A 51,489-nucleotide genomic window follows, 5' to 3' on the forward strand; every position below is an offset into this window, starting at 1 on the left:
TGTTCTTGTTTTTGAGTATTTGGATGTTAATGTACCCACTATATATTGGTAGTGAAATCCCTATATAATAGCTCTTATACGTGCATTTCAGTCACATATAATGGTTATGCTCGAATGCTTTATGGATGCATATATAAAAGTGGAAATCAAGAATATTTTTTTAAAAAAGCAGAATAATTTCTGGCTTGAAATGGGATAGATAACTCTGTTTTTGATCGTTATCGTAACAGAAAAAATTAATACGAACACTTATTATATCCTTAATAAGAAAATGTTCTGAGTGAAGTACTATATATTCAATCTTGTCTTTTTAATGGAAGTGAAGCACCCATCGTTTTTTTATTTGGCCATATTTTGATCCCTCAATGATCTCGACTGATTAACCGTTATATGCAATATAAGATATGGCAAGTAATTGTTATTACTCAGCGTAACAGAAGAGAAGGAATTAGGGAAAGCATTTGATTTCATACATAAGAGACCACAAGGCAATGAGTTAAAACTCTTTACCATGAGGTGTTTTCCTTAACCGATTCGCAATAAGTTTCATTAAATTTACTGCAATAGATACCAAAACAATGATCAAAGCGATCTCAAGTAAGATGATAAGTCCAATATTTAAGTTAAGCCTATCAAAGTAATCACCGGTAAAGGAAATGAGTTGATAAATCCCTAGCATTAGAGCTATAAAGGTTGCTCCTAAAACAATTAGAGATTTTTTTGAGAAATCCTTAGCATGTTCAAAATTGTAAATTATTAGGAATACAAATAGACAAGCCATAGCAATCTCATGAGTCAACGAACCACTTGCTGAAAACCCTTGCACAATTAAGGAAACAATTAATCCAATTATTCCGATTATTTTATTCAAGACATCACCTGCTTTGTATGATCCTAGGTGCCAGCTTACCAATTAAAGGGGAATTTCTCAAGACGATGTACTTTAAAGTTAACTTAAAATCGTGATTTTAATTAGATTAGGGGGAAATGAATGGATCAAGATATTCAGTTTTTAAAAGAGCTTCAGAATGAGTTGAGAACTCAAGCCATCTACAGTCAAGCTGCGCCGCGGTTTTGGACAGTCGGTGATTATGAATGGGTTGAAGCTCGGGAGGAAAACGCAGAACGCTATTCTGTATACCTGCAATATATTGCAGAATCATATGTTTTAGATGACTATCTAGAAGATATAAAAGAAGATAGTGAGCTGTCTAAGGAAGTCCTAACAGAGTTGCAAGAAATTGAGGAAGACAATGATGATGCTATTGAGTGGATTCGAAATTACATTGATGAGTGAGTAGAACTAATTCATGAAAGAAAGGTTCACATTATACAACCAAATACAATGTTTCTGACCAAAGCAGAAGCAAAGAGACACATCAGATTGAATAAGCACCATTACACTTCAGAAACTCATACTTACGTAATGACAGCTTGGAGAGCACCGAAAGTTGAGCGGCTGCTTAACATACTTGAAACTTTTGACTGGAAATCAATAGAGACTTCTAAATAAAAGATAGTTTTTATAGGGAGGTAACAGATGTTTTGGAGAAGGAAAATACCCAAATGCAAACATGAATGGCATTACTTGAAAGAAGACTATATTTACAATAGTTCAGGCTGTTTTGTTGATGCGGACGATGCATGTTGGATGTTTTGTGTGAAATGCGAAAATGAAAAATTAGTTTATAAAGAACAATGGGAAAGGATTAAAAGAAAGCAGGAGATTCTAAGATAATTTAATAAATAAAAGCAAATATTATTAGGGAAGGATCGTTATCAAACAATTTAGCATGTCGATAACGATCAGAAAAGAGTGTATTAATTTCTATGCCGGCGTCTTTCTTCGAAGTGATCAGGATAATGATTCTGTTTAGATTTTGATTTGAAATACAAAATAAAACCCTGCAATTAAGATATAGTCCATGATTTTGTCAAATGACCAATTCACGAAATTATCTAAGATTAATTTCATTTATTTCACCTCCGAGACAAAAATGTCCAGTCTCTTTTATATGGCAAGCGTATGACAACTTGCTTGCAGTAATAAAGGTGAAATGAATTTTGGAAATTTAAAAAGGTTTAGAGAAAAAACTCATTTAAAATAAAATATTTATTTTAAAGAAAGTAACTAAATGATTCATGTACTAAATATTCATTAATTTTTAATTGCTCGGCACTAAGGAGTTATGTAACGGAGAGATTATACTCTCCAGGATTCGAAGGAAGGTATGCGGAGTTTTCCGTGCTTAGTCTTAAATCTGTGCTTAACCTTACATAATATAGGCTTAATAAATACATACTCATCAGATTCAGACTTTACTTGTTTAATAGAGTGGAACTTACTTCGTTCCGCGTTCGGCATGAATTCCATAAATCCAGCTGCAGTTCCATCAGGATAAGACAGAAGGAATTTTATATCCTTCTTCGTGTAGCCGGTTATGAGAACTTCAGTGTAATCATAATTAATCACTTTAAGCCAATTATGCGTACGTTGGATTGATCTCATAAGGGGAGTTAGCTTTCTTGATTACGATTCCCTCTAAATTCTTTTCTTTGGCCAGGTTGAAGTAAGCAAGACCGTTACCTTGAATTCCTTCGATAACACATACATTTGGATGATTCAGTTCAAGTGAGTTCAGAACTGTCTTACGCTCAGTGAGCGGCTTAGCTGCTATTGACTGACCATATTTGTAAATAACATCAAAGACACAGTATACAATCTTATGGGCTGATTTTTTGGACATGAAACGTTCCATTACAGCCCCAAAGTCAGGAGCACCACCTGGAGAAGCTACAATGACTTCACAATCTCTAATGTGTATTTTCTTTGTGATAAATGGTTCGAATGGGGATTAATTATAGATATTATTCCATCAGATTAGAAGGAATTGCGATTCTACGAAAAATGATAAGGCTATGGTGGAACAAGACTACCTATAATGTAATTTTAGTCCTTTGTAATTAAATTACAAATAGTCATAATATTCACTCGTGAATTCATGGTATTATATTGAAGGGAACGATCAAAAGCTTTGGCGTTAGTCATTAAGAATGTTTTAAATATATACGAGGGCTACCTCATGTCAAAGTCAGAAAAAATATTATAGGAGGTAACATATGTTTAAGTTTAAAAAGAATTTCTTAGTTGGATTAACGGCAGCTTTAATGAGTATAAGCTTGTTTTCGGCAACCGCCTCTGCAGCTAGCACAGACTACTGGCAAAATTGGACGGATGGGGGCGGAATAGTAAACGCTGTCAATGGGTCTGGCGGGAATTACAGTGTGAATTGGTCTAATACCGGAAATTTTGTTGTTGGTAAAGGTTGGACTACAGGTTCGCCATTTAGGACAATAAACTATAATGCCGGAGTTTGGGCGCCGAATGGCAATGGATATTTGACTTTATATGGTTGGACGCGATCACCTCTCATAGAATATTATGTAGTGGATTCATGGGGTACTTATAGACCTACTGGAACGTATAAAGGTACGGTATACAGTGATGGGGGGGTATATGACATATATACAACGACACGTTATAATGCTCCTTCCATTGATGGAGAAAACACTACTTTTACACAGTATTGGAGTGTTCGCCAGTCGAAGAGACCAACTGGTAGTAACGCTACAATCACTTTCAGCAATCATGTTAACGCATGGAAGAGTCATGGAATGAATCTGGGTAGTAATTGGTCTTACCAAGTCTTAGCGACAGAGGGATATCAAAGTAGTGGAAGTTCTAACGTAACAGTGTGGTAACAGAGCGTCTTTAATCAGGGGTAGCTAACGGGCTGCTGATCGTTCCTTAAGAATTTTTATAATCATTGTTATTATTGTGAGTTACTAATAATCGACGGTCTTTAGTTGGAATCCCAATATATGCCTCGGATATGGTAAATAATTATTAGGAACCATATAGTCACGCACTTCCATCAATGCAATTAGAAGCAGCAGATAAGATGGATTTATTGTTAAATGCGTGACCTCACCTGTGACCTGACCAAATAAAAAAAGCGATGAACTTCTCTGTGTAAGGCTTTATAGTACCTCTTTTGACAAGCCACATTCGTATGCGCCGCAAAGGGCATGTACATCGGCTTACACAATTCAGCTCATCGCTATATGAAATAGCATGGCAGGTGAAGGAATGCAAGGGTTACTTTGTTATTGTTATATTTACTTTTTTTTACAACAGAGGATTTTATCGAGAATCTGAAATTTCCGTTTTATCATTAATTTATTAAATAATACTTTTATAAAGGTATTTGCACTAAATTTCAATAATATTTCTAAAGAGAAGTTATCTAAACTTTTTGATTCATAATATTAAAGTTGATTATAACAGTCTACGATATAGAAAACGAACGAAATCAGGTTAAGAATATAACTTGATATTAACATACTGGGAAGAAAAAACGCCTTGATATAGATTTAATCTTTAGCCAAACGTATATTGAGTTAGTCCCAGTGCCCACTATTTGATGACGGTCAGAGCAATACCATATCCTTTTTCTAATGAGTAGGCAGAGGTTATTTTCATTACTTTCCAGCTGCCTTCTGATGCTTTTGTTCCTAACCCATTATGTGCCGTAAGATAATCTCCTTGACCGACAGTTTCGTCAATACGCACATAATGCTGGCCTACCAATCCTACTACATGCCATTCGTCTCTTGCTGCCCGTGAATGATAATCTGTCTCCAGCGCAGTGTCGTAGTCTGGATTTTGTTTGGGCACACGTATGAGTTCACCGGTTTCTTTATCAGTCATAATCTCGTAAATGAATCCGCCAAACTCATTTGTCAAATAGCGACCCTGCCAGGCAAAACTGGATGTTCCTGAAATGAAAGCTGCAGTTTCTGAAATAACGCCAAGCATATAATCTCCCGCATAAGCAGGCGCTATCTTTTCACCTCTTAAAGTCACGATTGTGCCTGTATGGATTAACTGTCCAGTTGAACTCTCAAAATACTCTCCATATCCACCTAAAGACGAACTAATCGCACCGGCAAATGTCCCGTTTCCCCCAATAGAGTCAAGAAGCCATTTTATTGATCGGTGACCTCCTGCCACGGTATATGGTTCTTCCAGTATAATACTTTCAGAAGATAGTATTGTTCTTGACACATTGTTTCCTTTAATATGTGCATTGTTTGAAGATGCAATTAAAGCACGAGACCCTTCTGTGCTGGAACCTCCTGAAGCGCTGATGACAGCATTCCTTTCTCCTCGGGCTGTAATGTCACCGGTACCCGCGATAACTGCGCTTGTTTGGTTAAAGGCAAAGCCAGAGGTGGTTGCAAGCTGTACGCCTCCTTTTAAATTGATTGGAACCTGTTGGTACGTTTGACCTTTGATGGAGGCAGCCACACTATAACCTTCTGATTGTACACCGAGAATTGTGGCCTGATTATTAGGCGACTGGATACCAACGGTCCCATTATCAGTAATCATCGTTCCATTTAGTATATTCACATTATAGAGACCGCCACCGATAGAAATTCCTTTTGGAGCAGAATGATATATATCGAAGTTTGAAATTTTAACATAATCAGTTTTATTTGTTCCACCTGATAAATTAATATCAACGCCAGCTTTCTTAAATCCTCGAATTTTTATACCATTAATGGTAATATTTTGACTGCGATATTGCAAAGCTATGACAGGATTACCTTTATAGTCATAGTCTGGATCGCCAACTGCTGTGAACCCGCTTACATTAATGTTTTTATATGCTGAAATAACCAGAGCTCTTGGCGTCACAGCATCATAAAGCGAGTTGAAAACTGGTTCAATTGCTGAACAATCAATGAGTGTGACATCGTATGCTGTTGTGCTTTCAGGATCTGTGATTTGATGGTGACCAATATGACGAAGATCAAATGCACGTACATCTCGATAAGAAACATGTCCTATAATATGGACATTTTGAGAGGCCGGCCAGAGTTCATGAGCTTTTACTTCTACTCCGCGAATGTTTCCGCTTGTAAAGTTATTCAAAAGCCACACATGCCTAGAGCCGTCGTCGATTTCTATTCCGTTGGAGTTTGAAACACCTTCTGCAAACTCAGTTCCTCGCGGATTTCCTGAATGGCAGTTTGAAATAAAGATGTATTCGCTGTAATGGGTGGTAATGCCGTCATCTCCTGAACCGTATGTCACACAGTTATCGATCCAAATATATCTTGACCCGTCTTTTGTCCAATCGGTATCAGGCAAATGATCATACGTTGGCGATGTAATATCAATACCATGAAGTCCTGCGTTAATAGCTTCCACATCTTTGATCCAACCAAATTCAACTTTAGCAAAAGTTAAACAACTCGAGAACTGTCCCCCCGGATTTCTCACACCGCATTGTCTACTTGGATTCCAGTCTAACGACATTCCTTGGACGAAAATATTACGATTCCCATTTTGATAATCATCATTTGTAATCACCCATTCATGTGCTGGAGTGTCTTCATGCAATTTAATTACAGTAATTCCTTTACCTTGTCCCACAATTGTTGTCCAGGACGGAAGTTTGATCCCTTGAACAAGATATTCTCCGGCGGGAACATTCACTTTGACGCGACCATTCCCAATTGCTTTTCGAAAAGCTTCCGTATTGTCTCTTCCGTCTGGAACAGCGCCGAAGTCTGCTACATTTACTTCCCGGGTGATCTTAGATAAAAGTTTGTAGTATTCCTTGTCAAGACGTTCTTTTAAAAGAGAGGTGATCTCTCCTTCAGCCGTCACCCTCGCGTCAGTAACTTCGATATTCTGATCTGTAACGGAATGCTTAATAAAGTTTTGCATTCTTGTCTTAATATGTTCTAATTCGGATGAAAATTTGGGTTGAGACTGAGAATTGGCGTTTAGAGAAGGATCAGGACAATTTTTAAAATGAACCATTCTAAAGACACCTCTTTCTATTAGTATAAGCGCAATTTTCGGAAGGGGCATGCATCTCTTTTGCGCTTATCTTTCAAATTCTTTATTTGTTACAAAATTCCTTTTGGATTTATACTGGTTTTCAAGAAATGTTAGTAAGAGATAACTAGTATTGTATATAAAGCAGCAGTAAGAATTTTTAATGTGCCAGTGAAATGCAGAAGGTGCGTCCGATGAATATACACTTGAAACAGCGAGTATGATATTACAGATTTCAATGCATATGTTTCATAGTGCAGATATGAAAACTCACGACTTTTTTGGCATCGAATAAAAAAGAGCTTATTCCTACAGTTGAAGAATTAGACAAGGCAGCAATTGAACTTAAAGAGAAAACGCACCGAAATCTAAACACTTGGTGGAAGAGTTGATTTAGAAAAACAGGTAGCCTATTTTATAAGCAAGATAGGAGGTCTTAATTAAATGAAAATTTCCTAAAGTAGTCTTACCTCTGTAAAGTAGACAGGCCAAAAAAACTTAAGGAACCAGTGCGTGACAGAACTCTTCTGAAACGTTTATTCGTTTTAGCATGAAGAAGAGTGTACGTTTTCTGTTTTAGATGCGATAAAAAACGAAGGTCTGCAATGCAATTCGTATATAGAGATGATTAAATGATGAGACCAATAATGAATTAACTCTAGTTCCACTTATCTCACTTAAAACTCACTTAAAAACAAAGGCGAACAAAATCTTCTGCTGACTGTTAGAATCATCTCTTCTTTTTTATCTCAATTGGCTTTAACACACGAGGTGAGCGGAATCTAAGATAATTGATTAACTTCATAAGCGGCACGGATTCCAGATTCAATCGCCCCTTGCATCCACGCATGAGTGAGTGAGGCATGTTCTCCAGCGAAATGGATTCTTCCCGCAGGAACAGGGATATAGGGGTACAGTTCTAATTCTTGTCCGGGTTCCATAGCTGTAAAGGCCCCTGCAGAATAAGGATTCTGACTCCAGCTAAAAGAAGCTCCGGACACAAATTCAGACCATACAATATCGCCATATATCTCTGATAAATTCAATAAAGTATACTGAATACGCTCTCTTTCTGAAAGACTGTCCCACATCAGTGCCTCATCTGCCCATGTATAACTCGCCAGAACGACAGCATGTCCATTTGCTCCAATACCAGTGCTTGGGTAATACGAAAATCGAATCGGAAGATCAGTAATCGATTTGCCGCCGCGCTGCCCGGCTTTTTCCCAAAATCTGCTTTTAAACTCTATGCCGATTTTGGTTGCACTTATATAGTTCAGTTCGCGGATTGCCCGCCGTTTATAGTAGGAAAAGGAATGGTATGATTCGAATTTGACAAATCGCAATGTTGAAAAAGGAATGGTTACAATAGCAAGGTTAGCTGGGAACGCTACATGCTCTGCTGTTTGTTGATGCTGACAATGGACCGTAACGCTGTGCTCATTTTGAGAAATTTTCATCATTTTTTGATGGTATAGAATATCTGTTTTTAGTTGAGGAAGAAACGCGAGAGGAAGCCGATCCATTCCGCCTGTTATTTCATAGAAGTGAGTTGGTGAAGTAAAAAAGATGGATTCCCGTAACACTTCAACAAGGGACATACCCATATACGCTTCCATATCCAAAAGGACTCCTATCATATCGATCGCGCCATATGAAAAATATGTGTTTAAAAAAGAGCTTAACGAGTCATTTTTGTATTGTTCTTCAACAATCCGCCAATTTCTCTCCGGATTTTGATTAATAAAATGCAGAATAGGCTGCAATACAGAAAGCATCAGCTCTTCCGCGGTTTTCCCTTGTTCGTTCGGTGCAACGGGGTATCTTAATATCTGAGGATTTCGTTCAAAAAGATGGAGACGTGTTTTAATTCCGTTCGTGTAAATGATGTCCATTTGGCTTTTGTTGATAAATACATTTGTCGGCAGCCTGAATTTTTTTATATATTCTAAGGTTAACATATGGATATTCGGAATGCGCATCGGACCAACATTAAAGTACAAACCATCACTAAAGGGAGATCTCAACGTGCAGACACGGCCGCCTGCTCTGCCGCCTGCTCTGCCGCTCGCTTCAAGAATCGTTACTCTGTGACCGGCATTTTTCAGCAAAGATGCTGATACAAGCCCGGCCAATCCAGCTCCCGCAACAATAATATGCTTTGGGTGATGTGATGCGCTAACTCCGTTTCTAATGATCTTCACCATGTCATCATTCGTCAGAGAATTCATTTTTTGGAGGCACCTCTTTTTTGAATTTATGGCATTATATTCAGTGAAAAGGACGCCTATCACGTTCTGTTCATATCTTTTGGAATTGGAACGCCAAAACGAACATTTATTCTCATTAAAAGAACAAAATGGGGAGACATATATTGACTAATTTTGTTATAAGACTGTAAATATTTCAAAAAGTCTCTTAGATGAACAAAGCAACTCTTAAGGAACTTCAAAACTTCGAAGCGAAGTATCAAATTAAACACCTAGAGGTAGAGGAATTCATTTATTTAGCCATGAAGAACTTGAAGAGGAACTGAAATATGAGGGTTTGTCTGAAGAACATCAATAGTATTCCGGTTGACTGCTAATTGGAAGGTTATCTTTTGATGATCGGACAAGGATAAATAGGATAAAGGTAATCCCAATAAGCAAAAGAATCGCAATTGTTGGAAATGCACAAAATAAAAAGACCGAGGGACGGCAACACCCCGGCTTTGTACAAAAAGCTGCCCATCAAAGGGCTTGCTCAATGGTCAATCTGTGTAGACCTAACCCTTAAAGATTCCTAAGCTCAAGGGAGGTCTATTTTTTATTTATGAACTTGCTGTTGTAGGGAATACGGAAAGACAGGGAAGTGTAGTGTTAGCTGCATCTCTGAACTTAAAAAAGATTTTCGAATCAAAACAGGCTCGGTACTTTTTATGATAGCTGAAGATCCAAGAATACATCTCGTAAATCTCTAAATAAAAAAGCTTTTCATCAGTTCCGGTTGATTCCTTTTTACAGATTTGTTCCTGAAAAATGTGTTAATTCTTAAGATGTTTAATGAATTGAATTTACGTGAATGATTTAAGTCCCTCATAAGCCGATAAGGCTTACTGTACTGATAGCTCGAGCGGGAAATGTTGATAGGAATTTATTTAAATCTTGTTTATACTCATGTGTCATTTTAGCTGGTTTTGTTGAGATTCTCTCGTAAATCTCTTTGTAAAATTCTTTCACGATATCTATCTTTATTCTGTGTATACGATGACATTCTTCGCATTCAACGCTTTTCATTTTATTATTGGTATAAGAAATAACATGGAGAGTCTCATCACGACCATGAATACAAAATAAGTTAGCATCCATTTGAGATTCTTTCAAAAGTTATCATCCCCTTATTAACGACTAACGAGATTTTATAATTCTTGGCTTGAGCTATCGTATAAAGGCTTTGCTGTTTCCACAGAGAGCGTCCTGAATTCTTATCTTCTGAGTAATGTGAATATTCAAAATATCCAACTCGCTTATCGAAATAAATTCTACTTTTTTTGATTCATTACTGGCTGCTAAGTTTCCGCCTGTCTTTTCACATAAAAAACAAAGGGAGAACTGTTGGCGAACTTCTCCATCTTGATATGCGATAACATGATTGGGATCACTGTATACGCCAACTAGATGTTTTACTGCTATATCTAAACCAGTTTCCTCCATAACCTCCCTTTTTATGGAATCTTCCACTGTTTCTCCCGGTTCAACATTTCCACCCGGTAAAGACCATTTTCCGTTATCAACACGTTCCTGAAGTAGGATTTCTCTTTCCTTATGAAGAACGACAGCTGAGACAGCAGGAACAATTTTTAGTGGTTTTGGAGCATCATCATTGTAATAAAAATCGGTTCTATTCATTTTGTTACATCCAACCTTTCTTATATTCTTCATTTTTTATCATTTTTTATTGACAGCCTTTTCATAACATTCTACAATAAACCCATAACAATTAACAAATGTTAAATGACGTAACAAATGTTACGAAAAAACTCTATTTGATATGTTGTGTAACTAATGTTAATTGTTGTTGTATGATATGCAGGCTGTTTTATATTCAAAATGTAAGCGTTTAATGATTTTAATTTTTAGAATTTTCGTAAAGGGGATGTAACATATGTCGATTTATCAACAACTTTTAGAAAGAGAACGTGCCAACGAACCGATTAAAGTAGGAGTCATCGGTGCTGGACAAATGGGATTTGGGATGATTGGTCAAATCTCTCATATTCCTGGCATGAGCGTAACTGGAATTAGTGATATAAATATTGAAGCAGCAGAAAGAGCTGCAAATTACTATAATTCACAGGCCTCCAGAAAAGAATCCATTATGGTAACAAATGATTTTCGTGAAGTTATTCAATCTGCCAATATAGAAGTCGTCGTTGATGCAACAGGAGTTCCAGAAGTAGGAGCCAACATTTCACTTGAAGCCTTAAGGTCTAAAAAGCATCTTGTCTTATTGAATGTAGAAGTGGATATTACTATCGGTTCAGTGATGCATCAAATGTTTACTAATGCTGGCCTAATTTACAGTGGTTCTGCTGGGGATGAGCCGGCGGCAATACTTGAATTATTTGAATTTGCCAAAACGATGGGAATGGAAGTACTGGTTGCTGGCAAAGGGAAAAATAATAAATTAAATGTCACAGCAAACCCTAGCACTGCACAAGAAGAAGCAAATAAGAAGAAAATGGCTTCTCATATGCTTGCTGCTTTCCAAGATGGTACTAAGACAATGGCTGAAATGAATTTATTGTCTAATGCTATTGGATTTGTACCGGATGTAGTTGGAATGCATGGGATTTCTGGAGATCTAGATTCAGTTATTAAAGATTTAGACCTTAAAGAAAATGGTGGGGTGTTAAATCATTTTGGGGTAGTTGATTATGTAGATGGGCTTGCACCTGGAGTATTTGTAATTGTAAAAGGGCAAAATGACGCTGTAGCGCATGAGTTGGATTACTTATTGAAAAAAGGGGAAAGAGACCATCACATTTTATATCGACCATATCATTTAGCTAGTTTAGAAACGCCTATTACTATCGCAAAAGCTGTTTTACAAAATGAAGGATCTATTCAACCACTAGGGGCTCCTATTTCTGATACGGTTGCCGTTGCAAAACGTGATATGAAAGCCGGAGAAGCACTAGATGGTATTGGGGGTTACTCTGTACGCGGGGTTCTTGAAACTCATCAAGATTTGAAGCGAAATAATCATATTCCAATTGGTTTAATCAGTGGAAATGTTGTGGCCAAAAAAGATATTCGTCAAGGCCAATTCTTAACAACTGATGATGTAGAATTAGACCCTACAACAACAGTTTGGAAATTAAGATCGCTTCAAGATAGTTTATTTCCGGCAGAGACGGCTGATAGTAAAATTGTAACTACTTTGTAAGTTCATAGGCGTGCAGCAAAACTCTTTTTGAAAAAGAGTTTTGTCCGCGCCCTTTTTCTTCATCAAATAGAACTTAAAAAGGGGCATGACTTCCTATGAGATTTGTTTTCATTCTCTGCTTTTTGCTAGTCGTTCAATATGTATTTACCTTCATACAAGTTCGTTATTATAGAAAGAGTATGAGTGAGATTGTAAGCACTTACAGAGAAAAACAAGGATATTATTTATTTTCTGGTACGGAAAGAAGAAAGTTTCGTTCTGGAGCCATTGCTATGCTTGTCGTTGATAGTCACTATATCATTCAGGAATGTCATGTGGTCAATGGTTGTTCAGTTTTATCTAAATTTAAAGAAATAAGTAAATATAAGGGGCAACATATAGGAACTGTATTAGATGATTTACAAGAATGTAAAACAAATCAAAAAGGGAATTATAGGCGATTACCAGCAATTAATACAGCCCTTTCAAAGGCTGCAGAAAATGCATTATTGTCAATCTCTACAAAAAATATCTCTATGCTTTAATGGAAAGGAGTGTTGATTTCTATGGAATGGATTCAATGGTTCGGCGAACACTTTATAGGAATGTTTGATGCCGGTGGTAAACAGTTTATGGATTTAATGACTGGAATTGTTCCTACTCTAGTTGTACTACTAACATTTACCTATGCAATGATTAAGTTCATAGGAGAAGAAAGAGTCAATAAGGTTATTCAGTTCGCCGCAAAGTATACGTTATTAAGATATACATTAATGCCTATCCTATCCATCTTACTATTAACAAACCCGATGGCTTATACCTTTGGAAGGTTTTTACCAGAAAAACAAAAACCAGCGTTTTTCGATTCACTAGTTACTTTCTTTCATCCTGTTACAGCTTTATTCCCTTACGCAAATGCAGGAGAGCTTTTCGTCTATTTAGGAATTGCTAATGGGATAAAAGAGGCTGGTTACCCTATGTCTGATCTTGCCGTTCGCTATTTCCTAATAGCGATTGTCATCATGCTTTTACGGGGGGTTATTACTGAACTTATCACAAAATATTTGGCTAAAAGAATGGAAGCGAATTCTTAATTGAAGGAGAAATCACCATGACTCGAGGGGGAACGATCATGAATAAACAGCGTGCAATCTTTGTGGATAAAGGTTCTGGTGGCTGGGGAACAGGCCTAAAAATTGAACCCCATGGAAAAAAGACGAAGGTTGTTTCTATTACAGGCGGAGGGATTCACCCAGTCGCAAGAAAGATCGCTCAGGTATCGGGAACAGAAGCTATAGACGGCTTTAAAAATTCAGTTCCGGAAGATGAAATGATGTGTGTTGTTATTGATTGTGGGGGAACAGCAAGAATTGGACTTTATCCGATGAAACGCATTCCTACAGTGGATGTCCTTCCATCTTCACCTTCAGGTCCGTTGGCTAAACATATTAAAGAAGATATCTTTGTTTCTGGTGTTACAGAGAAAGAAATCAGGTTGGCTGACGAGCAAGCAGAAATCCCATCAGAATCCGAAGATACATCAGAACCTAGCCAACTCAATACAAATGAGAAGGAAAATTTGAGTAAGAATGATGTAAAAAAAGAAGAGCGAGAAGATAGAGATAACTTCCTGATGAGATTTTCGAAAGGAATTGGAAAAGTAACAGGAACCTTTTATCAAGCTGGTCGAGATTCAATAGACATGCTTATCAAAAACATCATTCCATTTATGGCTTTTGTGAGTATGCTCATTGGGATAATTAACTACACAGGTATTGGCGATGCTATGGCTCACATCTTGTCACCTTTGGCTGGTTCTTTGTGGGGATTAATCATTCTGGCATTTGTTTGTACCTTACCATTCCTATCGCCAGTGCTCGGACCAGGTTCCGTTATAGCCCAAATTATAGGAGTCTTAATTGGAACTGAAATCGCTAAAGGAAACATTCCGCCTCAATTTGCCTTGCCGGCTTTATTTGCTATTAATGCCCAAGTGGGAGCTGACTTTATACCAGTTGGTTTGTCGCTTGGCGAGGCGAAAGCAGAAACGGTACAATATGGTGTACCAGCAGTTTTATATAGTCGTCTTATTACTGGAGTTCTTGCTGTTATAATTGCCTATGTTGCAAGTATTGGAATGTTTTAATAAATTTATAATGATGATCAAAATGGGGGTATTGATATGTATAAGTCAATTGTAAAAGAAATTGGAGAATTAGCTTTATCATTTGAGGATGAAAAGATAATGATTTTATTTGGGCCACAAACACCAGAGGGGTTAAGAGACGTGGCTGTCATTCATGAGGTTAAAGAAGATCAATCAGAAAGCCCGATTAAAGAAGGGCATACTCTAAGAGTTGATGATCAAGAATTTAGTATTACTGCTGTAGGATCCGCAGCCAATAACAATTTAAAGGAACTTGGTCATATTTCTATCTACTTCAACGAGCCTAACGGAGAAGTTCTTCCTGGTGCTGTGTTTGCCAGCCCGTACGTGCTTCCGCAAGTTAAAAATGGAAGTGTCATTGAATTTATATAATAATGTCATAAGAGCCACTAGAGATCTGATCACATATTAAGAAAAAAAGGAGTTACGAATTTGAACTTACCTGAAGATAATAGGTTGTTTGTTAAAATAGCTCATATGTACTATGAGGAAGGACATAATCAATCACAGATTGCGGAAGAAATCGGTGTAAGTCGCTCTCTTATTTCTAAATATCTTTCAAAAGCAAGAGATTTGGGAATCGTAGAAATTATTATTCATGATGAAATGATACATCCTTATAGAAAACTCGAAGGAAAAGTTGAACGTTTATATGGATTGCGTGAAGTCGTATGCATTCCCAATCTGGGAGGCGAATCCTCGAAAAGCAGATTGGGATCTGCAGCATGTAAATACTTGTTGCGAGTTATGAGAGACGGGCAAACGATAGGGGTCTCCGCAGGAACCACTTTATATGAAGTTGCGAAGGCCATGACCTCTAGCCAGCCCTATCCGTCCGCTACATTTGTTCCGCTAGTTGGAGGAATGGGAAACGAACGGGTAGATATACATGCTAATCATATTGTAGCTAAGCTCGCAGAGAGTCTACAAGCACAATACAAGCTTCTTCATGCTCCCGTAATGGTAGATTCTAAAGAAGCAAAAGACATATTTATGAGGCAAACTTCTATACAAGACATTTTTAACTTATCATCCAAATCCCATATAGCGATTGTTGGAATCGGGGGAACTCCTGAACATTCAACGATGGTGAAGTCTTATCTAGGTCAGGAACATCAGGAGTATTTTGATCATACAGATGTCGTCGGAGACATTTGTTATAATTTCATCGATGAAAATGGCCGCTCATCTCTTAGTTCATGGAATGAAAGAGTGATTGCGTTGGAATTAGATCAATTAAGGGAGATTCCACTTGTTATTGGAGTGGCTTGTGGATTAGAAAAAGTGCAGGCAATAAAAGCAGCATTGGAAGGCAAGTTAGTCCATGTATTGGTGACAGATGAACAAACAGCACAAGCTTTATTGGATTAATTAAAAATAAAGGGATGAGATATTTCTTAAAATCATCCCTTTATTTTTAGGAAATTGGAAAGAGGAATGATTTATTATTTTGCTTTATGGTCGAAGAACTTTAATATTCCCACAAATATCACCTTTGATATTTATAGATGCTGCTTATGCTCTCTAAGAAGTTTTTCTGTACGAAGTAACTCAGTCACGTTATCCAATATTGAGGATGATGTTAATCAGCAGTTGAGTTTATTTGAATTGGATAACGAAAAGAGAAGAAAGTTTGGATTCGTTATGGATAGTATTAGAAGTAATACGGATGAAAAGCGATTCTGAGAGCAGGTTCTTAACACCAGCAGGAACAGTACTTCACAGAGCTGGACTTACTTGCGGACAAAAATTTTAATAAAACCTCTTCAAAATTTAGAAGGGGAATTAATACATATTTTAGATGTATGACCTCTACTAGAAACTCCAAACGAATGACTATCAGTATAACCAGTATTGGCTGTATGACCTCTACGTGCTTTCTGGACATCTTTTTGAGTGCTAGTTAAATAAATGCTAGCAAATCCAATAAAAACAATGGCTAAAATTAAGACGGATGCATGTTTAAGTTTCATAAAGATAATCCCCTCGCTGAATTTGTTTCGGGCATAAAGCGCTTTCTCATAAAAAGTAACAGCAGCTTCACGGTTCATTCTTATGTATTTGTACCACTCATTAATTTTCACTCCGACCTTGGAAGAAGAGATCATTTGTTCCAACAGAATTCCCCCTAGATTAATTATCTTAATATGTAAAATTTTATCATATTTAAACGTATAAGGAAGATTAATGTTATCTTAAAAAACGAAAAAAAATCCCCCCATTAAAGAGAAGGGCGGGGCTTTTATTGTGATGAATCATATCCCATGGCCTGTTCACTGGTCAGAAATTTCTTGAATTGTTGAATAAGGATAGTATTTAAAGAGGTTATTGTTGTCTTAATATCGAAATAAAGATTAAGTTTAAGTACTTTTGATAGGAGTCACTTTAATGCATATAACAACAAAAAGGTTATTGATACGTGAATTTGAATTAAATGATTGGCAAGCTGTATATGAGTATACATCAGATATTAATGTTATGAAGTATATACCAGAAGGGGTTTTTACTGAAGAAGATGCAAAAGAATTTGTAAATAAAAACAAAGGTGATAAGGCTGAAAAATTTCCTGTAGTACTAATAGATGAAGATTGTCTTATAGGCCATATTGTTTTTTATAAGTATTTTGGTGAACATACATATGAAATTGGGTGGGTGTTTAATCCAAATTATCAAAATAGAGGGTATGCTTCTGAAGCAGCACAAGCTATCTTGGAATATGGATTTACAGAAATGAACTTACATAGGATTATAGCTACCTGTCAACCTGAGAATATTCCATCATACCGAGTTATGGAGAAAATCGGAATGAGAAGAGAAGGCTTTTTTAAAAAATGTATTCCCAAAGGCAATGAATGGTGGAATGAATATTATTACGCTATTTTAGAAGAAGAGTGGAAATAAACTATTAATAATTTTTAAGTCTTACCTCTTGAACAAAAGTTCTTTTATTGAATGCAGCAACATTGGCGATACAAACAAAATATCCCTCCTATACCATTACAATTCGCTTAAGACGGGATAAGTTATATGCCGGGGAGATCATTCTTTGTAGGATTCGCTTGAGGACTAAATTAGCTCTTCATATGCAAACCCGAAGAACAATGTTATAGGAATTTCTTAGTTAATGTTGTAATTATGTTGGCGGCATACCGTCTTAGTTTTTAAAGGTTGAGCAGGTAGAAGTTTTTAACAAAGATTCAGCAACTATAAGACAGAGTTATGAAGTCCAAATAATCTGGAATGATGATATATGTCCATATATTGAGAGATGAAGCGCACCTGCAGCAGAAAGCAGAGTGCTTTTTTTAATGAGGAATCTCAATAAAACAATAATTTTAATCAGAAAAGAGATGTGAAAAATATGGATAAAATAAGGTGAGGTCAAATAAGTGTAAACAATGGGAAAAGCTGATCTTAACCAAAATTGGATGAAGTCGAATAATCCTGATCACGCAGGCAATGTTATTTAGTTAGTCTAGGTTGGGAATAAAAATTAATCAAATTTATGTTAATAACAACATTGATAAATGAACAAAAGAAAAGAACATGTTTTGAAATAAGATTGATCAAAACATGCTTGGTAAATTTCTTTATATTACATTTGCGGGGGTTCCAAACCAAATTTTGTCCATTCCTCTTTTGCTGGACCATAAATACCTGGAACACTTAACCCTGCTTGTCTCATAAGAACAGTCATTTGTCCTCGATGGTGATTTTGATGTTGAATTAAAAACATCAAAAGTGAACCATTCGGCAATTGTTGCCCAATAAAGTTGATACGTTCTTGGAGTGTATAGTCAGTCCATTGGGTTTTTAATGCCTGTACAAATGCATTACTGGCTTGATGATAACTGTCTGCTATAAACTGAGCCGAAGTAGGAACAGGATAATCTTCAGCTGGGGCATGAAACGTTAAGTCTGTGTTTGAGGTAATGATGCGAATGGCAGCAACAGTATGCCAAGCAATACGGCCTAAAGTCCAATTTTCTGAAGTTATTTCCTGTTTAAGTGATTCATCAGTTAGACTATTTAGTATTTTCTGTGTTCCACCGGCTTCGAACTCCCAAGATTTTAAAAAATGATTTAAGGTTTGAAACACAAAATTCCTCCTTATAATATTTTGTTTTCTTTCTATTAACCTATAGTTCAATTATAGTGCCACGTTTAGTTAAACAGAACAAAATTTTAGGCAAGAATGATCCAATGAAAATAGGCATCGAGACATTCTTAAATAAACGTCAAGACTGTATTTCAAATTCACATTTAAAATACATGAAATCAAAATCAAAATCAAAATCAAAATCAAACTAAATGACAATGAAGCCGAATGTTGAATTGCAGAATGGATTCTTTTTTTACAAGGATTCTGAAATTAGAGACGATTCAGGAGAAAGAACATAACAAAGTAAAGAAGCCAGCTGCAGTTTTTGATTCAAATTGCACTGTTTTATTAAAAATTCAATACAAGATCACTTTGAAAATTTACAAAACCAATATCGAGCGGCAGGTTAAATGATATTGAGATGATATGTGTTTTATAGAGTTGCTGAAAAGATCAAGAAGAGATTGATAAAGTGTTTCGTTATCTGTAACTAAAATGGAAGCTGTATGAAAAGAGTGTTTGTCAATAAGCTGAAGAACAAAGGAGCTGAGGGAACATGAAGTTCTTTAAATTTCACGTGATCAAAAATAAAGAAGGAGATTACCTCACATGTAATGAATTATTATAGTAGGAAAGAGAAAAATTTTACAACAAAGGGAGGAATGAGTTAGTAATGAAGAGTTTTATTAAAGGTGCTGTTCTAACTGCTGTTCTAGGTGTTGGTGCTACTTTATTTGCAGGTGATGTATCTGCACACGGGTATATAAAAGAACCTGCTAGTCGAGCGTACATGGGATCATTAGAAAAACAAATAATTGGTTGGACTGCAGCTACTCAAAAATATGGTTCCGTAGTTGATAATCCTCAATCGGTAGAAGGACCAAAAGGGTTTCCATCAGCGGGTCCACCAGATGGGAAAATTGCATCAGCAAATGGAGGCTCGGGTCAAATTGATTTTGGGTTAGACAGGCAGACTGCAGATCATTGGGTAAAACAAAACATACGTGGGGGTCTAAATACCTTTACTTGGCACTATACTGCTCCTCACGCAACAACAAAGTGGCACTATTATATAACCAAGAAAGATTGGAATCCAAACAAACCTTTAACAAGAGATGAGTTTGAATTAATTGGTACTGTTGATCACGATGGTTCAAGGGCTGATACGAATCTATCTCATAAGATTTATGTACCAACTGATCGCAGTGGTTATCATGTCATTCTAGGGGTGTGGGATGTTGCGGACACCTCTAATGCCTTTTATAACGTAATTGATGTAAACCTCATACGATGATGTTGAACCTCCATCCAACAAATCTTAATGCCTCAAAAGTAACTGCAAATACTATTTAATTAATGTGGTCAGATAGTTGATAGTGGACAAGAAAATCAGGTTTACAGAGATTTTCCAATGCATCTGGTACAGTGTATACCGATACGGTTTTAATAGCTAACAATAGATATAGCTATACGGGAAAAGCGATTAGTGTATCAGGTAAGCCATTACTAGTTAGTAAAGTGTTGACTGTAACAACGAATGAAAATGTAACGGAACCGAGAGAATACAAAGTGTTTGAGTATGGAAGTTCCAGAATCAAATGGGATGCTGTGAAGCTTTTAAGGAGCTATTCTATTACAGATCGGTTAGATGTTCGTGCATCTGCCGATATTTTTTTACCTTAATAGAAGTGTACTCGAAAAGTCTATTTAGAAAAGAAGTTAGGCGTTACATTCCCTAATGATTATAAAGAGTTTTTGTTACAACATAGTGGGCCAGAGGGATACGTCCTAATTAGATATCATTATGATGGGAGATATGTCATTGACACAAACAAATCAAGAAAAGGATTAGATTATATGTTATATCTAGATTCATTTGATAATATTGAAGATGCGGTTAACTTAGATTCCAATTTTGAGATATGGTTTGATATGTTAGTGTCTTTTAACGGGACGAAATATTGGAAATCGAGTTCGAAGCATCCAATCAGTTAAGATCGTGGCTTGTCAGGCGTGAGATTGTTGCCCCACTGTAAAAGCTTTAAGGTCGGTTGCTAGTACTTTTGTGGTGCTTCTATCACGAATATCCCCAGGAACTGCAGAGTTAGATCCGTCTCGAATCGATTAGCCTTGGTTACATGATCCCAATCTGCTTCAGTGACTTTTCGAAACCTTTAGGGCCGCCAAGTTGTTGCAACAATATGTTCCCAGCAGTATTATCGCTGTAACGAATAGCAGCCTCTGAGATTTCTTTCAGGCTCATGCCTGTATCCACGTGTTTTTTCTGTGATTGGAGAATATGTAACAAGATCGTCTTTGCTGTAGTGGGTGACTTCTTTAAGTTTTTCAATTGAGTTTTCTTCAGGACAAAAGCTGCGGCTAGAACTTTATAGGTTGATGCTTAAGCAAACCGTTCATTTGGCCGATAGGCGATAGCCTTGTTTGTACCTGTGTCAATTACAACGCCAAGCATAGCATCAAATCATTTCTCAAGCTGAACAAATTTTATAGTAGTTATACGGCTTGGCATTTTTGTTTCTCCTATAGCTTTTGCTTCAGCATGCGTTGATCCGTAAGAGGGTTTAAAACCAGTAAGGCTTAAACATAAAGTCCAATATATATTCCAAAATAAGAGTAAAATCGATATATTTCCAATGAAATGTTCCCCTTGACTGTTAGTTTAACAAAACCCTTTTCATTCATCTTGTTTTCTGTTTTTTTATAAGTTAAGAAGGCATTGAGGGCAGAAGGGGGAACAAAATAGAAAAACACCTATTTTAAAGGTGAGCCTTATGTGAAATGTTACATCATTGATCATAGGGCAAGCGTAGCAGATTTTTATAATTGCATAGATTTCCACCATAGGGCATTATTTAAAAGGATGGCACGAAAGTCATCTTCATGGGCTTGATCAATTGTGATGGGAGTGTAATAAATGCAAACGAAAAAAGTTTATCTCTATGTATTTCATACAATGTCAGACTGGGAATACGGTTATTTAATTGCTGAACTTAACTCAGGTAGATATTTTAAAAAAGGTGCAACACCTTTAAAAGTAGTTACAGCAGGAGCTCATAAAGAAATGATTACGACGATGGGAGGGCTAAACATAAAACCAGATATTACCCTTGATAAGTGTACGCTTGAGAGTGAAGATCTTCTGATTTTACCCGGAGGGAATACTTGGGGAGAAGATATTCATCAATCGATCTTGAAAAAAGTTGGCGAAGCTTTAAAGCTTGGCACGATTGTTGCTGCCATTTGTGGTGCAACCGAGGGCCTCGCGCGTTATGGATACTTAGATTCTAGAAAGCACACAAGCAATGACTTAGCCTATTTGAAAATGGTCTGTCCTCACTATAAAGGAGAAACATTTTATGAGATGGGACCTGCAGTATCTGATGAGAATTTGGTCACCGCATCAGGAATAGCTCCCCTGGAATTTGCGATGGAAGTACTGAAAAAATTAGATGTATTTGCACCTGATACATTGCATGCATGGTATAAGCTAAATAAGACCCAAAAACCCAAATACTTCTTCGAGTTAATGAATACAGTAAATTGATAGAATCAGTACCATGCCCCAGAAATGATGGGGCATTTTTTTATGATGAAAGAAAGCGATACAATTGAAGCAGGGTGATTCAAAAATTTGAAACAATAACAGCATCTGGAACGTATTGTGATAAGAAAGCTAATGATCGACTGCTCAATTTGCTTTCTTGTTTGATGCTGTTCATGCTGTGAAAGGGGGGTGAAAATGCAATTTCATCCAATCCAAAACGGAAAACAAAACAATCATCTTAAATGGGTGGCGGCTGTTTTTTTCAGCTGGGGAACGTTCGTTTTTGCGCTGTTTTTTGCAACTTTTGTCGGTTCAATGGCACGCCAGGCAGGAGCTTCCAAGCTCTTGCAGCAAGGTATCCAAGCAGGCTTAGTGACACTAGTTACTGTCCCGTTGCTCTACATTATTCTTAAACGGTTTTCTAGTAGACCATTCTGCTCTCTCGGACTGTCTGGGTGGCGGCAAGCCATTCCGAAAGCCATTATGGGAGCAATGTATGTGATTATTCTTTCTGGATCTGGATTTGCTATCGCTCATTTATTAGGGTGGATCAACATTACACGATTTCACTTCTCTGGTCATTTGGTTACAGTATTGCTCTTAAATATGATAATCGCTTTCTTTTATGAAGCTTTTCCAGAGGAATTAACTTTTCGAGGTGCGGTGTACTACGCTCTAAACAGGCGGTTTAACTGTTTTATAGCTTTATTCCTGCAGCCGATCCTATTTGTGCTTGGACCTATAACTGTAGGTGGTTTGCAATATATAGCAGGAATTGAATCACCAGCTATCACATTAGATTACATCATTTTATTGTTATCTTTTGGATTCATCCTTCAACTTTTGCGTATTGTAACAGGAAGTTTATGGACATCTATCGCCTTTCATCTAGCTTTTCTCGAAAATTCTCGGTTTTTCGTCCTGCAGGGGGAGGAACGCTTTATAACCTACGAAGAAATTATGCCGGGTACAGGAGCACTGTTTGTCATCTTTTGTATGTTGCTTTTTGTCGGTACTCTGCTATTAATACCAGCAGTAATAGCTCGCTGTTGGCGTAAGAATAAGAGAAACGGCGAAGGTTTTTAACGACTGTGTTTTATACACAAATAGAAAGTGGCGAGGTAAACGGATAGGAGTAAAAATGTCTATTTTAATAATTGTTGAATCATCTCAGTGTTAACTGTATTAGGTTTATTCGCATGGATTTTCAAAAGGCAAAAAAATGTGGATGAAGAAGTATTCATTTATGGGAGGTACATGATTTATCTTCTTGTAGCTGAAGTTGCTGGATATGTCATATTTCAGGTTAATTAAGTATAACACGATAATAAAAAAAACAGAGCGGAGGGATCGTCATGATTTTTAAATCATCATTCTTTCTTTGAAATACATGCGGCACTTACCAATCAAGTAGCTTCAAATGATTATGATTAAAGTCTGTCATATCTGCACATTGAAGTGCATAAATTGCTAGTCTTTCAAAAAGATCATAATCTATCGTTCACTCAAAGTGAAAATGGTATACTGGTGTGACAAGTATTGGAAGTCGCTTACACACTTTCGAGTTACATAAATAAAATCAGGGGGATTACATTGAAACCAACCACGATTTATGCAGCGGCTGCTTCAGTAGGTATTATCGTGACCAAGAGCCACTTCCGTTATGGGCGTTATTCATTCCTATGATAATACCGTTTTCAAAAGATAAAAACAAATAAAACCAGCACAATAATTTAATATATTGGAGGAGTAAGCTCGAGCTAAACGAACTTTTTAAGGATATTGAAGAAGAAACTTATTTTTACTATATAAAATTACGATGAGTTTAACAGAGCTGAACATAACAACTTAACCATGATTTGAAAATGCGGAGGTGCTCAAGAGCCTCAATCAAAAGAAGTTAAAAAGTTATGTTTATACTCGGGCGTTTTCAAGTATCTCATACGGTCTGATCTTTGGTCTGTATATGTTTGTTTATCCGGTTTTATGACAATCGCATTAGTCACTATTGACATCATTGCTTTTGACCTTTCATCACTTACTGGGTAGTTGCTGTTCCTTTGGAATTGTGGTTGAGAAGAAGGCTCAAAAAGTTTAATTTACTTAATCTTATGATTTATACAGTCATTGCTTTTGTAGCTGCCTTCATTTTTTGGTTTTGTGATTCTATATTTAGCGGAATTAGTACAAATTAAGTTAGATCATGTATTTAACTGCATTTACAACAAGTATAAAAGCCGCTGATCCGAACAAGATATATGCGGACCTCGTTTGTTTCTCTATAAGGGCCTCCACCCCTATTAGTACAAAGAGAAGTGCAACTAGTACTTGGAGAGAGGTTAAGAGGAAAACACTTTGATTATATAATGAATACACGCACAGTATTAAAGCTACACATGAAATGAAAAATTTTGAAGCTTTAAGCAAAGAACCACTCCTTGCAAAGTTTTTATTAAAAGCTTAACACGTTATGCACTGTCCTTGGAGAGACTAAAGGAGTAAGATAAAAGAAGCATGTTAAACAAATGTAATGTAAAAATGCTGTTTTTCATCCCGAATCGCTGGCGCTCACGCAAGAGTTCATCACTTTCTCTCAGAGCTTTTTAACAAGTACCATTGAAATAAGGAAAATTCAAATGTGGCAATGAAAGGGGGGGACAGGGTATAAAAAAACTAGTCGTGATTTCTAGCATTCTAGGAATCCTGTTATCAGTCATGGGACAATTTTTTGGAATTTTAACCGATTTCTTTATACCAGGTATTGCTCGGTTTATAGGTATCTTAGCGGGAATTCTTGTGTTACTTAGTCTAAAGTCGAGAAGTACAGAAGTGCAGTCGTTTATCGTCGGCTCGAGTACTGCGTTAGGAATAATGGGTGCAGGAATTTTATATTTTCCAGCTGCGATTATCAATGTCTTGATTGGCTTCAAGTTAAACAAAAAGGTAAAAGAAGAAAACACGAATGAGCAGCTCTGAATAAACTGTTTTTTTGGTTAGAGAATAGAAACGAAATGATCATATGAAGAGTGAGGTTTATATGGATTTAAAATTTTACAGGCTTCTTAGAACAAATGAAGTCGAGTTTTTTCAGGTACTGCAAAAAGAAATTTCAAACATTTACGGTTATATCTTAATTGTTGATTCAAAAAGAAAAGGAGAGCTGTGTGATAATCCAGTTTTAATTGGTATAGAGGATGAAAATGAATATGAGGGTTCCTCAAATTTTATTCAGGTCATTGCATTCACTGAAGAAAGATTTCTTGAAAACTTTACAGCGGATACCTTTTCTTTTATAGATGGTCTGTTAAACATGAAACCAGATTGCCACTTCTTTATTAAAGAGCAGGTATATAAATCAAATTCTGAGCTGCTGGACTACGATTTTCCTTTTGATATGACCCCTATTGTGGATTTCATTACCCCGTATGCACAAGAGATAAATAAAGACATCAAACTAAACAATATTAGAAACAGTGATTTTAATTACCTTTCACAAAAAAATTGAAAAAAATGAAGGTGAAAGATGATAATTAATTTTTACTAATTCAGAATTGCTTGGCTTTACTTTGAAGGGAGTCGAGTAAGATGGATAAGAAAAAGGATGAAATACAAAGAAAATATAGGGAACAAATGAGGGAGAAGACTGAACAAGAAAAAGAAGATAGCAGTTCACATACTTTTGAGATTGTTATTGTACTAGCCATCATTATCTTGATGTTTTTCTTTAATTCAGTATTTAAGGCTTTTTAGATAAAAAAATCCATTTTGGCCAGCTGGAAAAATTCAAGGCGGAAAAAATTGTTCATACATAAGCAATTATTATTTGAATTCTGCCGAAGTATAAGCACTATGCAATTGTATTACAAAAAGCAACCCGGTTTTACAAGTAAAGCTGCCTGCAAGTGGCTTGCCCACCAACCTAAACGCCAGCCATTTAAGCTAATGTCTCACATGCAGACATTAGCTTTTTTCATTGTTTAATAGACTGCAGTCAGGATCCTAGAAGACGCACTCATAATAGCCGTCTCCTATCATACGAGGTCAACATCGACAAGGAAAAAGTATATCTTTAAAAAATCACACTTTCTGTCGTGATAATTTAAATGTATTCATAAAAATGCCGCAGCATATCAGCAGTGCGCCGATGATGATGTTTATGGTCATCTGTTCGTGCAATTGCAACCATCCAAAGAATAGAGCCAAAACGGGAACGAACATTAATGCCATGGATGCTTTTGACGCTTCGATTTGATTGAGCACCCAAAACCATACGACAAATGTAAAGCCTGTAGAAAGCAAACCATTAAACAGCAATGACCAAACCGCCTGATATGACCACTCGGCTGAATGGACCGGCTCCAATATAAAGGAAAACATCAACAACATGACGGCTCCCATCAGTAGATGCCAGGCATTCATATGAATGATATCGATATGCTTGAATTGAAGCTTGCTAAACACATTCGCAATTCCCCAGCTAAGCGCTGCCGCAAGGACGCACAGTTCTCCAAATAAAGCACTTTGGTCGACATTCAGCATTTCTTTTCCAAAAATGAATAAAAGTCCGGAGAAGCCGCTTATCAGCCCGATCGTTTTATATACATTCATTTTCTCGTTTAATGTAAAATGGCTGATCACCGTAACAAATATAGGCATCGTATACACCAAAACAGAGGTTTTCCCTGAATCGACAAACTGCATTCCATACGTTAAGATCCCCATATAGCCCAGGCCCATCAGCAGGCTCATGATGATATAGCTTTTGACATATTGTTTTCCAATTGAAAGTTTTTTTCTTTGAATGAAGAGAATGAGAAATAAAGGAACCGCCCCGATGAACAGACGTAATGCTGAAAATAAAAGCGGGGGAATGTCATGAATTCCTACTTTCATCGCAACCCAAGTATAGCCCCAAATAAGTGTGACAGATATGATTCCCAGCATGACTTTTACCATTAATAAGCCGCCTTTCTTGTTTAAATATCGTGCTGGTTTCTATCATATGTTACATTTGTATATAACTGAAATACATTTTTATTATTGGGGGTATAACCAAATAGTTATGAATATGAACCATCTTCACATATTTATAAAAGTCGGGGAGAAATTGAACATTACAGAAGCGGCAAAAGAATTGTTCATCTCTCAGCCGGCGGTAAGCAAAGCGATAAAAAACCTCGAAAACTCGCTCCAGCTCAAATTATTGATCAGGGATAAACATCATGGTTTAATGCTGACTGACGTCGGAAAGGAAATTTTGCTACTGGCGAGGCAAATGAAGGGGATTGAAAGCAAAATATATCAAGTAGCCAACCGGGAAAACAAGCTGTTAAGCGGGAAGGTGAAAATTGGTTCATTTCCTGCTGTTTCAACAAATATCATGCCGCAGGCGATTGCGGCATTCAGATCAAACTACCCGCTGATCCGCATAGAATTGGTCGAGGGGACCTCTGATCAAATCAAAGGGTGGGTCGAGGATCGGACGGTTGATATTGGGATCGCGGCATCTCCATTTGACCCATTTGACTATCAACTAATATGTAACGACTATATGGTGGCCGTCATCCCTCCGCAAGATAATGAATTAAAACAGGAAAAGCATGTCGACCTCAACACATATCAAGATGACCTTATTTTTTGCAAAGGCGGTCATGAAATTGCAATGTCAAATACGTTTCAGCAGCACCATATTGAATTAAAGGAAAACTTGACTGTGCAAAATGCCGAAACCTTGATCAATATGGTCAAAAATAACTTGGGCATAGGCATTATTTCAAACTTTACACTTTCATCTGTTCCGCATCAATTGATCAAAAAAGACATCATTCCCCGGATTACCCGTGATATTGGCGTCATCGCGCACTCATTTGATGAAATAACGCCGGCGGCGCATGAGTTTATCAAGATATTGAAAACAGTCGTCATCTGAATCCGCAGACGTAATAAGGTGATTCTAGTCTAGAAGAGGAGCATAAAAACTCTTAGTTTAAGACGTTTTATAAAAAGTGTTCGAAGACTTTATTGATGTTCTTAAAGGATGGCAAAAGACGATTTCTCCACAATTATTCTGTGATCTAGCCCTAGAGGAAAATGAATACTCATCGGTAGAGTTTAAAAAAAGAAAAAAGCAACAATTCGAACGTTGCTTTTTCATTTTATTTGGTACTTTATACGCTAGGAGAACTTCAACCTAAAAAAGGTTCATCAATCTCTGTCTTTGTGGGATTCTGTTCCTTAACTTGTTTTAACGTCGCTACGATAAGAAAGCTAACAATCACTAACAAAAGCCATGAACTCACCTTTCCTAGGTGAACAAGACTCCATGCCTCGGTTTGGTTTGGATATGTCCAAGCCCCAAAAAACGTTGCGATATTTTCCGCTATCCATATAAAAAATCCAATGAGCACAAAAGAAAGTGCAAGCGGCATCCGGTAATGAGTTCCATTCACCTCGTATATGACCCATGTTTTCCAAAAGACAATGATGACAAGTCCAGATAACCACCAACGTATGTCAATTGAATAATGGTGGGTAAAAAAATTCAAATAGATCGTAGCGGCAAGCGGGATAACTGCAAAACACGGCGGCCACTTCACCAGTTCAACCTTAAGCCTTCTCCACGCCTGGCAAAGATAACTGGCTACACTTGCGTACATAAAGCCGCTATACAAAGGCACCCCGAACATTTTGGAATATCCTTCTTCTGGATAAGACCAGGAGCCCATATGGACTTTGAAAAGTTCAAGAGCAAGCCCAATAAGGTGGAACAAGGAGATTACTTTTAATTCATCTCGTGTTTCAAGCCCGGAACGCACCATCAGCCCCTGCATGAAAACGCAGATGATGAGCAGCCAGTCATACCGCGGCAAGAAGGGAAGAGGGATGATTTGTGTGATAGCCAAAGAGGCAAAAATAACGACAGGAAACAAACACGAAAGGGCCTGTTCCCAGCCAAAATGAAAGAGTTGTTTTAACGCTCTCATGATATGTGCCTCCAAACTTTTTTTCTGATTATATGTAAGGCACGCATAGATGGACATAGCTTTACGTCCATAGTGTCACCGTGTCCTCTTTATGAATCTTGTGTATCTTCATCACTTCGGTATTCCAAAATATCTCCGGGCTGGCATTCTAAAGCCTTACAAATCGCTTCTAAAGTTGATAATCGAATGGCCTTTGCTTTTCCGTTTTTCAATATCGAAAGATTAGCCATCGTGATGCCGACTCTCTCCGAAAGCTCTGTTACGCTCATTTTCCTTTTAGCAAGCATCACATCAATATTGATAATAATTGCCATGTTCATCACCTCAGACCGTTAAGTCATTTTCTGATTTTATATCAATCGCTTCTTTTAACAGTTTTTGAAGAACAGCAGCAAAGACTGCAATCACCATTGAAGCAAAAATAATGACCAATCCGATGACTATGATACCCGGGGCGTCGTCTATCTCGGCCATCAGATAAAAGACCGGCATGCCTGCTGCATACAAGATACTGATTGTGACCGCACAGTATTTTATATTCTTTAAAGCTCTTACAGAAATGTTAGAGAAAGCTTTGTTCTTGTCAATATAGCTTAAAAGTTTGAACGCTTGATAAAGAGCAAAGTAAAAAGGAATCGCCGTTACATACAAATAGATGAAAACGAGATATTTGATATAAGCGATATTTGGAACTAATTCCGCTGCATAATTGGCTATCTTCGGCACCGCAAAAATGCACAAAGCAAGAATCGGGAGTCCGATAAGAATTACGGCAATCTTTAAAAAGAGTGTTGAGACTCGATTCATAAAAAGCACCTCACTGATTTGTTGTCATTTTGAATTTAACATGATATTTATCGTTTTACAATAAAAAAATATTAAGATAAATTATTTTATTGTTGTTATTACATCTTTATCATTTTAGTCTTTTTTTAACTTGGCAGCGAATTGAACCAGAGAACAATTAAAGTTATAGCTCACTTATGTGGTTTTTCTATTACTCAAAAATAAGCGAATCAACATCTAAATATTCAAACAAGCGATAGGAAGAAATACATCAAAGAATAAGCTGATGCCCATACTAATGGTCGGGAGGTAAACGACTTATGATACAAATTTGGATCACTGGTCTTTTATTATTGGCTCAACCGAGCGAGCCGCCTGACAGCTTAACGGTCACACAGCAAGGGCGGACGATAGCTACTGTTACCCGTGAAAACTTTACAATGCCTCTTCCTGGTACTCCAATGATTGACCATGAAAAATACCGGAAATTGATCGAACAGCTGGATCAGGAAATTTACCGGGAGCCGGCTAATGCTGTGCTTAACGAACAGGGAAGCATTGTCCCGGGCAGGGTTGGTTACAGACTTTATCAACAGGCGTTTAAGGAAAAGTTTTATGCCTATTTCTATGGCCATGGCCCCTCCAAGGTAGAAGTGCCGGAATTGAACATATATCCGAAAGTTGACAGCGAGCTGCTTGCTCACATCAGTACACATCAGCTCGGTCAGTACGTAACGTATTTTAATTCGAACAATAAAAGCCGTTCACACAATATTTCTCTTTCTGCAAAAGCGATTAACAATCATGTTGTTTTCCCTAATGAGACGTTTTCGTTTAATCAAGTTGTTGGGATGAGAACTCAAGACAAAGGATACAAGAGTGCGCCCATTATCGTTAAAGGTGAGTTGTCTGAAGGTGTAGGCGGAGGAATTTGCCAGGTATCTTCAACACTATTTAATGCAGTCGATCGTGCGGGGCTGCGAATCGTTCAGCGCTATTCTCATTCAAGAAGCGTACCATATGTTCCGTCCGGACGTGATGCGACAGTAAGCTGGGGAGGTCCAGACTTTCTCTTTAAAAACCAATATAACCAGCCAATATTAATTCGGGCAAAACGGTATGGAGGGAGTATGATTGTTACGTTGTACTCTTCTGATATGATCAATAACAAACTGAGAAAAGTCCCTAAAGCGCCATCTCAAATACCGAAAGAAATAAATGCCGAGCGGCAATAGGATACTATTATTGGACAAGCGAATGAAAAAGAAAGGAGGGATAAATGAAGTGAAGAAGGTATTATTTTTCTTATATGTAATATTATTTGCGTTTACTTTTGTTCAATCAAAAGCGCACGCTCTTACTTTTACGGTGTTGCCCATTACACAAAAAACGGAACAGTGGTCAGTAGAAGTAAGTGAAGCAAAAAATGTAAAGGAATTTGTGGCACCTAAAAAAGGGAAATATAATGTTTATTCCTTGGAAGTCAACAATATTGGGAAAGAAGCAGCTACGGTGGATGTGCAATTGTATAGAAATGATCCTAATTCAATCACAAGGTTTTCACTTTTTGGATGCCCCGATGAAAATTGTGTAAAACAAATAGATGATGCTAAAACGTTAGCTGAAAGTTTAAACGATGGCTCGCCGTTGAGGTTCAAGCATTTTATGCTGGCAGATAAAGCATCTGAATTAGAAGTTGTTATAATCTGGACGCAAAAAGGGCAAGAAGAACGCAATTTAAAACAGACCTTTAAATTCACTGAAGAGGGCGTTAATTAGGCGTTAAAGCATCTTATTTTAAAATTTGTCAGTCATTGAAATAGAATATTCATATTTCTTATATAGATGAGATGAATCAGCATTAAGCATATTACGGAGAAAGGAAAGGGAAGAGGGAGAGTAAAACTGATAAGATGGGATGGTTTTGATGATTAAATCCATTACTTTGCCAGAGGAAAAAACGAAAATAACAGTTGGAAAACCAGTCAAAGATGAGTCAAACATCAAAGTTACTGCAATTTTTGACTATAGAGAAGAACCAGAGGAAGCTTTTTGGATACACTTATCTGATGGAAGTGAAATGTTTGTTGACGATCACAAAGTCTTTATTGAATACGAATAGAAAAGTATTGAAATGAACAAGCAGTTGAATCACTTTCTGCGCATTTTAGCTTGACATTGTAAAGATAAAGACTGTTACACCTTTGAAAAACCAAAAAACCACCTCAGTTAATCATTAAAGCCGTTAATTTCAAAATTCTCTATGTCAAGATTTAGGTTTTTCAGTTGTTTCAACAGAACTTCAAATTTTAAACAACCACCATTTTTTAATTCTTCTGTAATATCTTCAGGATGAGCAATTTTCATCCCGGACTCAATCCATTGTTTGCGATACAATTGAAATGCAGCCTCAATTAAATGATCCGGAGTGACAATAAAGCCTAATCTTACATCATGGTCCTCACTGTAGCCAAACTCAAAATCGCAACATGGACAAATGTCAAACGTTTTTTGATACTCGCCTTTATACAAAGGATTTTGACTTAATCCTTTATATCCGCAAATTAAACATGAATATAATTTTGCTATCAAATTAGTCCCTCTTTTATCTGTTGAAAATTCATAGTAACACCTTACTATTTTGTGGTTCTGCTAATAAGAATTCATTGATCTAATTATATACTGATAATAGGTACTTATCATTGAATCATAAGGATAAAATAAGTATAAAAATTATTCAACAAGCTATTGTTAGCGAACTTAATGCTGCCTTAAGGTGTAGGAAGCTTGGAGTAATGGAAAAATAAAAAGCCCACTCTCATGAGGCGGGCTATATCGAATGCTCTTCTCCTTAACCTCCGACCGGCCTTTCAGCAACTTGGATGCTAGATGGTGAATCAGTACTCAATTGTGTTAAAGCTACTCCACTTAAAATCACAGTTAAAATAGACACACAAAGCACTATTTTTTTCAAAAGATTCCCTCCACCTGATTCATTTTCTGTTCAGCCCAAATCTTTTCGTTGAAAAAGCTTGCAGCCTCTTCAAAAGCACCTATTGTTTCAAAACTTTTTGCGGCTAAGTAAGCTAATTCATCAACACTTTCACTCTCAAAATTCGAAAATATCTCATAAAGATATTATCATAATTTTAGGGATTAATGTAATAATTTTGAAGGTTATTGACTTAATGAAACAAAACATGCATTTAAAGCATGTTATAAGTTTTAATCTTCCTTTAATTTAAGTTTAAAAAGTTTAGAGCAACCCTCTGTTGGCTCACTTGCTCTTTTTAATTTTCTGTAACATTTTGATCGCATTTTCTACTAAAAGAATGAGGGAAGTGAGGAAAAACATGAGAAAAAAGAACAATAAAAAATGGCTATTGCTGATGACTGTATTTTTGGTGATCTGCATCGTATCAATCTTTGTAATAATGTCAGAAAACAAAGTAAAATATGAGGGCAGCGAAAAAAACGGAATATGGGTTTCTAACCTTGAAAAATCAGATAAAACTTCAATTGGTCCTAATTACTTTTTGAATTTGTACTGGCAGGGAAGTAAGAAGGACGAAAAAAGAACTGTTGTTGAAAAAATCACTTTATACATAGATGGTAAAAAATATGATGACAGAGAAGATTATGATTTATCAGAGTATACAGGTGAAGAAATGCCAGATGGAGGTTATATGGAAGACCACATCGCTACCTTTGATTTTATGCCTGAAGAGGAAGTAATAGGACATGATCTAGTAGTTAAAGTGGAGTGGAAGACCGGGGAGAAAAAACAAACAGAAGAAATGAAATTACATAAGAAATCATGGTATTAAAGATAGCCGACTTGATGAAGACGAGCAGCAATTCTCAATGTTCCAATCCTTGAATCACTAATGAGAATAGCTGTTTAAGGAGGGGGAAAATGAAATCATTACCTTTTTCTATCCAGTTTGACTGCTGTTGGAATCTCAATCTTTGGCCAATTGATAGGAGTTCTTGATGATTCTTATGCTGTTGGCAATGCTTGGTTTGCAGGTGTTTTAGCTGGATTAATTACACTTCTTATTTTGATTGACAGTCAAGTGATGACAAAAAGTTACATCATAATTGTAAGTACAATTTTAGGCACTCTGGGAGTAGGGTTTTTATATCTCCCAGCTGCAATCATCAACATTTTTATAAGTATTAAACTGGACAAGAAAAAGAAAGAAGAAGACCTTAATTGAAGATAGAGATTCCTTTATTTAATTTTTAGGAGGGGAAGTGTATGGATTTACCCACATGGGCTTATATCATAATGACAATCTTAGGTGCTGCCGGCGTTATTAGTTTAATGTGGTTCGGTTATTTTTCTGACAAATCTGAAAAATAATTAAGGAGTTTACTTAACACAATCAACTAGCAGTAAATGTTAAGTCGTGACTTTTGTTATTCGGGCTACTAACTTAAATGAAGGAAAAGCTAAAGAAGCTTTAGTTCAACGGCTTAATGAAAATGACGATGCTGACAACTGCCACAGAGAACAGAAGTGCTTTTCTGAGAAGTGTTAAGACGAAATAAGTTTTATTCAACACCTCTGATTTATGTATGAAGGGGTGTTTTTTGATTTTATAAAATGAGTGTGAGAGCAGTTTTTAGTAAAGAGGTATTTTATAAAATGTACTAACTAATCTATATATTAAATTTTCATTATAATAAAAATACATTGGCACTAAGGGATGAAACTCCTTCACAAAATCCTATTATAGAAGCTTACACTACATCATTTTGTGCTTCAAGAAGCTCAGGGGAATGATTTTTAAGTGAGTTTACTAATGAGAAACCTGGGCTGGAAACATGAAAATCAAAAACCGAAATGTGTTCTTCAGGCTGCTTTGAAGGTAAAGAATGATGAATAATCGTATCGATTCTGTTTATTGATTTTAAGATTCTGTAAATTTGATTGAATGGGGATTTCACCATTGTATAATGACTTGGCAGTTTGGATTTTACATAACTAATGCGATAAGGAGGAAAGTGAAATGAAGAAAATTGCGTTTGCTGTTTTGATGTCACTTCTCGTTTTTATCAGCTTAGTTCCAACAGTTGATGCTGCTGTCATTGATCATGACAAAGCAGTAGGTTTCGATGAAGTTGCCTCAACTACTATTTCTCAAAAAGCCGAAAAAAGTTCCAGCCGTATTGAAGGTTTATAGCGGCTGTGTACCCTTTCCGACAGTAGATGCACAAGGCAATACAAGTGGCGGGTTACAGCCGACTGGAACGCCTGAAGGAGATTGCAGTAAACATACCGGACAAGTTTATTCACGTTCAACTTGGTACAATGGCGTGTGGGCAATCATGTATTCTTGGTATTTTCCAAAGGATGAGGCTTCTCCAAGGTTGGGGCATAGACATGACTGGGAAGGAATTGTAGTTTGGGTCGATAATCCGTCTAATCAAAATCCAAAAGTTTTATCTATCGCATACTCCGGGCACGGAAAATTCACGAATGTTCAGCCAAATGAAAGAAATATGAAGGATACACATCCGTTAATTGCATACGACAGAACATGGCCCTTAAACCATGAATTGCATATTAGTGATCAAGTAGGGGGCACTCAGCCATTAATTGGGTGGGAAAACTTAACACCGGCAGCGAGGAATGCTTTGAATACAACGGATTTCAGTAAAGCAAATGTCCCTTTTAATGATCCTAATTTCATGAATCATTTAGAAAAGGCATAGTTTAGATAAATTCATAATGTATCATGCTGGATTAGTCAGTAGATTAATACGGCATTTTCATTACAAGATGCAGGAATAGTTTAAAAGACTTATTGTTAAAGCTTATATTGGTTAAAATTGTGGGGATGGGAAAGTTAAAGATTTATACGGTTATCAGTTGATGAGTTGTACGAATTCTAATAAAAGATTGAATGTAAAGGCCGGTTTGAAACTTGGCCTTTTTGTAATGAGTTGAAGTCTCAAGAATACAATGAACAAGCAAAAAAGAAAGTGTTTCTGGTATGGACAACCTGAACCAAATCAGAAGGCAATGTGGGTTTGAAATTATAACAGCAATTTCTACATATAGAAACTGTTTTTTTGTATCAGCCCTTTAAATGATACGGAGAGTTATTGATTTGTTAAAATAAAGATATAGTCACGTTAACTTATTGCGAAAGGGGAATGTTTATGTCCAAGACAGCGATAGTTACAGGTTCAGCAGGGGGATTAGGGAGAGGCATCGCAGAAAGACTATGTAAAGATGGTTTTCGTGTAGTGCTGCATGATATCAATGGAGCACTGCTGAATGAAACGGTTTCAGATTTCAAAGAGAAACACTTTCATGTGATTGGGGTTAGAGGGGATGTATCAAAGCGTGAAGACCAATTCAATTTGGTTAAAGAAGCAGCAGATCAGTTTGGCCGCTTAGATGTTTTTGTAAACAATGCGGGTATTGAAGCTGTTTCTCCATTTTTGGAAATAACAGAAGAACAACTGAATAGATTGTTTCAGGTTAACGTGAATGGAGTTGTCTTTGGCACTCAAGCAGCCGCTGATCAGTTCAGGAAACAAAAAACAAAGGGGAAAATCATTAACGCATGCAGTATAGCTGGTCACGAGTCATTTGAAATGCTGGGCACATATTCAGCGACGAAGCATGCGGTGAAGTCTTTTACACATACAGCTGCTAAAGAGCTGGCAAAGTATAAAATAACGGTGAATGCTTATTGCCCCGGAGTCGCAAAAACAAAAATGTGGGACAGAATTGATGAAGAAATGGTAAAACACAGTGATGACCTGCAGCCAGGGGAAGCTTTTGAAAAATTTTCTTCGGAAATAGCCCTGAAAAGATATCAAACCCCCGAGGATGTTGCTAATCTGGTATCGTTCTTAGCTTCAGATGACTCTGATTATATTACCGGTCAAGCCATATTAACTGATGGCGGTCTAGTTTATAGATGATAAAAACTAAATGATATGTAAATAGAAAACCGATTTTGAAACTTTGTATGATCCGATTCGATTTATTCTTTTTACTTGCGATAAACTGGTATAATAAAAAAATTGATTGAGAAGTGATTGTGAAAAAGACAATACACTTTTTGATAAGAATGGTTTGACCGGCTCTGGGCTTGATGAAGTGCAACAAGATCGGCCTATAAGTAAAAAAGAGGCTCGGCGTTTTTTACGCAGGCCTCTTTTGTGTCAGTAGCCAAATACCAGTGTTGTGTTCTGTGATCCGGCATATTTTGTGACAAATTCTTTTGTATACTGCGGCGTTTGGACACGGTAGCTATAGTTAGATCCGGGATTCCAGGAAGTCAGCGGAGAGGTTTGCTTGTTTAAAGACGGGTAGCTGCCTGTATCCTTGAAATAGCCAGTGCCCTTGTCATCGAGGATTCCGCCTTTTTCACTGCCTTTCCCAAAGTAGTTATATTCTGAATATATTTTTGCTTTTGTGGCAATGGTAATCGCTTGGTTAAAGTTGTTGCTGTAATTGTTTTTAACATGAAAGTATCCGTATCTCATGAGGCCCGGGCCTCTTACATACAAATTCTCAAAATAATTATTGGCGATTGTCATGTGGGGATAGCCGTCATATTGATGCTGTGAATCGTCAGGGTATCCCAAAATCAAACCGTATTTATGATTCGCGAATTTTGAGTTGCTGATCGTGATATAATCTGCTGATTTACCGATATACAGGAGCTTGTCCAAATCACTTCCGCTTGCGCTATAGCTGTGGCCTGAAAATGTGACGTGGTCAATCCAATAGTTGATGCCGGAATCTAAATAAAGCTGGATATCATTATTTCCGTTAATCTGCGGACTGTGTTCAAATGTCAGATTTTGAAAAATGACGTTTCCAGAAGCAGATGAAGTTGTTAAATAAATATTTTTCAGCGTTTTTTTCGCGTAAGAGCCTACGAGTGTTTTATTTGAGCCAATGGTGACTGTTGTTTTCGAAGATGCGGAAAGATCATTCTGAAGAACTAAAATTTTCGGAGTTGATCCTCCTAGATGGTTTTTTAAATCATTAACGTTTTGAATGTAAACAATCTGGCCGTTTTTTCCGCCCGTTGTGCTCGCTTTAGAAATGCCTTTTTCATTTTTAGCATTTCCGGCAAATCCTAAAAGGCCATTCGTTGAGGTGTTTGGAAAATCGACAGCTCCAAACGCTTTTCCAGGCAAGAGAACCAAAAACAAACTAAACACGGCGAACCATAAACAAAATCGTTTCAGCATAATTTGCCCCTTTCAATTAATAAATTTCCTTGCGGAGATTATTATTACAGTTAATGGAATGGAATAATAGGTTCTATCTTCCTAATTAAATCCGGGTTATTTCAAAATAAACAGATTTCGTTAAAAGACATACTTGAAATTAGAAGAAGGGATTGATACACCGTTGACTGCAGCAGCTTATCGAAACACCTTGCTTTCACTTTTATGTTTAACAGCTGGAATCGTGGATGTAATCGGGTATTTAAGTCTGGGACATGTTTTCACAGCGAATATGACTGGAAATATTGTATTGTTGGGGTTGGCGATCGGCAAATCCCTTGAGGTCACAGTTTTTAATTCTTTGACCGCGCTAATCGGATTTATATGTGGCGTGATTATTTCAACACTGATGGTCGGAAAGGCAGAAAATACCCTGTGGCCTACTGCGGTGACAAAAGCGCTTGCGCTTGAAGCATTCATTTTGTTTGTCTTTGCTTGTCTTTCTTTTTATTCGGCTTTTGTTCCTGTATACATCCTTATTATTCTCATGAGCATATCGATGGGGATTCAAACAATAGCAGCTAAAAAGCTGGGGATCGCAGGTATTTCTTCAACTGTGTTGACCGGAACACTGGCTTCTCTTTTAGAGGATTTGTCCGGCCGTTTGTTTTTTAAGAAGCAGAAGAAGACATTTTTAAGAGATGCTGTGTTAAGAGCGCTGGCTATTATCTTATATTGTGTGGGGGCTATTATTGTAGCTTTCGCTGATCCTGATTTTTATGACATCATCATTTGGGTTCCGATCGTGCTGATATTTGGCATCATGATGACAGCTAAGTTGAAACTGAGCGGGGAAAAATAACTTTTCCTCATACTGTTATCGAGCCAAAAACGCGTTTCATGTCCTTTATTGCTATGCGAATTTTGCTCAGTAAATAAAATAAGAAATTCGGCTGATGTGCATACTCATTCATTCGTATTGTTTTTTTCATAAAACGCTTCCTTTGATATAGGAATGATAGTGATTATGTATGAAAACCATCTATGAATCTATTTCCTCTTTCAAACCAGATGAATTGAGTCTTATAATGATAATGATTCTCATTTAAAGTCTGGATTGAGGAGGTCATGTATGAAAAAGAAAATCAGTGCATTTGTTAGCGTGGTTTTGTTGATGATCCTTTGTTTTTCCCCGCAAGCTTCGGCAGCATATGACGACCAACATGAAGGCTATGCAACGTATACAGGGTCGGGTTATTCAGGAGGAGCTTTCCTGCTGGATCCCATTCCTTCCGATATGGAGATTGCTGCAATCAATCCGGCAGATCTCAATTACGGGGGAGTGAAAGCGGCACTCGCAGGCTCTTATTTGGAAGTCGAGGGGCCAAAAGGAAAAACAATGGTCTACGTTACCGATCTGTATCCTGAAGGCGCTCAGGGAGCTCTGGATCTCTCACCTAATGCTTTCCGTAAAATCGGCAATATGAAAGATGGAAAAATCAATATCAAATGGCGTGTTGTCAAAGCCCCAATCACAGGGAATTTCACGTACAGGATCAAAGAAGGAAGCAGCAGGTGGTGGGCTGCAATCCAAGTCAGAAATCACAAGTATCCTGTTATGAAAATGGAATATGCTAAAGATGGAAAGTGGGTCAACATGGAAAAAATGGACTATAACCATTTTGTCAGTACCAATGTAGGGACAGGCTCTCTCAAAGTCAGAATGACGGACATCCGCGGAAAGGTTGTGAAAGACACCATTCCGAAGCTGCCTGAAAGCGGAACGTCCAATGCATATACAGTGCCGGGCCATGTACAGTTTCCTGAATGAAAAATACGAAACAGCGGACCTTTTCCCGCTGTTTTTTCATTTTTAAATAGTTATCAATCCTCAGCATCTGGATATAAAAATTTTTTAATCATGTTTACTTGCTGCTGCATTGGATAACTGGTATACAGTCTGCTTGAAATCCGAATAGGATCTCCGAAAAAATATCTTTCGTAGTGAGTTTGCCTTGTTCCGAATGAACTCATGGTTAAATCCCCACGCCAAACGGAAAATTTTCACACGCTCTTCAGCATTTGCATTGGTTGCTTGGAGGTATTGGTCAAGATCTTCCCGTATCTCTGAGTTAAACGCATTTTCTGTCGGCAGCGTCACCATTCCGCTAGCGCCAATTAATTGAATGATTTCCGTTAATCGGGGATATAGAGTAGAAGTGACCGTACTGACGACTTGAAGCGGGATCAAACTGGGACGCATATAGCCGCACTCATCTAACTGAGCGTCATTTTCTGATTTGTCAATGAGTGCTTTAATGGTTTCCAATCCCACAATGATCTCAGAGAGTTTTTCTTGTATATGCTGATATTCAGAAACATTAATAGTCTCGACCAGCAGCTGCGCGACTCCTAATAGAAATTCAATTTTGATCATTTGTCTAATGGCAACCTGGTGAAAGGTAAAGGCATGAAAGGAGCTTTTTGTCATAAAATCTTTAGCTGCTTCCACATTATCATAAAAAAACACACGATCCCATGGCACTAACACGTGATCAAAAACAACGATTGAATCCATTTCTTCATATCTTGAGCTTAAGGGATGATTAAAGGCAGATTCGCTTACTACAAATGATTCTCGTGTGATGAATTTAAGGTCTTTTGTATTAGAGGATATCGAAAAAGCATAAGCTTCATCCGTTTCAAAGAAAAATTCAGGTGCCGAAAAAACCAGAATTTCATCTGTTAACCCGCCTTGGGTTGCAAGAAGACGTGCGCCTTGTATGATTAATCCTTTTTCGGTTCTATCGATGACTTTAGCAGATATCGGTTTTTCGCTGATCCCTAAATAAGACTGTGACCGGTTCACTTGGGGCGTAATGAAGGTATGGGTAAAGGAAAGATCATGCTTAGCAGCTTGCTTATACACGTCTAGTATATGTTCCGGAAAGCAATTCTCTTTATCTCTTAAAAGCTCTGCTGAAGATGCAAAGCTCATCATAACTGTATTCATGTAATCAGGACTTCTCCCCATCATCCCGTGAGTATGTCTGGCCCAATGTTCAATCATGTTCCTTCTTTTTCTCAAATCACTCTTGGTTTTAGGCTGAAGGTAAGAGAGGCCGATAGGATCATGTTCTCCAGGAAGGCAATAAGTCATTTCATTCATGACCTCATCCTTCGTTTGCAAATCATAAAGCGAACTTTTCGTTCTGATGATCCCTTTAAATGCAGGATGATCGGAAATATGACTCGCTATTTTTTCGCCATCATACTATACTTCGTTTTCTAGTTTATTCAATCGGTCAATGAATTCCTTTCCATTGATGATCCCCATTTGACGTTTCCTCCTTCAAATAGCTGTGTATTGTCATTATATTTTCGAAAGAACAGCCTGTTCAGTCTATTTGAAATCGGAAAAGCCTTTTTTAGTATGCCTGAATAAAAGCAGCGAAAAAGAACAATTTGAAATACCTAAGTAGACAAGGCAGCAGATGTCTCGCACGGTTTTTCTGCAATGTCCAGATATGCAAATAATTGGATTGTTCATCATGCTGATAGCACTATAAACTTTATTAAACCTGTCGATATTATTGACATGGGTGTAAGCGAATTACACTCAAACGCTTAAACATTACATAGTGCAGAAAGGGAATCGACACATGAAAGTGAAAACAAAATTGCTGGGGATTATATCAATATTAGTTATTTCAATCATTGGAATTGGAGGCTCCTCAGTTTTTATGATTTCTTCTACTGTGAAAAAGAATGAAGAACTTAAAGACAAAATGGAATTCCAAAAAGAAATGAAACACATCCAATATCGATTGACCGGTTTATCAAATGATGAGAGAGGCTTTCTGATTACCGGTGATAAAGAATATGACGAGGGAATGAAGGAAAAAGCAGACGATGTCTTAAAGAGCCTTGATCGGGTCAATGACTTGGTTGATGAAGAGAATTATCAATCAAATATTGAAGACATTAAGACAAGTTTCACGCAGTATAGAGCTTTAAATCAGCAAGTGGTAAAAGCCTACTCTTCGGATCCTAAAAAAGCAGAAACCATCCATTTTGGAGAAGAAAGAACGTTAAGAAAAGAAGTGGTAGATCCGGCTGTCGACAAGCTTTCTGACCATCTGGATCAAGAGGTCGAGGATCTAAAAGGTGAAATACGCGCCAATGGGGAAATGAGTCAATGGTTTATCAGCATTGTCACAGGGATATCAATTATGTTAGGCATTGTTTTAAGTTTATTGCTGTTAAAGTCTATTATGGTGCCATTGAGAAGCATGAATAAGCAGCTGGAGGAAATTGCTCACGGAGACGCTGATTTAACTAAAAAAGTCATTGTGAAAAATAAAGACGAATTTGGTCAGCTTGCTCAATCTTTCAATTCTTTTACCCAATCATTAACACAAATTGTGAAGCAGATCAGCAGTTCATCTGAACAAGTTGCCGCATCTTCCGAAGAATTATCGGCAAGCGCGGAAGAATCAAAATCAACTTCTGAGCATATTTCCGGAGCCATGCAGATGGCTGCCGACAGCAATGTAAAACAAAGCTCAATGACAGAAAAAAGTGCGGAATCCATTAGTGAATTATTAGACAGTCTCTCATCTGTTGCTTCAAATACAGGTAACATAGCGGATCTTTCTACTTCAATGAGAGATAAAGCTGAAATAGGGTCTAAATCCGTTAACAAAATGTTAGAGCAGATGAAGTTCATTGATACATCTGTAGATTCAGCCGGCAATGGTTTGCAGGCATTGGTATCAAGCACAGCAGAAATCAGTGATATTTCTTCGCTTATCACAAATATATCCGAGCAGACAAATTTGTTGGCCTTGAATGCAGCGATCGAGGCGGCCAGAGCCGGAGAGCAAGGAAAAGGTTTTGCTGTGGTGGCCGAAGAAGTTCGGAAATTGGCCGATGAAACAAATAAATCTGCCAATCACATCCAATCGGTGGTAACAACCATCCAAAATGAATCAGTTGAAACGGTGAATAATATCAAGGTTGTTCAAGAAAATGTAAGCTCAGGTATTGTTCTTTCTCAAGAGACAACAGGGAATTTCAATGAAATATTGAACCTTGTGGAACAAGTCGCTTCGCAAATACAAGAAGTGGCAGCGGCAACTCAACAGCTTACATCCGGCGTTGAAGTGATTCAGCATACAGTTCATACATTGGCCGCTGGCACAAAGGAAACGTCAGCAAATACAGAAGCGGTTGCGAAGTCATCACAGGAACAGCTCAATTCAATGGAGGAAATCTCCTATGCTGCTGAGTCTCTATCCCAGTTGGCGGAAGAACTTCAAACCGTCATTAATCGTTTTAAATATTAATTAGGTTGCATTTCTTTAAACCCCATCTTATTCGGTGGGGTTTTATGTTTATGAGGGAGCTGATTTGGGGATCGTTATTTTCATGGTGATTGTTTCTTCAAACGGAGCTGACTTGCTTTTTAAAGTTAGCTCCGTTTGAATGACTAGTCCAAATTTTGATCAATCGTTCCTTCAAAATAGTCATCACTGACTTGTTCATGAGTTTCAGCCAATCCTTTTTCCAATTGCGTGGTTCCTTTATAATCGGAAGGTTCGAAAAATCTTCCAGCAACTTCCGTGGTGTCATTTATGTTTTCTTTATTATGAGTGTGGTTTTCAGTTTTTACATTCTCTGTCTTATCACCTGCGTTTAAAGACTGCTGAAAATCATACTCCTTGTCTAATGAAGAATATCTTTTGTAGTCATCCGGTCTGTCTGCTCCATTTTTTTGCGTCACTTTACTCACTCCAGATTGTTGAAATTTTATCGTGTCATACGAGATTCATGCAAAAACTTATCTTGTTCTTTTAGGATCAGAACCATGTTTTTTAGGATCATCTGCTTTAAAAGCTGTCTCAGTCTCATGGTCATTTCTTATTTGTTCAATACTTGAATTTTGAATTCCTTTTTTACTCATTGTTTTCACCCCTTTATGAAAAATGTTGAATGATTAACTCTTCTTATTCTGTCTGTTAGGTATGTATTCATTCGCTTTTTTTCGTTGACTCTTTCTCATTTAGGCAAGAGAGTCAATTTCATGCCAGTCGTATTTTTTAATATAGGCAAAGGTCATTTATGAGACCTTTCGTTAGTACTGTAGATGAATAGGCTGTATAAAGGTGGGGAACTGCTGAGTAATAGAAGGAGAAAAATAGAACAAAAACGCATCATATCATTTTGTGACGTCAGGGCTATCCAGCCTTTCCTTTAGTTTGTTTTTCGGATTTTATTTTTTCATCAGTTATCGCATGCCGATGATTGCCTTATTCACAGGAGCACTTGCTTTATTATATGATTTTTTTCTGTTTGGAGTTTTTGCTTTTATCGCTGTATGCATCTGCAGTGATTTACTGGTTTTGGGATTCTCTGATCCTTTATAAACGTGTACAGCTCATCGGTGTCTAAAGTGAATCAGGTTCAAATTTTAAAAAGGAGAGACACTGTGTAAAAAATGATATCAATGCCTAAATAAATGTTTTGGTGAGTGGCATTCTTACTTATCATAAGAGGAGAAATTGAAGATAAATATGATGAAAGATGTATGAAATGAGAGAAAGCTGTCTATACAGCTGAACTGAGAAGAGCGTGTCTAATGAATCTCGCTCTCCTCAAGTTTTGTTTTATTCACCCTGATGTTTCTCAACTAATGTGAATGTCCATTCTTTTAACAAATGTTTTTGTACATACCTTTTTCCGTTTACTTCAATGTAAGGAAGGTCTTTCGTGTCTCCAGCTAACTGTTTTGCCTCTGCTGTCGTTATTCCTAAAAAATAACCGATGTAATAGTAAATATCTCGTTCTTTTATAAGCAAGGTATCACTTTTTTCATATGATTTTGGATGATTCATTTGCTTTAAACCTTCACCGATAAAATATCCAGCCAAAGCAATACCGATTCCTAAAAAAACGTCCATATGCATGCCTCCATTATCTCGATGTTAGGTTATACGAGCTGAGCATACGCCAGGTTTCATTTTTTAACCAAAAAACCGCCAGAATGTGCTCTGACGGTTTCTTTTAAGCCTTTTCTATCTGCACGCGGCCTGAAAAAAAGGTTGCGCCGCCGCCCATATCGGATAAGCGGTCTGGGGTAAGCGCGTTGACGAGTTGTTTTTTTCCCGGTTCATCCGCCCATAATCCTTGGCTGACTACGACACCTGGCAGCACTTGTTCTCCGACTGCAGCGGCCAGTTCACATTCTCCCCGGCTGTTCCAAATTCGTACAGGGTCTCCATCAACGATTCCGTATTTTTCAGCATCAGTTGTGTTAATAAAGAGCTTTGGCGTCTTTTCAAGCTTGATGTGCTTTGCATTGTTGGAAAACGTTGAGTTTAAGAAATTATGGTTTGGCCCCGGAACATACATAAACGGATGTTCGTCATCGCTTGCAAGAGGCGTATGTGTCGGTAAAGCCGGTAAACCGTCTTGCATCATTTTTTCTGAATATAATTCTATTTTTCCGCTTGGAGTCGGAAGTTCGGATGGAAACAGCGGCTTTTCGCGTTTCGCTTTCATAAATGAATGCTTTCTTAGTGAATCGTAATCAATCTCCGCCAAATACGGATTATCTGGATGGTCAAGCGCCTGACGGATTAATTCTTCATCTGAATCTTTGAGCTCCTGGTCTGTGAATCCCATTGCTTCAGCCAGTAATCGGAACACCTCAGTGTTTGATTTGCTTTCTCCATATCTCTCAATCACCGGCTGCTGAAGCTGAATGTAATGATGCCAGTAGGAAGTATAAAAATCAGTATTTTCAAAAGCTGATGTCGCAGGCAGTACAATGTCTGCATATGCAGCCGTTTCCGTCAAAAACAAATCATGAACCACAGTAAACAAGTCTTCCCGCAGCAAGCCCTGTCTGACTTTGTTCGCTTCTGGCGCAACAACGGCAGGATTCGTCCCGTAAATAAAAAGAGAGCGAATAGGCGGATCTGGTTCCAAAAGCACTTTGCCAAGCTGATTCATATTAAACGACCTCGACGTGTGCCCTTTCAGTAAATCAGACCGCTGCAAGGCATTCGTGTTATATTCTAAAATGCCGCTGTTATGCTTTATTGCGCCGCCCCCTGTGTGGAGCCATTGGCCGGTGATCGCCGGAAGACAGGCAATCGTCCGTACAATCATCCCGCCGTTATCATGATGCTGGAGTCCGTTTCCGATTCTGATAAAAGAAGGGGAGGTTTCGCCGTACATTCTTGACAGCTGGTATATATCGTCGGTGCTGACACCGGTGATCAGCGATACCTTTTCCGGATCATACTGTTTCACGTGTTCACGGAGCTCTTCATAGCCGACCGTGTATTCAGACAAAAACGCTTCATCATGAAGGTTTTCTTTAAATAAAATGTGCATGATGCCAAGGGCCAGTGCGCTGTCGGTTCCGGGTTTAATAGGAATAAACCAATCTGCGAGACGTCCTGTTTGATTTTTATGCACATCAATCACGACAATTTTGGCCCCTTGTTTTCGAGCTTTTTGGGCAATTGTGATTTGGTGCATGTTTGTGCTGACCGCGTTGATTCCCCAAAAAATAAATAGTTTCGTATGAATGGTTTCCTCGGGATCGGTTCCCGCACTTATACCCATTGTATATTTATAACCTTCAGATCCCGCTTTGCTGCAAATCGTCCGTTCAAGCTGGCTTGAGCCCAGACGATAAAAGAAGCGGCGGTCCATTCCTTCAGCTGTTAATTTTCCCATATTTCCGTAAAAACTGTAAGGAAGTATGCTTTCAGCTCCCTCTTTATCAATCAGCTGTTTCCAGCGTGAGGTGATGGTATCGATCGCCTCATCCCAAGAAATCGGTTCAAATGTCGCCCCGCCTTTCGCACCTGTTCGTTTAAGCGGTGTCGTCAGCCGCTTTTCATCATAGATGCGCTCCGTCATGTTTCGAACTTTGTTGCATATGTTTCCGGCGGTCACAGGATGATCGGGATCACCTTGCACTTTCACAATTTTTCCGTCTTTTTTATGTATTAACAATCCGCACTGATCCGGGCAGTCCAGCGAGCAAACCGATTTGAAAATGCCGTTTTGTTGTGTGGCGAAAGATTTCATGGCCCAGTTCCTCTCTTAGATATTTTGTAAGAATTATAACATTTCGGATGATAACGTCAATTCTGAAAAAAGTGATTGACATCAATCTGAGACTTCTTTATGATAAACGTATTCTTCATTCTGAAAATTACATACTTAACATTTTCTATCCAGAGAGGTGGAGGGACTGGCCCTATGAAACCTCGGCAACATTATTGTGCCAATTCCAGCAAGCGTCAGCTTGAAAGATAGGAAAGTAAGGTTTATACCGGCGTCTGACTGTAACAGGGCGTGCCTATATATGAATCTCTTTCCATCTTCGGAAAGAGATTTTTTTATGGCAAAATTTGATGAAAAGGATGTTTTGCACCATGACTGTTTTGGTTACAGCACCGTACAACGAAGAAGGACGAAAAGAGCTTCAAAAATTATTCGGCTCAGTTGCTTATCAATCCTGGAAGGAAAAAGGACGGGCATATAAGGAAGATGAACTCATTCAGCTATTAAAAGAATCCAACGCCACGGGCTTGATTACGGAGCTAGATCAAGTAACAGAAAGCGTATTTGCATCTGTTCCAGAACTTTCATTTATAGGCGTATGCAGGGGAATGCCGTCCAATGTGGATGTGGCAGCAGCGTCAAATAGAGGTATACCCGTCTTCTATACACCCGGGCGAAATGCACAAGCCGTTGCTGAAATGTTTATCGGAAATGTGATTTCCTTTCTCCGCCATACCAGCACCTCTAATCAATGGTTGAAGGATAGGAAGTGGGAAAGCGATTATTTGCAGGCTTATGTCAAATTCAAAGGGAATGAATTAACAGGAAAAACGGTCGGCATGGTTGGGTTCGGAGCAGTTGGGCAAAGGATTGCAAAACTGCTGACTGCGTTCGATTGTAAAATAAAGTATTACGATCCATATGTACAAGACGATCATCCTCAATATGAAAAAGTATCTCTTAAAACGGTGTTTTCAGACAGTGATATCGTTTCTGTTCATCTGCCTCGTACCGAGGAAACACTGGCACTTATTGATCGGACGTATTTTAATCTGATGAAAGAGAGTGCGATTTTCGTCAATACATCAAGAGCTGTTGTGGTAAACCGTGAAGATCTTTTATCTGTATTAAAAGAATATAAAATCAGAGGAGCGATTTTAGACGTTTTTTATCATGAACCCCCAGAAGAATCAGACTACGAATTCATTTCATTGCCTAATGTTCTGGCAACACCGCATCTCGCTGGAGCAACCTTTGAGGTGGAGGATCATCACGTGACGATTCTGAACGAAGCCCTCACAAAGTGGCAGGTTCAAAAAACACTGCTTATTCCGACATTATATAACAAAGATGAACTAAAAACAGAGGGATAAGAAAGGAGGGTAACGCAATGAAAAAACAAAAAGGCTATCTCGTTTTTGATATCGGCACAGGGAATGCGAGAGTAGCGGTCGTAGGTACATCGGGCAACGTTCAAACAGTTGAACGGGAGGACATCGTGTATTCAACCGAGACGCTTTACCCGGACAGCCGTTATTTTTCTCCTCAGGTGCTGTGGAAGCAAGTAATGAAACTGGCAAAACGTGCGCTTTCCCGTTCAGGTGATATTGACATTATTGGTTTGACATCGACGAGTCAAAGACAGGGGATTGTGCTGATCGATCAAAACGGCGACTCTTTTCTCGGGCTGCCGAACATTGATAACCGCGGCCGTGAGTGGGAGGAGAGCATACCCAATCAGGAAGAGATATACAGTCGCACAGGCCGACTGCCGACTGCACTTTTTTCTGCGCTCAAGCTTTATGGTTTAAAACAGCGCCAGCCCTCTTTATGGGAAAAAACAGCGAGCTTTACAAGCATCAGTGATTGGGTGACATACCAGCTGAGCGGAATATTGACATATGAACCATCACAGGCAACTGAAACCCTGCTGTTTGACGTGAAGCAAAACACTTGGTCAAAAGAGATGTGCGGCAAATTCGGCTTTTCTCCATCCATCCTTCCGCCTCTTGTAAGAGCGGGAACAGCGATTGGAACGATAACACATGAGTATGCGTCTGAATTGAGCCTTCCTATACATGCAAAAGTGATAGCAGGGGGCGGAGATACACAGCTGGCTGTGAAAAGCACCGGCGCCGCGCTTGAGGACATTGTCATTGTATCAGGGACAACAACGCCGATTACCAAAATTACGGCTGATCATGACGACACAAAACATAAAGCCTGGCTGAACTGCCATACAGATCAAGGACATTGGCTTTTGGAAACGAATCCGGGGATTACCGGTTTGAATTATCAAAAATTAAAACAGATTTTTTATCCGAATGAATCGTACGAAGTGATGGAGGAGGAGATTTCTGCCCTTGCTAAGGGAGACAATGCATGTGTGGCGGCTCTCGGTTCTTACTTATCGGCAGAAAAGAATGCGTTAACGAGAGGCGGTTTTCTTTTTGATGCCCCGCTTTCAGCAAATTTAAAGAGAGCACATTTTGTACGTGCGGCGTTGCAAGAGATCGCATTTTCGATCAAATGGAACTTTGACATATTAACAGAGGTTACTCCGTTTGAACGTGACTATGTTTGGGTGTGCGGAGGAGGATTCCAAAGCACAGCACTCACTCAATATATCGCGGACCTTCTTCAGAGAAAAATTTATGTTCAAGAGGGATATCATCAGGCATCTGTCGTTGGGGCTGCAGTCATTTGCAATGAAACCTTTCAATTGACGGAAGAGATGTCACCAAAAGCCCGGTTGATCAAACCGCAGGACTGTCAGGTCGAACTTGCTTTATATGAGGAATGGAAGCAAACACAGCGCTTTTTTTCAGGTTCAGACAAAGTGTTGATATAAGGGGCATTTGCTACTGTTTTGAGGAATGATCTAATTTTCGGCTTTAACAAGGTAATACGGTAATTGACACACGCACCTAAGGAGGAGACAGATATGTTAGATAAAATTGGAATACCGAAGCGGCTTGCTTGGGGGTTTTTAGGGGTTGTTTTGTTTATGATGGGAGACGGGCTTGAACAAGGATGGCTCAGTCCTTTTCTGATCGAAAACGGACTTACGGTTCAGCAATCCGCTTCAATTTTTAGCATATACGGAATCGCGCTGGCCATTGCTTCCTGGTTTTCGGGTGTATGTCTTGAAGCATTCGGCGCAAAACGGACGATGTTTATGGGGCTGCTGTTTTATGTGATCGGTACAGCTGCCTTTATCGTATTTGGATTTGAACAGCTGAACCTTCCAGTGATGTATGTGACATACTTTGTAAAAGGGTTAGGCTACCCGCTTTTTGCTTATTCTTTCTTGACATGGGTCATTTACAGAACACCGCAAAACAAGCTAAGCACTGCTGTCGGCTGGTTTTGGATTGCATATTGCTTGGGCATGTTTGTGTTCGGTGCTTGGTACTCAAGCTACGCGATCAAAGCGTTCGGTTATTTGAATACGCTTTGGAGCTCTATTTTCTGGGTATGTCTTGGTGCATTCTTCGCATTGTTGATCAATAAAGACCGTTTTGAAAAGAAGAAAAGAAAAAGGTCAGAAACAGCTGAGGAGCTTTTAAAAGGGGTTACCATTCTTTTTACGAATCGGCGGGTGCTTACAGGCGGAATCATCAGAATCATCAACAGTATTGGTACATATGGTTTCCCAGTCTTTTTGCCGATGCACATGGCTCAGCATGGAATTTCAACCAATGTGTGGCTGCAGATTTGGGGAACGATTTTTCTAGGGAACATTGTGTTTAATCTAATTTTTGGAATTGTCGGCGATAAGTTCGGTTGGAAAAATACCGTTGTTTGGTTCGGCGGAGTCGGCTGCGGTATTTTCACCGTCCTATTATATTATGCACCTGTTTTCTCCGGCGGGAGTTTAGCGGTTGTCAGTGTGATCGGCTTTATTTGGGGAGGGTTGCTGGCAGGCTATGTGCCGATCGGTGCAATTGTGCCGACGGTGGCTGGAAAAGACAAAGGGGCGGCCATGTCCGTACTGAATTTGGCTGCAGGTTTATCAGCGTTTGTCGGCCCCGCGCTCGCCTGGCTGTTCATCGGTCTCGTGGGTGCAGAGGGCGTTGTTTGGATCTTTGCAGTCCTTTATCTTGCGAGTGCGGTCATGACGAAATGCCTTCATATTCCTAAGGAAAAAACAGGACAAGCGGAAACATCTCCTCAATATGCATCTTAATTAGAAAGCGCCCTGTTATGAAGTGCACCCCAAATTTTAGACACAGTCTAAAATTTGGAGGTGCTTTTTCTTTTGGT

48 protein-coding genes, 10 pseudogenes and 1 riboswitch are annotated in these 51,489 nt (G+C 38.1%); of the genes and pseudogenes, 34 read left to right on the top strand and 24 right to left on the bottom strand.

From position 1 onward, the window contains the following. Nucleotides 1–496: 496 nt before the first annotated feature. The gene (locus V6D41_RS19720; RefSeq protein WP_168781000.1) at nucleotides 497–871 is read right to left on the bottom strand and encodes a YoqO family protein; all 375 of its coding nucleotides are present in this window, start codon (nucleotides 869–871) and stop codon (nucleotides 497–499) included. Nucleotides 872–991: 120 nt separating this feature from the next. Between V6D41_RS19720 and V6D41_RS21585 the strand changes: the two are divergent. Then, nucleotides 992–1,513, top strand: a pseudogene (locus V6D41_RS21585) (hypothetical protein). Nucleotides 1,514–1,821: 308 nt separating this feature from the next. Here V6D41_RS21585 and V6D41_RS19730 read toward each other — a convergent pair. Together V6D41_RS19730 and V6D41_RS19735 are read right to left on the bottom strand one after the other, a co-directional pair. Beyond that, nucleotides 1,822–1,975, bottom strand: a pseudogene (locus tag V6D41_RS19730) (hypothetical protein). 228 nt (nucleotides 1,976–2,203) lie between these two features. Further along, nucleotides 2,204–2,819, bottom strand: a pseudogene (locus V6D41_RS19735) (ATP-dependent DNA ligase); the annotation flags it as partial. A 301-nt stretch (nucleotides 2,820–3,120) separates the two neighbouring features. Here V6D41_RS19735 and xynA point away from each other — a divergent pair. Beyond that, nucleotides 3,121–3,762, top strand: a complete 642-nt coding sequence (gene xynA / locus V6D41_RS19740) for an endo-1,4-beta-xylanase XynA (RefSeq protein WP_333519410.1) — start codon at nucleotides 3,121–3,123, stop codon at nucleotides 3,760–3,762. 715 nt (nucleotides 3,763–4,477) lie between these two features. Here the strand turns inward: xynA and V6D41_RS19745 are convergent. Both V6D41_RS19745 and V6D41_RS19750 read right to left on the bottom strand, forming a co-directional pair. Continuing rightward, nucleotides 4,478–6,898, bottom strand: coding sequence for a peptidase G2 autoproteolytic cleavage domain-containing protein (locus V6D41_RS19745; protein ID WP_333519411.1), 2,421 nt, complete (start codon nucleotides 6,896–6,898; stop codon nucleotides 4,478–4,480). Nucleotides 6,899–7,698: 800 nt separating this feature from the next. Continuing rightward, on the bottom strand, nucleotides 7,699–9,147 hold the full coding sequence (locus V6D41_RS19750; protein WP_333519412.1) for a flavin monoamine oxidase family protein: 1,449 nt from the start codon (nucleotides 9,145–9,147) through the stop codon (nucleotides 7,699–7,701). A 588-nt stretch (nucleotides 9,148–9,735) separates the two neighbouring features. On the opposite strand from V6D41_RS19750, the pseudogene V6D41_RS19755 reads away from it, so the two are divergent. Continuing rightward, nucleotides 9,736–9,949, top strand: a pseudogene (locus V6D41_RS19755) (UV damage repair protein UvrX); the annotation flags it as partial. 44 nt (nucleotides 9,950–9,993) lie between these two features. Here the strand turns inward: V6D41_RS19755 and V6D41_RS19760 are convergent. Then, nucleotides 9,994–10,281, bottom strand: coding sequence for a bh protein (locus V6D41_RS19760; protein ID WP_333519413.1), 288 nt, complete (start codon nucleotides 10,279–10,281; stop codon nucleotides 9,994–9,996). Between the two features lie 54 nt (nucleotides 10,282–10,335). Further along, nucleotides 10,336–10,806 carry an NUDIX domain-containing protein gene (locus V6D41_RS19765; protein ID WP_333519414.1) on the bottom strand — a complete coding sequence of 157 codons (471 nt, stop codon included), beginning with the start codon at nucleotides 10,804–10,806 and terminating at the stop codon, nucleotides 10,336–10,338. A 256-nt stretch (nucleotides 10,807–11,062) separates the two neighbouring features. Here V6D41_RS19765 and V6D41_RS19770 point away from each other — a divergent pair, with 256 nt between their 5' ends. The 7 genes and pseudogenes from V6D41_RS19770 to V6D41_RS19800 all read left to right on the top strand — a co-directional run. Next, nucleotides 11,063–12,346 (top strand): NAD(P)H-dependent oxidoreductase, encoded by a 1,284-nt coding sequence (locus V6D41_RS19770; RefSeq protein ID WP_333519415.1) that lies wholly within the window; start codon nucleotides 11,063–11,065, stop codon nucleotides 12,344–12,346. Nucleotides 12,347–12,441: 95 nt separating this feature from the next. Next, nucleotides 12,442–12,870, top strand: a complete 429-nt coding sequence (locus V6D41_RS19775) for a transcriptional regulator GutM (protein WP_148961628.1) — start codon at nucleotides 12,442–12,444, stop codon at nucleotides 12,868–12,870. A 21-nt stretch (nucleotides 12,871–12,891) separates the two neighbouring features. After that, complete coding sequence (gene srlA / locus V6D41_RS19780; RefSeq protein WP_061802825.1) at nucleotides 12,892–13,419, top strand: PTS glucitol/sorbitol transporter subunit IIC; 528 nt, start codon at nucleotides 12,892–12,894, stop codon at nucleotides 13,417–13,419. A gap of 38 nt (nucleotides 13,420–13,457) precedes the next feature. Then, nucleotides 13,458–14,471 (top strand): PTS glucitol/sorbitol transporter subunit IIB, encoded by a 1,014-nt coding sequence (gene srlE, locus V6D41_RS19785; RefSeq protein WP_333519416.1) that lies wholly within the window; start codon nucleotides 13,458–13,460, stop codon nucleotides 14,469–14,471. Between the two features lie 36 nt (nucleotides 14,472–14,507). Next, complete coding sequence (locus V6D41_RS19790) at nucleotides 14,508–14,864, top strand: PTS glucitol/sorbitol transporter subunit IIA (protein ID WP_333519417.1); 357 nt, start codon at nucleotides 14,508–14,510, stop codon at nucleotides 14,862–14,864. Between the two features lie 60 nt (nucleotides 14,865–14,924). After that, nucleotides 14,925–15,863, top strand: a complete 939-nt coding sequence (locus V6D41_RS19795) for a sugar-binding transcriptional regulator (protein WP_148961632.1) — start codon at nucleotides 14,925–14,927, stop codon at nucleotides 15,861–15,863. 90 nt (nucleotides 15,864–15,953) lie between these two features. After that, a pseudogene (locus V6D41_RS19800) lies at nucleotides 15,954–16,248 on the top strand (UV damage repair protein UvrX); the annotation flags it as partial. A gap of 10 nt (nucleotides 16,249–16,258) precedes the next feature. Here the strand turns inward: V6D41_RS19800 and V6D41_RS19805 are convergent. Beyond that, complete coding sequence (locus V6D41_RS19805) at nucleotides 16,259–16,609, bottom strand: hypothetical protein (RefSeq protein ID WP_333519418.1); 351 nt, start codon at nucleotides 16,607–16,609, stop codon at nucleotides 16,259–16,261. Nucleotides 16,610–16,880: 271 nt separating this feature from the next. On the opposite strand from V6D41_RS19805, the gene V6D41_RS19810 reads away from it, so the two are divergent. Beyond that, nucleotides 16,881–17,393, top strand: coding sequence for a GNAT family N-acetyltransferase (locus V6D41_RS19810; protein WP_333519419.1), 513 nt, complete (start codon nucleotides 16,881–16,883; stop codon nucleotides 17,391–17,393). Between the two features lie 694 nt (nucleotides 17,394–18,087). Here the strand turns inward: V6D41_RS19810 and V6D41_RS19815 are convergent. After that, nucleotides 18,088–18,591, bottom strand: coding sequence for a DinB family protein (locus V6D41_RS19815; RefSeq protein WP_333519420.1), 504 nt, complete (start codon nucleotides 18,589–18,591; stop codon nucleotides 18,088–18,090). Between the two features lie 676 nt (nucleotides 18,592–19,267). On the opposite strand from V6D41_RS19815, the gene V6D41_RS19820 reads away from it, so the two are divergent. Together V6D41_RS19820 and V6D41_RS19825 are read left to right on the top strand one after the other, a co-directional pair. After that, complete coding sequence (locus V6D41_RS19820) at nucleotides 19,268–19,888, top strand: lytic polysaccharide monooxygenase auxiliary activity family 9 protein (protein WP_148961636.1); 621 nt, start codon at nucleotides 19,268–19,270, stop codon at nucleotides 19,886–19,888. 413 nt (nucleotides 19,889–20,301) lie between these two features. Further along, a pseudogene (locus tag V6D41_RS19825) lies at nucleotides 20,302–20,589 on the top strand (SMI1/KNR4 family protein); the annotation flags it as partial. A 139-nt stretch (nucleotides 20,590–20,728) separates the two neighbouring features. On the opposite strand, the gene V6D41_RS19830 reads toward V6D41_RS19825, so the two are convergent. After that, nucleotides 20,729–20,944, bottom strand: coding sequence for a serine hydrolase (locus tag V6D41_RS19830; RefSeq protein WP_333519421.1), 216 nt, complete (start codon nucleotides 20,942–20,944; stop codon nucleotides 20,729–20,731). A 585-nt stretch (nucleotides 20,945–21,529) separates the two neighbouring features. Between V6D41_RS19830 and V6D41_RS19835 the strand changes: the two genes are divergently transcribed. The 3 genes and pseudogenes from V6D41_RS19835 to V6D41_RS19845 form a co-directional block, all read left to right on the top strand. Then, a complete protein-coding gene (locus V6D41_RS19835) occupies nucleotides 21,530–22,159 on the top strand; it encodes a type 1 glutamine amidotransferase family protein (protein ID WP_333519422.1) in 630 nt (209 codons plus the stop codon). 195 nt (nucleotides 22,160–22,354) lie between these two features. Next, nucleotides 22,355–23,245 (top strand): CPBP family intramembrane glutamic endopeptidase, encoded by an 891-nt coding sequence (locus tag V6D41_RS19840; RefSeq protein WP_333519423.1) that lies wholly within the window; start codon nucleotides 22,355–22,357, stop codon nucleotides 23,243–23,245. Nucleotides 23,246–24,032: 787 nt separating this feature from the next. Beyond that, nucleotides 24,033–24,324: pseudogene (locus tag V6D41_RS19845) on the top strand (UPF0715 family protein); the annotation flags it as partial. A gap of 31 nt (nucleotides 24,325–24,355) precedes the next feature. Here V6D41_RS19845 and V6D41_RS19850 read toward each other — a convergent pair. Then, complete coding sequence (locus tag V6D41_RS19850; RefSeq protein WP_148961639.1) at nucleotides 24,356–24,586, bottom strand: hypothetical protein; 231 nt, start codon at nucleotides 24,584–24,586, stop codon at nucleotides 24,356–24,358. Between the two features lie 369 nt (nucleotides 24,587–24,955). On the opposite strand from V6D41_RS19850, the gene V6D41_RS19855 reads away from it, so the two are divergent. The 3 genes from V6D41_RS19855 to V6D41_RS19865 all read left to right on the top strand — a co-directional run bounded on the left by V6D41_RS19855 (nucleotide 24,956) and on the right by V6D41_RS19865 (nucleotide 25,909). Then, a complete protein-coding gene (locus tag V6D41_RS19855; RefSeq protein WP_333519424.1) occupies nucleotides 24,956–25,135 on the top strand; it encodes a permease in 180 nt (59 codons plus the stop codon). Nucleotides 25,136–25,196: 61 nt separating this feature from the next. After that, nucleotides 25,197–25,664, top strand: coding sequence for a hypothetical protein (locus V6D41_RS19860; RefSeq protein ID WP_333519425.1), 468 nt, complete (start codon nucleotides 25,197–25,199; stop codon nucleotides 25,662–25,664). 80 nt (nucleotides 25,665–25,744) lie between these two features. Further along, nucleotides 25,745–25,909, top strand: a complete 165-nt coding sequence (locus V6D41_RS19865) for a hypothetical protein (RefSeq protein ID WP_148961642.1) — start codon at nucleotides 25,745–25,747, stop codon at nucleotides 25,907–25,909. Between the two features lie 327 nt (nucleotides 25,910–26,236). On the opposite strand, the gene V6D41_RS19870 is transcribed toward V6D41_RS19865, so the two are convergent. After that, nucleotides 26,237–27,115 (bottom strand): DMT family transporter, encoded by an 879-nt coding sequence (locus tag V6D41_RS19870; RefSeq protein WP_333519426.1) that lies wholly within the window; start codon nucleotides 27,113–27,115, stop codon nucleotides 26,237–26,239. A gap of 100 nt (nucleotides 27,116–27,215) precedes the next feature. On the opposite strand from V6D41_RS19870, the gene V6D41_RS19875 reads away from it, so the two are divergent. Continuing rightward, on the top strand, nucleotides 27,216–28,088 hold the full coding sequence (locus tag V6D41_RS19875) for a LysR family transcriptional regulator (RefSeq protein ID WP_333519441.1): 873 nt from the start codon (nucleotides 27,216–27,218) through the stop codon (nucleotides 28,086–28,088). Nucleotides 28,089–28,344: 256 nt separating this feature from the next. Here the strand turns inward: V6D41_RS19875 and V6D41_RS19880 are convergent, their stop codons facing one another. The 3 genes from V6D41_RS19880 to V6D41_RS19890 form a co-directional block, all read right to left on the bottom strand. After that, on the bottom strand, nucleotides 28,345–29,142 hold the full coding sequence (locus V6D41_RS19880; RefSeq protein WP_333519427.1) for a DUF817 domain-containing protein: 798 nt from the start codon (nucleotides 29,140–29,142) through the stop codon (nucleotides 28,345–28,347). An 89-nt stretch (nucleotides 29,143–29,231) separates the two neighbouring features. Further along, nucleotides 29,232–29,456: a helix-turn-helix domain-containing protein gene (locus V6D41_RS19885; protein ID WP_003220412.1), complete on the bottom strand. Its 225-nt coding sequence runs from the start codon at nucleotides 29,454–29,456 to the stop codon at nucleotides 29,232–29,234. A 10-nt stretch (nucleotides 29,457–29,466) separates the two neighbouring features. After that, complete coding sequence (locus V6D41_RS19890; protein ID WP_148961645.1) at nucleotides 29,467–29,949, bottom strand: DUF2975 domain-containing protein; 483 nt, start codon at nucleotides 29,947–29,949, stop codon at nucleotides 29,467–29,469. 299 nt (nucleotides 29,950–30,248) lie between these two features. Here V6D41_RS19890 and V6D41_RS19895 point away from each other — a divergent pair, with 299 nt between their 5' ends. The 3 genes from V6D41_RS19895 to V6D41_RS19905 all read left to right on the top strand — a co-directional run bounded on the left by V6D41_RS19895 (nucleotide 30,249) and on the right by V6D41_RS19905 (nucleotide 32,050). Beyond that, complete coding sequence (locus V6D41_RS19895) at nucleotides 30,249–31,163, top strand: VanW family protein (protein ID WP_333519428.1); 915 nt, start codon at nucleotides 30,249–30,251, stop codon at nucleotides 31,161–31,163. Nucleotides 31,164–31,212: 49 nt separating this feature from the next. Beyond that, nucleotides 31,213–31,707: a hypothetical protein gene (locus V6D41_RS19900; RefSeq protein ID WP_333519429.1), complete on the top strand. Its 495-nt coding sequence runs from the start codon at nucleotides 31,213–31,215 to the stop codon at nucleotides 31,705–31,707. Between the two features lie 148 nt (nucleotides 31,708–31,855). Continuing rightward, nucleotides 31,856–32,050 (top strand): hypothetical protein, encoded by a 195-nt coding sequence (locus tag V6D41_RS19905; protein WP_252400930.1) that lies wholly within the window; start codon nucleotides 31,856–31,858, stop codon nucleotides 32,048–32,050. 107 nt (nucleotides 32,051–32,157) lie between these two features. Here V6D41_RS19905 and V6D41_RS19910 read toward each other — a convergent pair whose 3' ends face one another. The 3 genes and pseudogenes from V6D41_RS19910 to V6D41_RS19920 all read right to left on the bottom strand — a co-directional run. After that, the gene (locus V6D41_RS19910; RefSeq protein ID WP_333519430.1) at nucleotides 32,158–32,520 is read right to left on the bottom strand and encodes a hypothetical protein; all 363 of its coding nucleotides are present in this window, start codon (nucleotides 32,518–32,520) and stop codon (nucleotides 32,158–32,160) included. 259 nt (nucleotides 32,521–32,779) lie between these two features. Continuing rightward, on the bottom strand, nucleotides 32,780–32,902 hold the full coding sequence (locus V6D41_RS19915; protein ID WP_148961648.1) for a PhrK family phosphatase-inhibitory pheromone: 123 nt from the start codon (nucleotides 32,900–32,902) through the stop codon (nucleotides 32,780–32,782). Next, a pseudogene (locus V6D41_RS19920) lies at nucleotides 32,899–33,039 on the bottom strand (aspartate phosphatase); the annotation flags it as partial. The pseudogene V6D41_RS19920 and the gene V6D41_RS19915, both read right to left, overlap by 4 nt. Before the next feature lie 242 nt (nucleotides 33,040–33,281). Between V6D41_RS19920 and V6D41_RS19925 the strand changes: the two are divergent. The 4 genes and pseudogenes from V6D41_RS19925 (at nucleotide 33,282) to V6D41_RS19940 (ending at nucleotide 36,873) form a co-directional block, all read left to right on the top strand. Beyond that, nucleotides 33,282–33,755, top strand: coding sequence for a DUF4944 domain-containing protein (locus tag V6D41_RS19925; protein ID WP_333519431.1), 474 nt, complete (start codon nucleotides 33,282–33,284; stop codon nucleotides 33,753–33,755). 117 nt (nucleotides 33,756–33,872) lie between these two features. Beyond that, nucleotides 33,873–34,148: a hypothetical protein gene (locus tag V6D41_RS19930; protein WP_333519432.1), complete on the top strand. Its 276-nt coding sequence runs from the start codon at nucleotides 33,873–33,875 to the stop codon at nucleotides 34,146–34,148. 795 nt (nucleotides 34,149–34,943) lie between these two features. Continuing rightward, a pseudogene (locus V6D41_RS19935) lies at nucleotides 34,944–35,649 on the top strand (NPP1 family protein). 450 nt (nucleotides 35,650–36,099) lie between these two features. After that, nucleotides 36,100–36,873, top strand: coding sequence for an acetoin reductase (locus tag V6D41_RS19940; protein WP_333519433.1), 774 nt, complete (start codon nucleotides 36,100–36,102; stop codon nucleotides 36,871–36,873). A 243-nt stretch (nucleotides 36,874–37,116) separates the two neighbouring features. Here V6D41_RS19940 and V6D41_RS19945 read toward each other — a convergent pair whose 3' ends face one another. After that, on the bottom strand, nucleotides 37,117–38,154 hold the full coding sequence (locus V6D41_RS19945; RefSeq protein WP_333519442.1) for a polysaccharide lyase family 1 protein: 1,038 nt from the start codon (nucleotides 38,152–38,154) through the stop codon (nucleotides 37,117–37,119). A 166-nt stretch (nucleotides 38,155–38,320) separates the two neighbouring features. Between V6D41_RS19945 and V6D41_RS19950 the strand changes: the two genes are divergently transcribed. Together V6D41_RS19950 and V6D41_RS19955 are read left to right on the top strand one after the other, a co-directional pair. Continuing rightward, the gene (locus V6D41_RS19950; protein ID WP_333519443.1) at nucleotides 38,321–38,998 is read left to right on the top strand and encodes a YoaK family protein; all 678 of its coding nucleotides are present in this window, start codon (nucleotides 38,321–38,323) and stop codon (nucleotides 38,996–38,998) included. 270 nt (nucleotides 38,999–39,268) lie between these two features. Continuing rightward, complete coding sequence (locus V6D41_RS19955; protein WP_333519434.1) at nucleotides 39,269–39,967, top strand: expansin EXLX1 family cellulose-binding protein; 699 nt, start codon at nucleotides 39,269–39,271, stop codon at nucleotides 39,965–39,967. Nucleotides 39,968–40,020: 53 nt separating this feature from the next. On the opposite strand, the pseudogene hpaB reads toward V6D41_RS19955, so the two are convergent. Then, nucleotides 40,021–41,473: pseudogene (gene hpaB / locus V6D41_RS19960) on the bottom strand (4-hydroxyphenylacetate 3-monooxygenase, oxygenase component). A gap of 325 nt (nucleotides 41,474–41,798) precedes the next feature. Between hpaB and V6D41_RS19965 the strand changes: the two are divergent. Beyond that, nucleotides 41,799–43,484, top strand: a complete 1,686-nt coding sequence (locus V6D41_RS19965) for a methyl-accepting chemotaxis protein (protein WP_333519435.1) — start codon at nucleotides 41,799–41,801, stop codon at nucleotides 43,482–43,484. 143 nt (nucleotides 43,485–43,627) lie between these two features. Here the strand turns inward: V6D41_RS19965 and V6D41_RS19970 are convergent, their stop codons facing one another. Both V6D41_RS19970 and V6D41_RS19975 read right to left on the bottom strand, forming a co-directional pair. Next, the gene (locus V6D41_RS19970; RefSeq protein WP_087991890.1) at nucleotides 43,628–43,921 is read right to left on the bottom strand and encodes a YozQ family protein; all 294 of its coding nucleotides are present in this window, start codon (nucleotides 43,919–43,921) and stop codon (nucleotides 43,628–43,630) included. 57 nt (nucleotides 43,922–43,978) lie between these two features. Then, on the bottom strand, nucleotides 43,979–44,101 hold the full coding sequence (locus tag V6D41_RS19975; RefSeq protein ID WP_087991891.1) for a biofilm-forming protein: 123 nt from the start codon (nucleotides 44,099–44,101) through the stop codon (nucleotides 43,979–43,981). Nucleotides 44,102–44,363: 262 nt separating this feature from the next. Between V6D41_RS19975 and V6D41_RS21590 the strand changes: the two genes are divergently transcribed. Beyond that, nucleotides 44,364–44,564 (top strand): UPF0715 family protein, encoded by a 201-nt coding sequence (locus tag V6D41_RS21590; protein ID WP_442893086.1) that lies wholly within the window; start codon nucleotides 44,364–44,366, stop codon nucleotides 44,562–44,564. Between the two features lie 240 nt (nucleotides 44,565–44,804). Here V6D41_RS21590 and V6D41_RS19980 read toward each other — a convergent pair whose 3' ends face one another. Then, entirely contained in the window at nucleotides 44,805–45,098 is a 294-nt protein-coding gene (locus V6D41_RS19980; protein ID WP_148961656.1) for a hypothetical protein, read from the bottom strand. A gap of 103 nt (nucleotides 45,099–45,201) precedes the next feature. Further along, nucleotides 45,202–47,244, bottom strand: a complete 2,043-nt coding sequence (locus V6D41_RS19985) for a molybdopterin oxidoreductase family protein (protein ID WP_333519436.1) — start codon at nucleotides 47,242–47,244, stop codon at nucleotides 45,202–45,204. 142 nt (nucleotides 47,245–47,386) lie between these two features. After that, a riboswitch (SAM riboswitch) is annotated at nucleotides 47,387–47,478 on the top strand. A gap of 95 nt (nucleotides 47,479–47,573) precedes the next feature. Between V6D41_RS19985 and V6D41_RS19990 the strand changes: the two genes are divergently transcribed. From V6D41_RS19990 to V6D41_RS20000, 3 genes are all read left to right on the top strand, one after another. Beyond that, nucleotides 47,574–48,596, top strand: coding sequence for a 2-hydroxyacid dehydrogenase (locus tag V6D41_RS19990; RefSeq protein ID WP_333519437.1), 1,023 nt, complete (start codon nucleotides 47,574–47,576; stop codon nucleotides 48,594–48,596). 17 nt (nucleotides 48,597–48,613) lie between these two features. Then, on the top strand, nucleotides 48,614–50,074 hold the full coding sequence (locus tag V6D41_RS19995) for an FGGY-family carbohydrate kinase (RefSeq protein WP_333519438.1): 1,461 nt from the start codon (nucleotides 48,614–48,616) through the stop codon (nucleotides 50,072–50,074). Nucleotides 50,075–50,167: 93 nt separating this feature from the next. Next, nucleotides 50,168–51,412 (top strand): MFS transporter, encoded by a 1,245-nt coding sequence (locus tag V6D41_RS20000; RefSeq protein ID WP_333519439.1) that lies wholly within the window; start codon nucleotides 50,168–50,170, stop codon nucleotides 51,410–51,412. Nucleotides 51,413–51,489 lie beyond the last annotated feature (77 nt).

The organism is Bacillus sp. 0102A, assembly GCF_036765155.1.
GTDB lineage: Bacteria > Bacillota > Bacilli > Bacillales > Bacillaceae > Bacillus > Bacillus subtilis_G.

Bases quoted from the DNA above. Each gene is read 5' to 3' on its own strand.
- xynA (WP_333519410.1), top strand. From the start codon at position 3,121: ATGTTTAAGTTTAAAAAGAATTTCTTAGTTGGATTAACGGCAGCTTTA.
- V6D41_RS19745 (WP_333519411.1), bottom strand. From the start codon at position 6,898: ATGGTTCATTTTAAAAATTGTCCTGATCCTTCTCTAAACGCCAATTCT.
- V6D41_RS19750 (WP_333519412.1), bottom strand. From the start codon at position 9,147: ATGAATTCTCTGACGAATGATGACATGGTGAAGATCATTAGAAACGGA.
- V6D41_RS19765 (WP_333519414.1), bottom strand. From the start codon at position 10,806: ATGAATAGAACCGATTTTTATTACAATGATGATGCTCCAAAACCACTA.
- V6D41_RS19770 (WP_333519415.1), top strand. From the start codon at position 11,063: ATGTCGATTTATCAACAACTTTTAGAAAGAGAACGTGCCAACGAACCG.
- V6D41_RS19775 (WP_148961628.1), top strand. From the start codon at position 12,442: ATGAGATTTGTTTTCATTCTCTGCTTTTTGCTAGTCGTTCAATATGTA.
- srlA (WP_061802825.1), top strand. From the start codon at position 12,892: ATGGAATGGATTCAATGGTTCGGCGAACACTTTATAGGAATGTTTGAT.
- srlE (WP_333519416.1), top strand. From the start codon at position 13,458: ATGAATAAACAGCGTGCAATCTTTGTGGATAAAGGTTCTGGTGGCTGG.
- V6D41_RS19790 (WP_333519417.1), top strand. From the start codon at position 14,508: ATGTATAAGTCAATTGTAAAAGAAATTGGAGAATTAGCTTTATCATTT.
- V6D41_RS19810 (WP_333519419.1), top strand. From the start codon at position 16,881: ATGCATATAACAACAAAAAGGTTATTGATACGTGAATTTGAATTAAAT.
- V6D41_RS19820 (WP_148961636.1), top strand. From the start codon at position 19,268: ATGAAGAGTTTTATTAAAGGTGCTGTTCTAACTGCTGTTCTAGGTGTT.
- V6D41_RS19835 (WP_333519422.1), top strand. From the start codon at position 21,530: ATGCAAACGAAAAAAGTTTATCTCTATGTATTTCATACAATGTCAGAC.
- V6D41_RS19840 (WP_333519423.1), top strand. From the start codon at position 22,355: ATGCAATTTCATCCAATCCAAAACGGAAAACAAAACAATCATCTTAAA.
- V6D41_RS19860 (WP_333519425.1), top strand. From the start codon at position 25,197: ATGGATTTAAAATTTTACAGGCTTCTTAGAACAAATGAAGTCGAGTTT.
- V6D41_RS19865 (WP_148961642.1), top strand. From the start codon at position 25,745: ATGGATAAGAAAAAGGATGAAATACAAAGAAAATATAGGGAACAAATG.
- V6D41_RS19870 (WP_333519426.1), bottom strand. From the start codon at position 27,115: ATGGTAAAAGTCATGCTGGGAATCATATCTGTCACACTTATTTGGGGC.
- V6D41_RS19880 (WP_333519427.1), bottom strand. From the start codon at position 29,142: ATGAGAGCGTTAAAACAACTCTTTCATTTTGGCTGGGAACAGGCCCTT.
- V6D41_RS19885 (WP_003220412.1), bottom strand. From the start codon at position 29,456: ATGGCAATTATTATCAATATTGATGTGATGCTTGCTAAAAGGAAAATG.
- V6D41_RS19890 (WP_148961645.1), bottom strand. From the start codon at position 29,949: ATGAATCGAGTCTCAACACTCTTTTTAAAGATTGCCGTAATTCTTATC.
- V6D41_RS19895 (WP_333519428.1), top strand. From the start codon at position 30,249: ATGATACAAATTTGGATCACTGGTCTTTTATTATTGGCTCAACCGAGC.
- V6D41_RS19905 (WP_252400930.1), top strand. From the start codon at position 31,856: ATGATTAAATCCATTACTTTGCCAGAGGAAAAAACGAAAATAACAGTT.
- V6D41_RS19925 (WP_333519431.1), top strand. From the start codon at position 33,282: ATGAGAAAAAAGAACAATAAAAAATGGCTATTGCTGATGACTGTATTT.
- V6D41_RS19940 (WP_333519433.1), top strand. From the start codon at position 36,100: ATGTCCAAGACAGCGATAGTTACAGGTTCAGCAGGGGGATTAGGGAGA.
- V6D41_RS19955 (WP_333519434.1), top strand. From the start codon at position 39,269: ATGAAAAAGAAAATCAGTGCATTTGTTAGCGTGGTTTTGTTGATGATC.
- V6D41_RS19965 (WP_333519435.1), top strand. From the start codon at position 41,799: ATGAAAGTGAAAACAAAATTGCTGGGGATTATATCAATATTAGTTATT.
- V6D41_RS19975 (WP_087991891.1), bottom strand. From the start codon at position 44,101: ATGAGTAAAAAAGGAATTCAAAATTCAAGTATTGAACAAATAAGAAAT.
- V6D41_RS19980 (WP_148961656.1), bottom strand. From the start codon at position 45,098: ATGGACGTTTTTTTAGGAATCGGTATTGCTTTGGCTGGATATTTTATC.
- V6D41_RS19985 (WP_333519436.1), bottom strand. From the start codon at position 47,244: ATGAAATCTTTCGCCACACAACAAAACGGCATTTTCAAATCGGTTTGC.
- V6D41_RS19990 (WP_333519437.1), top strand. From the start codon at position 47,574: ATGAAAAGGATGTTTTGCACCATGACTGTTTTGGTTACAGCACCGTAC.
- V6D41_RS19995 (WP_333519438.1), top strand. From the start codon at position 48,614: ATGAAAAAACAAAAAGGCTATCTCGTTTTTGATATCGGCACAGGGAAT.
- V6D41_RS20000 (WP_333519439.1), top strand. From the start codon at position 50,168: ATGTTAGATAAAATTGGAATACCGAAGCGGCTTGCTTGGGGGTTTTTA.